We start from the raw sequence: 57,539 nt of genomic DNA, 5'->3' as shown, positions 1-57,539 counted from the left end.
CCTGTATATAGCACCAGTAGTCTGAATGTTCTTTTCTAGGCGTGGGAAATGTCGTTGGTAAATTTATTTTTTCAATCAGGAAAACATTCCCGATAGAGCCGCAGGCCTTGCCCCGCCTGCCTCACAGGCTGACCAACCCGCTGATCGGCAAGCTAACCGATTGAAGATGAACAGGTTTTATCTGAATTGAAGGTTGACACCCCGGCGTATCTCTATAGAATGCCGACACACAGACGCGGGATGGAGCAGTCTGGTAGCTCGTCGGGCTCATAACCCGAAGGTCGTCGGTTCAAATCCGGCTCCCGCAACCAAACATCAAAAAAGGCTACTCGAAAGAGTAGCCTTTTTTGTGCGCGCTTGTTTTGTATCGCCTGGCGTCAAAACAAGGTCTGGACACTCAGCGACGGCAAAACCGGAAATCGTTCTGATTCCGAAACTTAGGTCATCACTGCGACCGCTTGCCGCAACTCAACGTTTATTTGACCTGTTTCAGGATTAACGGTTGACACCCCGGCGTATCTCTATAGAATGCCGCCACACAGACGCGGGATGGAGCAGTCTGGTAGCTCGTCGGGCTCATAACCCGAAGGTCGTCGGTTCAAATCCGGCTCCCGCAACCAAACATCAAAAAAGGCTACTCGAAAGAGTGGCCTTTTTTGTATCTGTTGAAAAAGTCCTTTCGCAACAATGATCTGTCACTGTGCAGCAAGCCGTTTGGGGCCACCCATGCGCCGGGTTCAGACTATGCTCAATCGCAGGCTGAAGCCTTCACGACCGATGTCGCGCCGTCCCCGTCGCCCGGTGACAGGCGTTAATATTTGTGATTATTTTTTTCTACAGGGATTGGTAACTTGGCTGGATACCCCCATCCTGTCGCGCACAATCCAAGAGGTGATTGATGCGCGCCAACTCGTCTGATTCACAAGACACCGTCACAGCGACACAACCAATCAAGGCTGAGCGTTTGCGCCTGCTTGATCGATTGAGCAAATACCGTCAACCCATTGGCCTGGCGGTCACCCTGCTGTTGTTCGCGATCGCGTTGATTGCCTGTCGCCACCTGCTGAGCGAACTCGACCTTTACGCGCTGCACGACTCGATCCTCGAAGTTCCAAAACCTGCCTTGTTGGGCGCACTGGGCGCTACCGTGGTGGGCTTCATCATTCTGCTCGGCTACGAATGGTCGGCCAGCCGCTATGCCGGGGTGAGCCTGGCACCGCGCGAGTTGGCGCTGGGTGGCTTCACAGCCTTTGCCATCGGCAACGCCATCGGCCTTTCAATGTTGTCGGGCGGCTCGGTTCGCTATCGCCTCTATGCCCGTCATGGCCTGGGAGCCGCTGAAGTCGCCCGCATGACGCTGTTCGCCAGCCTCTCGCTAGGGTGCGCCCTGCCGCCGCTGGCCGCCCTGGCGACGCTCAGCGAGCTGCCTGCCGCGTCCACCGCCCTGGGACTCTCCGAGGCATTGCTTGGCGTAGTGGCGAGCGCCGTGCTCGTGCTGTTTTCGGTGCTGGCCATCGGTATCTACCGTCGCCGGCTGCCGGAACAGCCTTACCCGGACAACCTGCTGGTCAGGATCGGGCGCCGCACCCTGCGCCTGCCCGGGACTCGCCTGACGTTCCTGCAATTGATCATCACCGCCCTGGACGTTGCCGCCGCCGCAACGGTGCTCTATCTGCTGCTGCCGGAAACGCCGCCCTTCGGTGCGTTTCTTCTGGTGTACCTGCTGGCTTTGGCCGCCGGTGTGCTCAGCCACGTGCCGGGCGGTGTCGGGGTGTTCGAGGCGATCTTGCTGGCGGCCTTTTCCGACACCCTGGGTGCTGCGCCGCTGGCGGCCGCCCTGCTGCTCTATCGCTTGATCTACGTGGTCCTGCCCTTGCTGGTGGCCTGCCTGCTGTTGCTGGTCAACGAAGGTCAGCGCCTGTTCCAGACACGCCAGACATTGCGCGCAGCCTCGGGCCTGGCGGCGCCGATACTGGCGGTGCTGGTGTTTCTGTCCGGTGTTGTCCTGCTGTTCTCCGGCGCCACCCCGGAAATCGACACCCGCCTGGAACACATCGGTTTTCTGATCCCCCATCGACTGGTCGATGCTTCGCACTTTGGCGCCAGCCTCGTCGGCGTGCTGTGCCTGCTGCTGGCCCAGGGCCTGCGCCGCCGGTTGTCGGCCGCGTGGATGCTGACCACCATCCTGTTGCTGGTCGGCGCCCTGCTCTCACTGCTCAAGGGTTTCGACTGGGAAGAAGCCAGCCTGATGGTGCTGACGGCGAGCCTGCTCGGGGTATTCCGCCGCTCGTTCTACCGTCCCAGCCGTCTGACCGAAGTGCCGTTCTCGCCGCTGTACCTGGTGGCCAGCCTATGCGTGCTCGGGGCGTCGATCTGGTTGCTGCTGTTCGCCTATCAGGACGTTCCGTACAGTCATCAACTCTGGTGGCAATTCACTCTGGACGCCGATGCCCCTCGCGGCCTGCGCTCGCTGCTCGGGGCTGCCGTGCTGCTGGTAGTGGTGTCGCTGACCTGGTTGCTGCGCACCGCGCGCCCGGTCATTCACCTGCCGACACCCGAGGAGCTGGAGCGCGCCAGCAAGATCCTCATGGCCTCCGCGCAACCCGATGGCGGCCTGGCCCTGACCGGTGACAAGGCGCTGCTGTTCCACCCCAACGACGAGGCGTTCCTGATGTACGCCCGTCGCGGCCGCAGCCTGGTGGCGCTGTATGACCCGATCGGCCCGGGCCAGCAACGGGCGGAAATGATCTGGCAGTTCCGCGACCTGTGCGACATCCACCACGCCCGCCCCGTGTTCTATCAGGTACGCGCAGAGAACCTTCCGTACTACATGGACATCGGCCTGACCGCGATAAAGCTCGGCGAAGAAGCCCGGGTCGATCTCAAGCGTTTTGATCTCGAAGCCAAGGGCAAAGAGATGAAGGACCTGCGCTACACCTGGAACCGTGGCACCCGTGACGGCCTGTCGCTGGAGATCTTCGAGCCGGGACAGGCGCCGATGGATGAACTCAAGGTGATTTCCGATGCCTGGCTGACCGGCAAGAACGTCCGCGAGAAAGGTTTTTCGCTGGGCCGTTTCAGCGATGACTACCTCAAGTATTTCCGCATCGCGGTGATTCGTTTCGAAGGACGCCCGGTCGCGTTCGCCAACTTGCTCGAGACCTACGGCCACGACCTGGCCAGCCTTGACCTGATGCGCGCGCACCCGGACGCCCCGAAGCTGACCATGGAATTCATGATGGTCGGCCTGATTCAACATTATAAAAACCATGGATACGCGCGTTTCAGCCTGGGCATGGTGCCGTTGTCGGGGTTGCAACCCCGTCGCGGCGCGCCATTGACCCAGCGCCTGGGCTCGATGGTATTCCGCCGTGGTGAGCAGCTGTACAACTTCCAGGGCTTGCGCCGCTTCAAAGACAAGTTCCAGCCTGATTGGGAACCCCGTTATATGGCCGTGCCCGCCGGACTCGATCCGCTGGTTGCGCTGGCCGACACTGCCGCCCTGATCGCGGGCGGCTTGACCGGATTGGTGAAACGCTGATGATTCAACGCTCCTTGCGGTATGTTTTGGGCACACTGGTGATAGTGGCCCTGATTCTCGCTGGCGGTTTCTGGTACCTGAAACGCCCGGCACCGGAACCGACCCTCGAATCCCTGACCCCGGCCGACGGTGCGGCGATGACCCGCGTCATCCCCGGAACCACGCCACGCGCCCAGGTGCTGGTGGCGGTCAACGAAGACCAGAAACTCAGCGACAAGCAATTGATGACCCTTAGCCGCAGTGGCTCGGCGCAGATTGTCCAGGTGATCCTGCCCAAGGACTGCCTGCTGCAAAGCCGCGCCCTGCAATCGGGCCTGAGGGAACTCGAAGGCCCGGCGACCCTTGTCAGCGGCATCGGCCCGGGTGCCGTGCTGGCCTGGCGCTGGTTGTCCGAGCAGAAGAATGACAAGGCCCAGGCCATCTCGGTCGACCTGGCCCTGGAAAAGGGTGGCTGCACTCACCTGCTGCCCAAAAGCGCAGCCCACGGTCACTGGCTGGTTGCGTGGAACGACAACCCGGACGACACCAGTGCCGGCTTCGTGCGTAATCAACCGAATGCCGAAACCAGCATCAGCGACTACGACATCAACCTGCCGCAAGTGCTGAACAACGAACTGCGCAAGATCCTCGTCGGCGGCGACAAAGCCGCTGGTGGCCTGCAGATTCCGGTGGTCGAAGTGCCCGCCGGCCAGGCCAGGGACACCGTGACCCTGTTCCTGTCCGGTGACGGCGGCTGGCGCGACCTCGACCGCGACGTGGCGGGCGAGATGGCCAAGATCGGCTACCCGGTGGTCGGCATCGACACCCTGCGCTACTACTGGCAGCACAAGAGCCCCGAGCAAAGCGCGCTGGACCTGACCGAACTGATGCAGCACTACCGGCAGAAATGGGGCACCAAGCGCTTCATCCTGACCGGTTACTCGTTTGGTGCCGACGTTCTGCCGGCAATCTATAACCGCCTGGCCGAATCGGAGCAGCAACGCGTCGACGCAATCATCCTGCTGGCCTTCGCCCGCACCGGCAGCTTCGAGATCGAAGTCGAAGGCTGGCTCGGCAACGCCGGCAAGGAAGCCGCCACCGGCCCGGAGATGGCCAAGCTGCCAGCCGCCAAAGTGGTGTGCATCTACGGTGAAGAAGAAACCGACGAGAGTGGCTGCACCGACAAGACAGCGGTGGGCGAAGCCATCAAGCTGCCTGGCGGCCACCACTTCGACGAGAACTACCCGGCGCTGGCCAAGCGTCTGGTGGAGGTGATCGAGAAGCGGCAGCCGAAGGAAACGGCTGCTCAGGAATGATCCGGACTCGCTGAACAAGAGCCCTCGCTACTTCACGGTAGCGGGGGCTTTTTCATTCCTGCGTGCACCACACACCCCCTGTGGGAGCGAGCTTGCTCGCGATATCGGTAGATCAGTCAGCATTTCTGTTGAATGTGGCACCGCCATCGCGAGCAAGCTCGCTCCCACAGAGGTTCTGAAGTATCCAGCGACCGTCCACAAAAAAGCCCCCGCTGCCCCAATGGCAACGGGGGCTTTTGATGGGGCTTACATCTCGACCTGAGTACCCAACTCAATCACCCGGTTCAGCGGCAGATTGAAGAAACGCAAATTGCCGTTGGCGTTCTGCAACATGAAAGCAAACAGCGCCTCGCGCCAACGAGACATGCCTTCGAGCTTGGAGGCGATGACCGTCTCGCGACTGAGGAAGTAAGTCGTGCGCATCGGGCTGAAGTCCAGTTCATCGAGGTGACACAGCTTCAGCGCCTTCGGTACGTCCGGCTCGTCGGTGAAGCCGAAGTGCAGGATCACCCGGAAGAAACCTTCGCCGTAGGAATCCACCTCGAAGCGTCGCGTCGGCGGTACCCGCGGGATGTCTTCGTACACCACCGTCAGCAGCACCACTTGCTCGTGCAACACCTGGTTATGCAGCAGGTTGTGCAACAGTGCGTGGGGCACGGCATCCGGCCGCGCCGTGAGGAACACGGCAGTACCCTGAACGCGATGGGGCGGTTGTACCGCGATGCTGCTGATAAAGATCGGCAGCGGCAAACCACCCTCATCGATGCGCTCGACCAGCAACTGCTTGCCACGCTTCCAGGTGGTCATCAGCACAAACAGCGCGAAACCGGCGATCACCGGAAATGCACCGCCCTGAACGATTTTCGGCACGTTGGCGGCGAAGTACACACCGTCTACCAACAGGAAACCCAACAGGATCGGCACCACAAGCACCGGTGGCCACTTCCATAGCAACAGGATCACCGCGGACACCAGGATACTGGTCATCAGCATGGTCCCGGTCACGGCCACACCGTAGGCCGAGGCCAGGGCGCCGGAGGATTCGAACCCCAGCACCAACAGCACCACGCCGACCATCAACGCCCAGTTCACCGCGCCGATGTAGATCTGGCCCTGTTCGGCACTGGACGTGTGCTGGATATGCATGCGCGGAATGTAACCGAGCTGGATCGCCTGACGGGTCAGGGAGAACGCACCGGAAATCACCGCTTGCGAGGCAATCACCGTGGCCAGGGTCGACAGGCCGACCAGCGGGATCAATGCCCAGCTCGGTGCCAGCAGGTAGAACGGGTTACGGGCAGCTTCCGGATCACCCAGCAGGAGCGCGCCCTGGCCGAAGTAGTTCAGCACCAGTGCCGGCAGCACGAGGATGAACCAGGCACGAGCGATCGGCTTGCGACCGAAGTGCCCCATGTCCGCGTACAGTGCTTCGGCACCGGTCAGTGCGAGTACCACGGCACCGAGAATCGACAGGCCCATGCCCGGATGGACCATGAAGAAACGCACACCCCACACCGGGTTCATCGCTTCCAGGACTTCCGGGTGCTGGCTGATGCCATAGACGCCCAGCGCACCCAGCACCAGGAACCAGGTGACCATGATCGGCCCGAACAGAATACCGATGCGCGCCGTGCCGTGACGCTGGATCAGAAACAGCGCGACCAGCACCACCAGCGACAATGGCACCACCCAATGGTCGATACCTTCGAATGCCAGTCCCAGGCCTTCAATCGCCGACAGCACGGAAATCGCCGGAGTAATCATGCTGTCGCCATAGAACAGCGCCGCACCGATCAGTCCGCAAACCACCAACAATGTGCGCAACTTCGCGTGGCCCGCCGCCGCCCGCCGGGCCAGTGCGGTCAGGGCCATGATCCCGCCTTCGCCCTGGTTGTCGGCGCGCAGTACGAACATCATGTACTTGATCGACACGACCCAGATCAGCGACCAGAAAATGAGTGCCAGAATCCCCAGTACCCCGTCATGGTTGACCGGCACGCCATAGCCTCCGGAAAACACTTCCTTGAGGGTGTACAACGGACTGGTGCCGATATCGCCATAAACCACCCCGACTGCCGCGACCAGCATGCCGATCGGTTTCACCGCCGAATGCTCGGCACCGGCAGCCTGACTACTTGCCTGACCCATCCACCACTCCTACTTCTCAGACCCGGGCTTCATTGAAAGAAGCACTATGCTTTGTCGTGCAGCATGCGCTGTTTTACATCAGGTTACAGACGTTTTGTTGACTGTAAAAAACCAGTAAAGCGTAACGGCGCGAAGCATAGCGCAGCACTCGTCGTATTTCCCTGCATAAAGCTGGTCAAGTGGGCTTACCATCGCTAGAATTGCGCACTTTTTGATCAGAGGCGCCAATCAAGCGCCCGTCCGTCGTCTTGCCGCACTCGGCACGAGGCGTCACAAAATACCGAGGTTAGACATGTCCACCACTCCTGCGTCGGCCAATCCAAAGGTTGGCTTCGTATCCCTGGGTTGCCCCAAAGCACTGGTCGACTCCGAGCGCATCCTTACCCAGCTGCGCATGGAGGGCTATGACGTCGTGTCCACCTACCAGGACGCCGATGTCGTGGTGGTCAACACCTGCGGCTTCATCGACTCGGCCAAGGCCGAGTCCCTGGAAGTGATCGGCGAAGCCATCAAGGAAAACGGCAAGGTCATCGTGACCGGCTGCATGGGCGTCGAAGAGGGCAACATTCGCGACGTACACCCGAGCGTGCTGGCCGTGACCGGTCCGCAGCAGTACGAGCAAGTGGTCAACGCCGTGCACGAAGTCGTGCCGCCACGCCAGGACCACAACCCGCTGATCGACCTGGTGCCGCCACAAGGCATCAAGCTGACTCCGCGCCACTACGCCTACCTGAAGATCTCCGAAGGCTGCAACCACAGCTGCAGCTTCTGCATCATCCCGTCGATGCGCGGCAAACTGGTCAGCCGTCCGGTGGGCGACGTCCTCGACGAAGCCCAGCGCCTGGTCAAGTCCGGCGTCAAGGAGCTGTTGGTGATCTCCCAGGACACCAGCGCCTACGGCGTCGACGTGAAATACCGCACCGGTTTCTGGAACGGCGCGCCGGTGAAAACCCGCATGACCGAACTCTGCGAAGCCCTGAGCACCCTCGGTGTCTGGGTTCGCCTGCACTACGTTTACCCGTACCCGCACGTTGACGAGCTGATCCCGCTGATGGCCGCCGGCAAGATCCTGCCGTACCTGGACATCCCGTTCCAGCACGCCAGCCCGAAGGTGTTGAAGTCGATGAAGCGCCCGGCCTTCGAAGACAAGACCCTGGCACGCATCAAGAACTGGCGCGAAATCTGCCCGGACCTGATCATCCGTTCGACCTTCATCGTCGGCTTCCCGGGCGAAACCGAAGAGGACTTCCAGTACCTGCTGAACTGGCTGACCGAAGCCCAGCTCGACCGCGTCGGCTGCTTCCAGTACTCGCCGGTAGAAGGCGCACCGGCCAATGACCTGGACCTGGAAGTCGTTCCGGACGACGTCAAACAGGACCGCTGGGAGCGCTTCATGGCGCACCAGCAGGCCATCAGCTCGGCGCGCCTGCAAATGCGCATCGGCCGCGAGATCGAAGTGCTGGTCGATGAAGTCGACGAGCAAGGCGCCGTGGGCCGCTGCTTCTTCGACGCCCCGGAGATCGACGGCAACGTATTCATCGACAACGGCAGCAACCTCAAGCCGGGCGACAAGGTCTGGTGCAAAGTGACCGACGCCGACGAATACGACCTGTGGGCTGAACAGATCTAAACGCAAAAAATACAAAAAGCCCCGCTCTCTTGACGAGATGCGGGGCTTTTTTACGGCTATCGTTTGCACATGGAAGGATTCCTATCAACCACTGCATAAGAGGCAGACGGGCATGCGTCAGCATTCGGTCATCCACACGCCGAAACTCGGCGACTACGAAGAATTGACCCGGGTCTGGGAGGCCTCGGTGCGCGCCACCCACGACTTCCTGCCGGACAGCTACATCGAGCTGCTGAAAAACCTGGTGCTGACCCGCTACCTCGACTCGGTGATGCTGATCTGCACCAAGGATTCGAGCCAGCGCATCACCGGATTCGCCGGCGTCGCGGCAGGCAAGATCGAAATGCTCTTCATCGACCCCGACCATCGCGGCCAGGGCCTGGGCAAGAAATTGTTGCGTTATGCCCTGGAACACCTGAACGCCGATGAACTGGACGTCAACGAACAGAACCCGCAAGCCCTCGGCTTTTACTTCAAGCAGGGTTTCGAGGTCATCGGTCGCTCGGAAGTCGATGGCATGGGCCAGCCGTATCCGTTGTTGCACATGCGTATGCGTCAGGCTGAAAAACTCACACGCAATGGCTGACACAACCAGGAACCAAATGTGGGAGCGGGCTTGCTCGCGAAGAGACCATCAAATTCAACATCGATATTGGCTGATAAACCGCTTTCGCGAGCAAGCCCGCTCCCACAAAACGCCTCACGGCGCAAATGGAACCGGGATTAACCGGCGCCAGGCAGGTACAATGCCCACCCCCTTTTTGTTACGGCCCTGACATGACTGACCCGATTCGTCTCTCCAAACGCCTCATCGAACTCGTCGGCTGTTCCCGTCGGGAGGCTGAGCTGTTCATCGAGGGCGGCTGGGTCACCGTCGACGGCGTGGTTATCGACGAGCCGCAATTCAAGGTCGACACCCAGAAAGTCGAGCTTGATCCAGAAGCCAAGGCCACCGCGCCGGAACCGGTGACCCTGCTGCTCAACGTGCCGGCCGGCATGGACGCAGACACCGCCATGGCCACCCTCGGCGCCGAGACCCTGAGCGAAGAACACCGCTACGGCAAGCGTCCGTTGCGCGGGCACTTCCTGCGCCTGACCGCCAGCACCGACCTGCAGGCCAACGCCAGCGGGCTGCTGGTGTTCACCCAGGACTGGAAAATCCTGCGCAAACTCACCGCCGACTCCAGCAAGATCGAGCAAGAGTATGTGGTCGAGGTTGAAGGCGAGATGGTGGCTCACGGCCTCAACCGTCTGAACCATGGCCTGACCTACAAGGGCAAGGAGTTGCCGGCGGTCAAGGCCAGCTGGCAGAACGAAAACCGCCTGCGCTTTGCCATGAAGAACCCGCAACCGGGCATCATCGCCCTGCTGTGCCAGGCCGTGGGCCTGAAGGTCGTCGCCATCCGCCGCATCCGCATCGGCGGCGTGTCCATCGGCAAAGTGCCCGTGGGGCAATGGCGCTACTTGTCCGGCAAAGAGAAGTTCTAAGGCTATCCGCGCCGCCACACTTTTCGGTGCTGCTGTTTTCGGCGGCACCCATAGCTGAATTATCAGGACTGCACACATGATTCATAATGACGTACTGCGCAGCGTGCGCTACATGCTCGACATCAGCGACAAGAAAGTCATCGAGATCATCAAGCTCGGCGGCCTGGACGTGACCCTGGCAGACCTGGTGACCTATCTCGACAAGAAAGAGGAAGACGAAGAAGGCTTCGTGCGCTGCCCGGACGAAGTCATGGCACATTTCCTCGACGGCCTGGTGATCTTCAAGCGCGGCAAGGACGAAAGCCGTCCGCCGCAGCCGATCGAAGTGCCGGTGACCAACAACATCATCCTGAAAAAGCTGCGGGTGGCGTTCGAGCTGAAAGAAGACGACATGCACGCGATCCTCAAGGCCGCCGAGTTCCCGGTCTCCAAGCCTGAGCTGAGCGCGCTGTTCCGCAAGTTCGGCCACACCAACTATCGCCCGTGCGGCGACCAGTTGCTGCGCAACTTCCTCAAGGGCCTGACCCTGCGCGTTCGTCCGCAGTAAACCTACAGGCTGATTGCTACCCCTGTAGGAGCTGGCTTGCCAGCGAAGGACTCAACAACGCCGCGTTGATCCAGTCGATACGCGTCAATGTTAGCGACCATCGCTGGCAAGCCAGCTCCTACAGGGCCGAATAGCCTCCCATTCCGCGCAAAAATAGTGGCTCCGTTTCGGACGGCTGACGACTAGGGTGTAAAGACCTCAGCTCTCAGGACTCGCCATGCATCCCTACTTCTCCCTGCAAGGCCGCACCGCCCTGGTGACAGGCGGCACCCGTGGTATCGGCAAGATGATCGCCAAGGCCTACGTCGAAGCAGGCGCCACCGTGTACGTCTGCGCCCGCGACGCCGAAGCCTGCCGGCAAACCGCCGATGAACTCGGAGCGCTTGGACACTGCCAGGCCATGGTGGCCAACCTCGCCACCGAAGAGGGCGTCCTGCAACTGGCCACACGCCTGGGGGAGCAGATTTCCCATCTGGACATCCTGGTGAACAATGCCGGCACCACCTGGGGTGCACCACTGGAGAGCTACCCGATCAAGGGCTGGGAAAAAGTCATGCAGCTCAACGTGACATCGGTATTCAACTGTATCCAGCAATTCCTGCCCCTGCTGCGCAAAGCCGGTTCAGCGCAGAATCCCGCGCGGATCATCAACATTGGTTCGGTAGCCGGGATTTCATCCTTCGGCGAACAGGCGTATGCCTACGGGCCGAGCAAGGCGGCGCTGCATCAACTGTCGAGGATTCTGGCGCGCGAACTGGTGAGCCAACACATCAACGTCAACGTGATCGCCCCGGGTCGCTTTCCGAGCAAGATGACCCGGCACATTGGCGATGATGAACAGGCACTGGCCGAGGATACGGCGCTGATTCCAATGAAGCGTTGGGGCCGCGAGGAAGAGATGGCGGCGCTGGCGATCAGTCTGGCGAGCACCGCAGGAGCTTACATGACCGGGAATATCATTCCTTTGGATGGCGGGTTCAGTCTGTAGATCGGCGGCGCGCCCATCGCGGGCAAGCCACGCTCCCACAGGGTTCTAGAGCGCACATAAAATTTGTGTCCATCACAAAACCTGTGGGAGCGTGGCTTGCCCGCGATGACGGACTGACAGGTGCCACCGGGCTAGAGGTCGTGTGGGTTATCATGCCTGCCTTCATTCCGCTTCGACCTCAAACCATGACCTACAGCGTTTCCCCCATCGGCTTCGTGCGCTCCTGCTTCAAGGAGAAGTTCGCCATTCCGCGCCAGCCACAACTGGCCCCGGCCGCCCGTGGGGTGCTGGAACTGGTGGCTCCGTTCGATCAAGGGGACGCCGTACAGGGCCTGGAGCAGGTCAGCCACGTGTGGCTGCTGTTCCTGTTCCACCAGGCTCTGGAGGAAAAGCCTCGCCTGAAGGTCCGCCCTCCTCGTCTCGGCGGCAATAAATCCATGGGCGTGTTCGCCACCCGCGCCACCCACCGCCCCAATGGCATCGGGCAATCAGTGGTGAAACTGGACAGGGTCGAAGCCAACCGCCTGTGGATCTCGGGTATCGACCTGCTGGATGGCACGCCGATTCTCGATATCAAGCCCTACGTGCCCTACGCCGACATCATCGATACAGCCACCAACAGCATCGCCAGCGCTGCGCCGCAGCTGATTCCCGTGCAGTGGACGGATGCAGCGCTGCAACAGGCTCACGAGCATGCCCAGCGCCTTGAAGAGCCCTTGGTTGAGCTGATCGAGCAATGCCTGGCACAGGATCCACGCCCGGCCTACCAAACGCCAGCACCCGAGCGGGAATACGGTGCGCAGTTCTGGGATCTGGATGTGCGTTGGCATTACCCGACACCGGAGCTGATCCGCGTCCTGGAAGTCATTCCTGCAAAGGGCTGAACGCTGGAAACGAATAAGCCCGCCTGACCTTCCCAAGTCATGCGGGCTTTTCAGATGCGCTGCAAATCTACTGTAGGAGCGAGCCTGCTCGCGAAAAACCTGAGGACGCCGCTGGGTATCAAGCTTCCCGCGTTATCGTTGACCTCCATCGCGAGCAGGCTCGCTCCTACACGTGACCTGCGGTCACTTCTCTACGAACGCACGCTCGATCAAGTAGTCACCCGGCTCGCGCATCCGCGGCGAAACCTTCAGGCCGAAGCTGTTCAACACTTCGCTGGTTTCGTCGAGCATGCTCGGGCTACCGCACAGCATGGCGCGGTCGTCCTGCGGGTTGATCGGTGGCAGACCGATGTCGCTGAACAGCTTGCCGCTGCGCATCAGGTCGGTCAGGCGGCCTTCGTTCTCGAACGGCTCGCGGGTCACGGTCGGGTAGTAGATCAACTTGTCACGCAGGGCTTCGCCGAAGAATTCGTTCTGCGGCAGGTGCTCGGTGATGAACTCGCGGTAAGCGACTTCGTTGACGTAACGCACGCCGTGGCACAGGATCACTTTTTCGAAACGCTCGTAGGTTTCCGGGTCCTGGATGACGCTCATGAACGGCGCCAGACCGGTACCGGTGCTGAGCAGGTACAAATGTTTGCCAGGCTTCAAGTCATCCAGCACCAGCGTGCCGGTAGGCTTCTTGCTGATGATGATCTCGTCGCCTTCCTTCAGATGCTGCAACTGCGAAGTCAGCGGACCATCAGGCACCTTGATGCTGAAGAACTCGAGATGCTCTTCCCAGTTCGGGCTGGCAATCGAGTAAGCGCGCATAAGCGGGCGGCCGTTGGGCTGCTGCAGGCCGATCATCACGAACTGACCGTTCTCGAAGCGCAGGCCCGGATCACGGGTGCACTTGAAGCTGAACAGAGTGTCGTTCCAGTGGTGAACACTGAGGACACGCTCGTGGTTCATGTTGCTCATGTACGTGGGACTCCTGGAGATTGGTCTGCGCGTGTTCGGTGTGCTCTGCAAGAAAGCCAGCTCTGCGCAATTGCATCGCATTCTAAAGGCAGAGACAATATCTGTTAAATTGATTATTAAGATAAGGGTTATCGGTTATATCGATATGCGATTTACTCTCCGTCAACTTCAAGTATTCGTCGCCGTCGCCCAGCAGGAAAGCGTGTCCCGCGCTGCGGGCTTGCTCAACCTCTCGCAATCGGCGGCGAGCACCTCGATCACCGAACTGGAGCGTCAGTGCAGCTGCCAACTGTTCGACCGCGCCGGCAAACGGCTGAGCCTGAACGCCCTCGGTAAACAACTTTTGCCGCAAGCGGTCGCCCTGCTGGATCAGGCCAAGGAAATCGAAGACCTGCTCAACGGCAAGTCCGGTTTCGGCTCGCTGGCCGTGGGCGCGACCCTGACCATCGGCAATTACCTGGCCACCCTGCTGATCGGCAGCTTCATGCAGCGCCATCCGGAAAGCCAGGTGAAGCTGCACGTGCAGAACACTGCCAACATTGTGCAGCAGGTGGCTCACTATGAAATTGACCTGGGTCTGATCGAAGGCGACTGCAGTCACCCGGACATCGAAGTGCAAAGCTGGGTCGAGGACGAACTGGTGGTGTTTTGCGCCCCTCAGCATCCGCTGGCCAAGCGCGGCACGGCCACCATGGACGAGTTGAGCCACGAAGCCTGGATCTTGCGCGAACAGGGTTCCGGCACACGGTTGACCTTCGATCAAGCCATGCGCCATCACCGTTCTTCCTTGAATATCCGTCTGGAGCTTGAGCACACCGAAGCGATCAAGCGCGCGGTGGAGTCAGGTTTGGGGATTGGCTGCATTTCCCGGCTGGCGTTGCGCGACGCATTCCGCCGCGGCAGCCTGGTGCCTGTCGAGACGCCGGATCTGGATCTGGCGCGACAGTTTTATTTCATCTGGCATAAACAGAAATATCAGACCTCGGCGATGCGCGAATTCCTCGACCTGTGCCGCGCCTTCACCGCCGGGGTTCAGCGCAGCGACGAGATCGTGCTGCCGGCAATCGCTTAGAGCAGGATGACCGCCCACACCAGGGCAATCATGCTCAATGCCACGAACTGGGCGGCACTGCCCATGTCCTTGGCATTCTTGGACAGCGGGTGCCGTTCAAGGGAAATGCGGTCGATGGCCGCTTCCACCGCCGAATTGAGCAACTCGACGATCAACGCCAACAGGCATACCGCGATCAACAACGCCTGTTCGACCCGGCTGACATTCAGGAAGAACGACAAGGGAATCAGGATGACGTTGAGCAATACCAGTTGCCGAAAGGCGGCTTCGCCGGTGAAGGCTGCGCGCAGGCCGTCCAGCGAATAACCGGAGGCATTGAGGATTCGTTTCAGACCGGTCTGGCCTTTGAAAGGTGACATAGAGTGGGCAACTGACAAAAAAGGAAGTGGGAAAGCTAGTTCAACCAAAGTCAAAAAAGCGTGAAGCCGCCAGCCTTTAATGGCTGGAAGTTGACTCAAGTTGTTGCAAGAGCAGCGCAGCCTGGGTCCGGGTCCGCACATTCAGTTTACGGAAAATCGCGGTCACGTGCGCCTTGATAGTCGCCTCGGAAACACTCAACTCGTAGGCGATCTGCTTGTTCAACAAGCCTTCGCAGACCATGGTCAGCACCCGGAATTGCTGCGGCGTCAGGCTGGCAAGGCCTTCGCTGGCCGCCTTGGCCTCTGCCGAAACGCTGACCGCTTCGAACGCCTGCGGTGGCCAGAACACATCGCCATCAAGGACCGCACGCACGGCTTTCTGGATCACACTCAAATCGCTGGATTTTGGAATGAAGCCACTGGCGCCGAATTCGCGGGACTTGACCATGATGGTCGGCTCTTCCTGGGCCGAGACCATGACCACCGGAATCTGCGGGTACTGACCGCGTAGCAGGACCAGCCCGGAAAAACCGTAGGCCCCCGGCATATTCAAGTCCAGCAGTACCAGATCCCAGTCGGACTTTTCCGTCAGGCGGACTTCCAGTTCGGCAATGCTCGCCACCTCCACCAGGCGGACATCCGGGCCAAGGCCCAGGGTCAACGCTTGATGCAAGGCACTACGAAACAGTGGGTGGTCATCGGCAATCAGGATTTCGTATGTGGCCATTTTTCAAATGATCCTGTTTTTCATGGGACGCCCGATGCATTCGGACCTCGCCAAAGCACCTCAAGACACAGCCATGGAGCTGCACTGACAAGGCACGTTCAACGCAAGAAACGCCATTGCAAACGCTGGCCGCGCCCTGATCGGCGCCAAGCATGCCCAGCGAAACCAGGGTGGTCAAGCCGCATGCCCGGTACAGTTTATTGCAGTATGAGCGACAATCAGTCCATCAAAGGAGTGACCGACTGGACATAGGGCATCAACTCGGCATGCGCCAGGGTCGAAACGTTCATGTCCAACTGATGTTTGGCGTCGAGGTAATGCTGGCTGAACACATCAAAGTAGGCATCCAGCGCCGAGGCTGCGTCGACATCGCCCGCAAGGTCGAGACACAGCGCCGCCACTTCCGCCGTGCACAGATGCTCGCTGCGGGTCGAGCGGCGCAACCGATAGCGCGAGAGTTTTTCGGGCAGCAGGCTGAGGATCGGCAATCGATCGAAATAGGGACTCTTGCGAAAGATCTTCCGCGCTTCGGTCCAGGTCGCGTCCAACAGAATGAACAACGGACGCTTCGCGCCATCGACATCCACACTGTTTGTCACCCGCTCAGGCTCGACATATTCACCCGGAAACACCAGGTACGGCTGCCATTGCGGGTCGGACAACAGCGCCAGCAACTTCGGATCGACCTCCGTACGGGACCAGATGAAGGCGTGGTTGTCAGGGACCACGTCGGCGATCAGCCAACCGGTGTTGCTCGGCTTGAACACTTCCTTGTTGGTCATGATCAGGCATACACCAGAGCGAGTCGCGACCTGCGGACGCCATGCGCACAGGCAGTGGCTCTCGATCACCCGGCAGTCACGGCAACGCGGCGCACGCCAGCCACGGGCCTGAATCGGCTTGATGCCCTCCTCCTCACGCTGATCGCGCAAGCGGGCTACTGCATTCAAGGCAAAGCGCGCGGGGGTGGGGCTCATAGCGGGCAACGCCCACAGAGAAGGAAACTCGACACGAAACACACTCGACAGGGTAAAAAGTGCCAGCAGTTTACCAGACCGCCCGGCGCAAGCCTGTACCGTCCAGCCCGCCTCCCCTATAATTCGCCGCCACTGAACGCACAGTCACGTGACGGGTCAAACCCCCATCACTGAACCAGGAGAGTTTCATGCTGCGCCTTATCGTTCCTACCGCGGCCATTTTGCTGGCGTCGTCCCTCAATGCCCAGGCTGCGTCCTTGAAAGACACGGAACTGAACAAAATGCTGCAAAACGTCGCCACCCAGAGCAGCGTCGGCACTCCACGAGCGATCAACGAAGACATTCTCGATCAAGGCTACACCGTTGAAGGCAAACAGCTGATCAACCACCTGAGCGTGCAGAGCAGCCACGCCGACAAGATGCGTGCAGACCCGAAGGCGGTGTACTTCCAGCTGGGCGCTTCTGTCTGCAGAAACGAAGGGTTTCGCAAGCTGATGGCCAAGGGCGCGATCATGCGTTACGACTTCACCGAGGTGAAGACCAACCGTCCGGTTGGCTCCGCCAGCTTCCAGGAATCGGATTGCCTGCAACCGGCCAAGAAGAAAAAGTAATCACCGGGAATTGGCGCGCCGCTGTTCATCTTCGGCGCGCAATTCTGCCAGCAGCGCCTGCAAGTAATGCGAACGGCGTTCGCCGCCACGCAAACGCCGGCAGCACTCCTCTTCGAGGCTCAAATGATTCGCCTCGGCTGATGACTTCAACAATCGATACAGTTGCGTATCGACCTCCAGAATGACTCTGGCCATGGTTTCCCGCCTCCCTGCACTTCACTCATGTTTGAGCGATAAATCCTTGAACTGCATGTACGGTGCGTCCTGCCGTTGACGCAAAGTTGTCGTGTGGCACCTGTAACTTAGTAAATCAGAGTGCGGTACAGGCGACGCCTGTTCAGACGAGCGGTGAAACCACCTTGCAAATCGTCAATAAGCGGTTGCCAGCAAAGACGTTGTGGCGCAATGATCAATCAGCGCAAATCGTTGTGAAGGTCTAGATTTCAGGTATCCACGTTCACTTTTTCAGGGCTGGAAAGGGGCTGGCCGTCGCTTGTCGTGTTGTGCGATTGTTTCTTTCATCCAAGGGAAAAACAGAACCTGTTTGGATGATCCGATGCTTTTCGGGTCAAGTAGATCGCCCAGGCATGGGCCTGGGCAGACAGCGACACATGAAGTGTCGTGGCACCGGCGTACGTTGTCGGGCCGAGGGTTCTGTGCAGAAGGAGAAGTTGAATGCCTTACCAACCGAATGACCTCCTGAGCCGTCATTTTGAAGAAAGCGGCCACGACCTCCTCAGCAAGGTCGAAGAACAACTCAAGCTGATTTCACCCAACAGCCCGAACATCCCGATCTACCGCGACATGATCCTGACCGTGCTGCGCATGGCCCAGGAAGACCACAACCGCTGGAATGCCAAAATCACCTTGCAAGCCCTGCGCGAACTGGAACAGGCCTTCCGCGTGCTCGAACAATTCAAGGGACGGCGCAAGGTCACGGTTTTCGGCTCGGCCCGTACCCCCATGGAACACCCGCTCTACAGGATGGCCCGGGAACTCGGCGCCGCTCTGGCCCGCTCGGACATGATGGTCATTACCGGTGCCGGTGGCGGCATCATGGCCGCCGCCCACGAGGGCGCCGGACTGACACACAGCCTGGGGTTCAACATCACCCTGCCCTTCGAGCAGCATGCCAACCCCACTGTCGACGGCACGACCAACCTGCTGCCCTTCCATTTCTTCTTCACCCGCAAGCTGTTCTTCGTCAAGGAAGCCGATGCCCTGGTGCTGTGCCCGGGCGGCTTTGGCACGCTGGATGAAGCCCTGGAAGTGCTGACGCTGATTCAGACCGGCAAGAGCCCATTGGTGCCCGTGGTGCTGCTCGACGCGCCGGGCGGTAAATTCTGGCAAGGCGCACTGGACTTCATTCACCAGCAACTGGAGGAAAACCATTACATCCTGCCCACTGACATGAAGCTGGTGAGACTGGTCTACAACGTCGAAGAAGCGGTAGAGCACATCAACCAGTTCTACAGCAACTTCCACTCCAGTCGCTGGCTCAAGCATCAGTTCCTGATTCGCATGAATCACTCACTCAACGACCAGGCACTCGAACATATGCAGGAGGCTTTCGCCGACCTGTGCCTGAGCGATCATTTCCATCAGCATACTTACAGCGGCGAGGAACACGACGAAGCCGAATTCAGCCATCTGGCGCGACTGGTCTTCAACTTCAACGCCCGCAATCATGGCCGCCTGCGCGAACTTGTGGACTACATCAACCTGCCGGAAAACTGGGCACAATCAAAATCCCAGGCACAACGCACGCGGGAGCCGTCAAAGGTTACGTGAGGCATAAAAAAAACGGCCCGCTATCGAAATAGCGGGCCGTTTCAGTTCAGTCGTCCATCCCTCGACCGCTGAACAAGCGGTTGATCATTTCCATGGAGTATCCCCGATACGCCAGGAATCGGCCTTGTTTGGCTCGCTCCCGGACATCTGCCGGCAATTGCCCGGAGAATTTACGTCGCCAGGTGTCGGCCAACTGCTCCTGCCAGTCGATACCGCTCTCACGCAGGGCGAGTTCAATGTCGATGCGTTGCAGGCCGCGCTGGCTCAACTCTTCACGAATGCGTAAAGGGCCATAACCGGAACGGGCGCGGTAGGAAACGAAACTTTCGAGGTAACGGGTTTCAGACAACAACCCCTCTTCCGTCAACCGGTCGAGTGCTGTTTCGATCATTTCAGGGAGGGCGCCGCGCTGACGCAGTTTACGCGTCAGCTCGACTCGACCGTGCTCGCGTCGTGCGAGCAGGTCCATTGCGGTTCGCCGCACCGCGACGAGTGTATCGAGTACGGCGGTCATCGCTTCGATCAGATATCAGCGTCAACCAGGTCGTCTTCGGTCTCTTTGACCGCAGAAGCTTTGGCGTCTGCTACGGATGCCGGGGACAGGAGCTTGTCACGCAGTTGCTTCTCCAGCTTTGCCGCGACTTCCGGGTTGTCCGCCAGGAACTTGGCCGAGTTGGCCTTGCCCTGACCGATCTTGGTGCCTTCATAGGCATACCAGGCGCCGGACTTCTCAACGAAACCGTGCAGAACACCCAGGTCGATCATCTCACCGTTGAGGTAGATGCCCTTGCCGTAAAGAATCTGGAACTCGGCCTGACGGAACGGCGAAGCCACCTTGTTCTTCACGACCTTGACGCGGGTTTCGCTACCGACGACTTCATCACCTTCCTTCACCGCGCCAGTACGACGGATGTCCAGACGAACCGATGCGTAGAACTTCAGCGCGTTACCACCGGTGGTGGTTTCCGGGCTGCCGAACATCACGCCGATCTTCATGCGGATCTGGTTGATGAAGATCACCAGGCAGTTGGCGTTCTTGATGTTACCGGTGATTTTACGCAGTGCCTGGGACATCAGGCGGGCTTGCAGGCCCACGTGCATGTCACCCATTTCGCCTTCGATTTCAGCCTTTGGCACCAGGGCGGCCACGGAGTCGACGATGATCACGTCGACTGCGTTGGAACGCACCAGCATATCGGTGATTTCCAGGGCCTGCTCGCCGGTGTCCGGCTGGGAAACCAGCAGGTCGTCGACGTTGACGCCCAGCTTGCCGGCGTACTCAGGGTCGAGGGCGTGTTCGGCGTCGACGAATGCGCAGGTCGCGCCGGCTTTTTGAGCCTGGGCGATCACGGACAAGGTCAGCGTGGTTTTACCGGAAGATTCAGGACCGTAGATTTCAACAATACGGCCTTTTGGCAGGCCGCCGATGCCGAGAGCGATGTCCAGACCCAGAGAGCCAGTGGAAATGGCCGGGATCGCCTGACGGTCCTGATCGCCCATACGCATTACGGCACCCTTGCCGAATTGACGTTCGATCTGACCCAGGGCCGCAGCCAAGGCTTTCTTCTTGTTGTCGTCCATTAAAGTCCTCACGTAATCAATAAGGCCTGACGGCCAACACCTGTATAAGTAGCCAGTATTATTCCACAGCGATTCCGGATCGCCTACCCCTGATTTGAGATTTCTGCCGCGGCATAGCGCAGCAGCCCCTCTAGCGCGGCCTTCACCGTTTGTCGGCGCACCTCGTCGCGGTCACCGGCGAAGTGTTGCAACTCGCTGAACACTCGCTCGCCCACGCCCCAGGCCAGCCAAACCGTCCCCACCGGCTTGCTCGGCGAACCACCGTCCGGCCCGGCTACGCCACTGACCGCCACGGAAAAATACGCGCGACTTTTCTCCTGCGCCCCCCTGGCCATCGCTTCGACCACCTCGCGACTGACCGCCCCCACCGCAGTGAACAACTCCACAGGAACATCCAGTTGCAGGTTCTTCTGCAGGTTGGAATAAGTGACGTAACCGGCCTCGAACCACGCCGAGCTGCCCGGAATACGGGTGATCGCCTCGGCGATCCCGCCTCCGGTGCAGGACTCGGCCGTGGAAACGTGGGCATTGAGAATCTGCAATTGCCTTCCAAGGTCAGCGGCGAGCTGGGTAATTACTTTCACGGTCATCTCCTGATGGGGCGGGATGGGTTAACCGTACACCAGCAGACTGCACTTGCAAGCGACAGGCCCGATCAAAATGTAAAGAACCAGAGGCTCTGGAAAAGGTCTGCCGGGGGATTCAATCGCCCACGTCACCGGATGAAACATGACCGACACCCATGCGCCTGGCCGCCCAACGTTCATACAACCCTAAAACTACGTCTGTCCCGGCCATCGCCGTTAAACAGCCCCCCGCACAAGCGGCCCAAATGGAAACATTGGCGGCGTGCAGCAGCATGATGATCGAGGCGCCGCAGATCATGCTGGAGCCAGACCGCAGGCTCAGGCGCCGGACAAGGGGCCAGCCACGAACGCCTTCTTTATCGGCACGCCACATCTCACCGGTTACGCCACCGAGAACTGGAAGGATAATGAGCAGCCAAAGAGGCATGTCCAGCAACGCATATTGCTCAGCGGTCATTTCTTGCCTCCCTGAGTGAACGGTCACACTGCGTTCTTGAAGATAGGTAGCAAGACTATGCATTGACGCATACACAGTCAATGCATCAATGCATACTCAAAGGCAATCCAATGCTTTCAGCAAACGAAAAAAACCCGCTCAGGAAGCGGGTTTTATCCGAACGCAGAGGGCATTAGCGGGCGTACATGCCCCACCAGAAGACATGCCCGAGGATAACAATCGGTTCCTCCTGGACTTCCTGAAAGGTGTAATCCTCGTCCGGGTGCTCATCACGATTAAAGCTTCGCAGGCGAATCCCGGTCGGCAGGCGATACAGCTGCTTCACCCGCAATTGGCCGTTGTGATTGATTGCATAAAGGTCGCCATCAACGATATCGCCAATCCCGCACTTGCCGGCATTGACCCCGACCGTCGCCCCGTCACGCAGTACCGGTAACATGCTGTTGCCCCGCACTGTCACGCACTTGGCCTGGTCGAACTGTACGCCGTTATGGCGCAGGCTACGCTTGCCGAAACGCAGGCTAGAGCGCTCGCTTTCTTCGATGACGAATCTTCCCGATCCTGCGGCCAATTCAACCTCGCGAAGAAAGGGGACCGACACCTCGTCGTCATCGACAGGGGTATCGTCGTCCCACAGGCTTATATCCTTGAGTTCCGAATGCACAGGAGCGCGCCCGGCATTGGCGGCGGGCACGACGTCCGCGCGCCCCCGCAATTGGTCGGTGCTCACGGAGAAGTACTCGGCGATCTTCGAAATATGTTTATCCGAAGGATCGACGATCTTCCCGCTGAGAATGCGCGAGAGCGTGGATTGAGGCACGCCGGTACGACGGTGAAGCTCCGTGGGGGAGATCCCGTGCTGATCGAGCAATGCTCTTAAGACAGTAGATACGTTGCGTTTGTGCATAACGCGCATAGTGCTGGTTATTTTCGCAGAAGACAAATGCCGAATTGCATGATCGATGCATAACCTGCTTTTTTGCATCGTAAAAGATGTCACCCGGCCGCGATGCCTGCGTCGGGTAGAGCGCCCATGGTAACCTTGCGCCCATCGCGGAAAAGCCTGGCCGTTGCCCCGCTTTTGCCCCACCTCTTTCAACGAGCTTCCTGACAATCCGATGAATAAAGCCGTCTCCGACCTGTCCTCCCACACCCCGATGATGCAGCAGTACTGGCGCCTGAAAAACCAGCACCCGGACCAGTTGATGTTCTACCGCATGGGCGACTTCTACGAGATCTTCTATGAAGACGCGAAGAAGGCCGCCAAGTTGCTGGACATCACCCTGACCGCCCGTGGGCAGTCGGCCGGGCAGGCGATTCCGATGTGCGGGATTCCATACCACGCCGCCGAGGGCTACCTGGCGAAACTGGTGAAGCTTGGCGAGTCGGTGGTGATCTGCGAGCAGGTCGGTGACCCGGCCACCAGCAAAGGGCCCGTGGAGCGGCAGGTCGTGCGCATCATCACGCCGGGGACGGTGAGTGACGAGGCGCTGCTGGATGAGCGTCGAGACAACCTGATCGCTGCCGTTCTGGGTGATGAGCGTCTGTTCGGTCTGGCGGTGCTGGACATCACCAGCGGCAACTTCAGCGTGCTGGAAATCAAGGGGTGGGAAAACCTGCTGGCGGAACTGGAGCGGGTCAACCCGGTGGAACTGCTGATCCCGGATGACTGGCCCAAGGATTTGCCGGCGGAAAAACGCCGCGGTGTGCGTCGCCGTGCGCCGTGGGATTTCGAGCGCGATTCGGCGCTCAAAAGCCTGTGCCAGCAATTCTCGACCCAGGACCTCAAAGGCTTTGGCTGCGAAAACCTGACCCTGGCCATCGGCGCCGCCGGTTGCCTGCTGGCCTATGCCAAGGAAACCCAGCGCACCGCCCTGCCCCACTTGCGCAGTTTGCGTCATGAACGCCTGGACGACACCGTGGTGCTCGATGGCGCCAGCCGTCGCAACCTGGAGCTCGACACCAACCTGGCCGGGGGCCGCGACAACACCCTGCAATCGGTGGTGGACCGTTGCCAGACTGCCATGGGCAGCCGCCTGCTGACCCGCTGGCTGAATCGCCCGTTACGCGATTTGACGGTGCTGTTGGCACGCCAGACCTCGATCACCTGCCTGCTCGACGGTTACCGCTTCGAGAGACTGCAACCGCAGCTCAAGGAAATCGGTGACATCGAGCGGATTCTTGCGCGGATCGGCCTGCGCAACGCCCGGCCACGCGACCTCGCTCGCTTGCGTGACGCCCTCGGCGCACTGCCCGAACTGCAAGTGGCGATGACCGAGCTCGAAGCCCCGCACCTGCAGCAACTCGCCAGCATCACCAGTACCTACCCGGAACTGGCGGCACTGCTGGAGAAGGCCATCATCGACAACCCGCCGGCGGTCATTCGGGACGGCGGCGTGCTGAAAACCGGCTACGACAGCGAACTCGACGAACTGCAGTCGCTCAGCGAAAACGCCGGACAATTCCTGATCGACCTCGAAGCACGGGAAAAGGCCCGCACCGGCCTGTCGCACCTGAAAGTCGGCTACAACCGCATTCACGGTTACTTCATCGAGTTGCCAAGCAAGCAGGCGGAGTCGGCACCGGCCGACTATATTCGCCGCCAGACGCTCAAAGGTGCCGAGCGTTTCATTACGCCGGAACTCAAGGCGTTCGAAGACAAGGCATTGTCAGCCAAGAGCCGCGCCCTGGCCCGCGAGAAGATGCTGTACGAAGCACTGCTCGAAGACCTGATCGCCCAGCTGCCACCCTTGCAGGACACCGCCGGTGCCTTGGCCGAACTGGACGTCTTGAGCAACCTGGCCGAGCGTGCACTGAACCTCGACCTGAACTGCCCGCGCTTCGTCAGCGAGCCGTGCATGCGCATCAGCCAGGGCCGCCATCCGGTGGTCGAGCAAGTGCTGACCACGCCGTTCGTGGCCAACGACCTGAGCCTGGACGACAACACGCGCATGCTGGTGATCACCGGCCCGAACATGGGCGGTAAATCCACCTACATGCGCCAGACCGCCCTGATTGTGCTGCTGGCGCATATCGGCAGCTTCGTGCCGGCAGCCAGTTGCGAATTGTCGCTGGTCGACCGCATCTTCACCCGGATCGGTTCCAGCGATGACCTGGCCGGCGGACGCTCGACCTTCATGGTGGAAATGAGCGAAACCGCGAACATTCTGCACAACGCCACCGAGCGTAGCCTGGTATTGATGGACGAAGTCGGGCGCGGCACCAGCACCTTCGACGGCCTGTCGCTGGCCTGGGCGGCGGCCGAACGCCTGGCGCATCTGCGTGCCTACACGCTGTTCGCCACCCACTACTTCGAACTGACCGTCCTGCCGGAGGCCCAGCCGCTGGTGGCCAACGTGCACCTCAATGCCACCGAGCACAATGAACGCATCGTGTTCCTGCACCACGTGCTGCCGGGGCCGGCCAGCCAGAGTTATGGCCTGGCCGTGGCACAGTTGGCAGGTGTACCGACCGAAGTCATTACCCGCGCCCGCGAGCATTTGAGCCGCCTGGAAGACACCGCCCTGCCCCATGAGTCGCCAGCACCGGCCAAAGGTAAACCGGCGGCTCCACAGCAAAGCGACATGTTCGCCAGTCTGCCGCACCCGGTGCTGGATGACCTGGCCAAGCTCGATCTGGACGACATGACACCACGCCGTGCTCTCGAATTGCTCTATACACTGAAGACACGGATCTAACGCAGCGGCTTGCAAGCTGTTAGAATCTCGCGCGGTTTGGGATGCTGCTGGCTAATAGCCTGGCCAGCAGACTATCGCTCCCAAACCTGGCGACCCCTACGAGAAGGGGCGCAGCAAGCCGCGCCTGAGGAGAAAATTAGAAATGACCTTCGTCGTCACCGACAACTGCATCAAGTGCAAGTACACCGACTGCGTAGAAGTCTGTCCGGTGGACTGCTTTTACGAAGGCCCGAATTTCCTGGTGATTCACCCGGATGAGTGCATCGATTGCGCGCTGTGCGAACCTGAATGCCCTGCCGTGGCTATCTTCTCCGAAGATGAGGTTCCGGCCGGCATGGAGAACTTCATCGAGCTGAACGCTGAGTTGGCGGATATCTGGCCAAACATCACCGAACGCAAGGATCCAATGCCCGATTCCGCAGAATGGGATGGCAAGCCAGGCAAGATCGCAGACCTCGAACGCTGATTACCCCCGCGTTCGCGAAAAAGGCCCCACAAGGGCCTTTTTGCTTTTCTGCGGGCAAAAAAAAAGGGGCGGTTTGACCCGCCCACATTTTTTCCCTATTCCCTGTGTTCCTTTTCATCATCCTGATGAATCGCGTCCTGCGATTTCCTTATCCCTCATCCTTGAAGGACGTGTCTGTCCGTCGACACAACCTCAATACTAGAGTGTTCTCCTGCGGGATCAATCGCCCCTTGGCGCGTAATCCAACTGTCACACGTCATTAATAATAAAAAATAGCCATATAAATCAAAAAGATAAAAACGAAATGCGTTCAACATGGACGATTGCCAGGGTGTAAAAATAACGAACACTTACGCAAGTGTAAGCCTGGGCTTACAGCACGAAACCGAAATCCCGAGGGGATCCGGTCTTCTGGCCTGGCAATAAAAAACCCCGAGCCAGTCGGGGTTTTTCATGCCATCGCAGTGAGTGCCTTATTGGAACAGCGACTCACTCGACAGACCATTTTTTTCCAGGATCTCGCGCAGTCGCTTCAAGCCTTCCACCTGAATCTGCCGGACCCGCTCACGGGTCAGGCCGATTTCCAGGCCGACGTCTTCAAGGGTGCTGCTTTCATGACCGCGCAGGCCGAAGCGGCGTACAACCACTTCGCGCTGCTTGTCGGTCAGCTCAGAGAGCCATTGATCGATGCTCTGGGACAGGTCGTCGTCCTGCAACAGTTCGCATGGATCGGTCGGGCGGTCGTCAGTCAGGGTGTCAAGCAGGGTTTTATCCGAATCCGGACCCAGCGAGACGTCGACGGAGGAAACACGCTCGTTAAGGCCGAGCATACGCTTGACCTCTCCCACCGGTTTTTCCAGCAGGTTGGCGATTTCTTCGGGTGAGGGTTCATGGTCGAGTTTTTGCGTCAGTTCCCGCGCAGCCCGCAGGTACACATTCAGCTCTTTGACCACATGAATCGGCAGCCGGATGGTCCGGGTCTGATTCATGATTGCGCGTTCGATGGTCTGGCGAATCCACCAGGTCGCGTAGGTCGAGAAGCGGAAGCCGCGTTCCGGATCGAACTTCTCCACCGCCCGGATCAAGCCGAGGTTGCCCTCTTCGATCAGGTCCAGCAGCGACAGCCCACGATTGACATAGCGTCGGGCGATTTTCACCACCAGTCGCAGGTTGCTTTCAATCATGCGCTTGCGCCCGGCCGGATCGCCACTTTGCGACAGGCGCGCAAAATGAACTTCTTCTTCGGGTGATAGCAGGGGAGAGAAACCAATTTCATTGAGATACAACTGCGTGGCATCGAGTGCCCGCGTGTAGTCAATGTACTTGTGTTGTTTCAACGATGCGGAGTGTTTGGATTTGGCACGAACGGAAGGTGGAGCCGCCCCTTCATCATTCGACATCGAATCCGTATCGATGCCGCTCTCCATCAGGAGAACCTCATCGTCGATGTCAAACTCCGGCACTTCTTTACTGAGAGCCATTGTTATAGTCCTTTGGTGAGTTCGACCTCAAGCTCAAGCGGCGCCTTTCTCCCTGGCAACGCTGGAGCCTGTCCCCTCTACGCGACGGAACAGGCTGGTAAGCGATCAACGACGTGGCAGGAATTGCAGCGGATCTACAGGTTTACCCTGGCGGCGAATCTCAAAATGCAGTTTCACCCGGTCTGTACCCGTTGACCCCATTTCGGCAATTGTCTGTCCGACCTTGACCTGCTGCCCCTCCCGAACCAACAGCCTGCGGTTATGTCCGTAGGCACTGACGTAGGTTTCACTGTGCTTGATGATCACTAATTCGCCGTAGCCCCTTAAGCCACTCCCGGCGTATACCACCGTCCCATCAGACGCAGCTAAAACAGGCTGTCCCAAATCTCCGGCGATATCAATTCCTTTATTCAAACTACCGTTTGAAGAGAATTTTCCAATCAGAATGCCATTAGATGGCCATCCCCAGCCGGTCGGGGCTGGCCCCGGAGGAGGCAACGGAGCGGGGGCAGGCTTGCTCGCGACGGACGGTACAACCGTCGTTGTGCTGGTGGTCGTACCGTTTGCCGAACGACGGATGACCGTGGTTTTACTCGACGACGAAGGTGTTGAACTGGACGAGCTGACCACCGCCGTCGACGTTGAACCGGTACGACCATCAAATCGAATCGTCTGACCCGGATGGATGGTGTAGGGCGCGGGAATATTGTTTCGGGCCGCAAGGGCCTTGTAGTCCCAGCCGTAACGGAAGGCAATGGAAAACAGGGTGTCCTTGGGACGCACCACGTATTGCCCGGTGGTCACGGCCGGACGCTGAGCCGCGGCATTGTTGCGATCCACGACACGAACATCACTGGATTTGTTGCTGGAACAACCGACCAGCAATGTGCTCAAGACAAGGCCAGTCACCAGGCGCTGAAAGCTCGTTTTACTCATACGCTGCGCAATGACTGTGAGACTCACCCGCCGCTCCCTCTGTGGTGGCTGAAAATGTGAAATACCGGAGTCCGGCATGAACTGTCGCAAGTATAACGGGCCGTGCACGCTTTACCTTTAATGTGGCGAATCGCTGTCGCGCACACGTTTGCTGCCTGAAGATGAATCCCGTTGAAGCAATCGATGCCGCTGTAAGACAAAGGCAATCGAAGAGAATTCAGCGCGCCGAAACAAATGCTCAGGCCAATGGCCCATTGAGCAACGGCACAAAGCGCACAGCCCCCAGAACATGCCTGGAAAAACCTTGTTCCTCGCGGATGATCAGCATCAATTGCTGGACTTCGCCGGCCCCGACCGGGATCACCATTCGACCTCCCGGTGCCAACTGGTCAAGCAATGCCTGGGGTACGTCAGTCGCCACGGCGGTGACGATAATCCCGTTGTACGGCGCCAGTGCCGGCCAGCCTTCCCAACCATCGCCCCAGCGGAACACCACGTTGCGCAGGTTCAGTTCGACCAGACGCTCCTTTGCCCGATCCTGCAGAACCTTGATGCGCTCGACCGAGAACACACGCTCGACCAGTTGCGACAGCACAGCCGTCTGATAACCCGACCCGGTGCCGATTTCCAGCACCTTGTCGAGAGGACCGGCCTCCAGCAGCAGCTCGCTCATGCGCGCCACCATATAAGGCTGGGAGATGGTCTGGTTGTTGCCAATCGGCAGCGCGGTGTCTTCATAGGCACGGTGCGCCAGCGCTTCGTCGACGAACAAGTGGCGCGGGGTCCGGCGAATGACCTCCAGCACCTTCGCGTTGGAAATGCCTTCTTCATACAGGCGCTGGATGAGCCGCTCCCGGGTTCGCTGGGAAGTCATGCCGATGCCGCGACGCAGCATATCGTCTTGTTCGCGACCCATCAGCGCAGCCCCTCCAGCCAGCCGTCCAGACTTCTGAAGGCATCATTGAACGTGCGATCCAACTGCAGCGGTGTGATCGAAACATATCCCTGCATAACCGCATGGAAATCGGTCCCCGGCCCACCGTCCTCGGCATCCCCGGCCGCGGCGATCCAGTAACCGGACTTGCCCCGCGGATCTACCACCTTCATCGGTGCTGCGGCTCGGGCGCGATGCCCCAGGCGAGTCAACTGAATACCGCGAATACGGTCCAGCGGCAAATTGGGAATGTTCACACTCAGTACCGTTCGCGGTGGCAGATCCAGCTCGGCATGGGCTTCGACCAGCTTGCGCGCGAAATGGGCAGCTGTGGGAAGGTTCTCTACCTGGCGTGAGACCAGCGAAAAGGCAAACGAAGGGCGTTTCAGGAAACGCCCCTCAAGGGCCGCCGCCACCGTGCCGGAATACAGGACATCGTCCCCCAGGTTCGCGCCCAGGTTGATACCGGAAACCACCATGTCCGCTTCACGCTCCAGCAGGCCGTTGAGGCCCAGGTGCACACAATCGGTTGGCGTGCCGTTGAGGCTGATAAAGCCGTTGGCCAGGGTTTGCGGGTGCAACGGACGGTCGAGCGTCAGCGAACTGCTGGCGCCGCTCTTGTCCTGGTCCGGGGCGATAACCACGCACTCGGTGTAATCCGCCAGCGCAGCATAAAGCGCGGCGAGACCGGGTGCTGTTACCCCATCGTCGTTAGAAATCAGAATACGCATGGGCTGTCCGTCTGCCCCACCGGCACCAGATCAACAAGCTCTCGCACCAATACGGTGGCGAAGCATCCGGCCGGCAGGACGAATTCCAGTTGCAGAATGTCAGGTTCGGGATAATGCCACGTCAACCCGCCAATGGGCAGCCGCAGGATGCGACGTTCATGGCTCATACCGGCGTTGATCAGCCAATCACGCAAATCCGCTTCGCGTGTGGCGATGGCCTGCTCCAGTTCATGGACAACCCCTGTGGCCGGCGAGTCACCTTCGCCCCACTGCGGACCGGTCGGGTGCAGATCGAGAATCGCCAGGCGCGGGTCGCTGCACTCGGCTTCGCCTGCCGGGAAAAAGCTGCGGCTATCGGTGAACGCCAGCAGATCGCCCACCTGGGCACGCTGCCAGGTGCCGTCGGCGACACGTGCGGCCAATACCTGGTTGAACAGAAAACTGCGCGCCGTGGAAAGCAGACGCGAGCGCACGTTGCGCTGCTCCGGCAAGGCCTTGCGCGCGGCCCAGGCGCGAGCATCGACGACATTGCCGCCGTCATGGCCGAAACGCTGGGCGCCGAAATAATTGGGGATGCCTTGTTTGGCGATCAGTTGCAGACGCTCTTCAAGCGCAGGCTTGTCACCGGCGAACTGCGTCAGGCGCAAGGTGAAGCCGTTGGCCGAGTGCGCGCCACGTTGCAGCTTGCGCTTGTGGCGGGCGGTCTTGAGGATCTTCAGCGTATCGTTTTCCGCGGCTGCCAGATCAGGATCGGCCTTGCCCGGCAGCTGCACGCTGAACCATTGGCGAGTCAACGCCTGACGGTCCTTGAGCCCGGCATAACTGACGGTACGCAAAGGCACACCCGCAGCCTTGGCAATTCGTCGCGCCGCTTCTTCCGTATTCAGGCCACGCTTTTCCACCCAGATCCACAGGTGTTCGCCTTCGCCACTGAGGGGAATGTCGAGGACTTCGTCGACCTGGAAATCTTCCGCGATCGCCTTCAGGACCGCCGTGCCGAGGGCCTCACCGTAAGCTCGCGGGCCGAGCAATTGCAGTTCGTTCATGCGCGCAGCAACAAGGCAACAGAGTGCACGGCAATGCCTTCTTCGCGACCGACAAAGCCGAGCTTTTCGGTGGTGGTAGCTTTCACGTTCACTTGATCCAACTCTACTTGAAGATCCGCGGCAATCAGCGCACGCATCGATTCGATATGCGGGGCCATTTTCGGCGCCTGGGCGACGATGGTGTTGTCGACGTTGCCGACTTTCCAGCCTTTGGCATGGACCAGCGCGACGACGTGACGCAACAGCGCACGGCTGTCGGCGCCCTTGAATTGCGGGTCGGTATCCGGGAAATGCTTGCCGATGTCGCCCAGCGCCGCGGCGCCGAGCAAGGCATCGCTCAAGGCGTGCAACAGGACGTCACCGTCAGAGTGGGCGAGCAGCCCAAAGCTGTGTGCAATGCGCACGCCGCCCAGAGTGATGAAATCGCCTTCAGCGAAACGGTGCACATCATAGCCGTGGCCAATACGCATAAAAAAACGCCCCGATTTTTGTCAGGGCGTGATTCTACCTGCATTAGCCAACCAGAGCATGCGCGTGATGCCGCAAGTGCTCATCGATGAAACTGGCGATGAAGAAATAGCTGTGGTCATAGCCCGGTTGCAGGCGCAACGTCAGCGGGTGACCGGCCAGTTTGGTCGCCTGTTGCAAGGCTTCTGGCTTGAGCTGGGTGGCGAGAAAATCGTCGCGATCACCCTGATCGACCAGCAGCGGCAGCTTTTCATCGGCCTCGGCAATCAACGCGCAGGCATCCCATTCACGCCATTTCGAACGGTCCTCTCCCAGGTAGCGGGAGAAGGCTTTCTGCCCCCAGGGACAATCCATCGGATTGTTGATGGGCGAGAACGCCGATACCGAACGATAACGCCCTGGATTGCGCAACGCACAGACCAGCGCGCCGTGGCCGCCCATGGAATGTCCGCTGATGCCACGCTTGTCCGACGCCGGGAAATGGGCTTCAACCAATGTCGGCAATTCCTGCACAACGTAGTCATGCATCCGATAGTGTCGCGACCAGGGTTCCTGGGTGGCATTCAGATAAAACCCGGCGCCGAGGCCGAAGTCCCAGGCACCATCCGGATCGCCCGGCACATCAGGACCGCGAGGGCTGGTGTCCGGTGCGACGATGATCAGCCCCAACTCGGCGGCCATGCGCATGGCGCCGGCCTTCTGCATGAAGTTCTCGTCGGTGCACGTCAGGCCGGACAACCAGTACAACACCGGCAGCTTGCCGCCCTGCTCCGCCTGCGGCGGCAAATAGACGGCGAACACCATGTCGCAGCCGAGCACGTCAGAGCGATGGCGATAGCGCTTGTGCCAGCCACCGAAGCTTTTCTGGCAGGAGATGTTTTCCAGGCTCATGACAGACCTCAGAAATGGATGACGGAACGGATGCTTTTTCCTTCATGCATCAGGTCGAACGCTTTGTTGATATCTTCCAGGCCCATGGTGTGGGTGATGAAGGTATCCAGCGGAATCTCACCGGTCTCGGCCATTTCCACATAGCTTGGCAACTCGGTACGGCCACGCACACCGCCGAACGCCGAACCGCGCCAGACGCGGCCGGTGACCAGCTGGAACGGACGGGTGGAGATTTCCTGGCCGGCACCGGCAACACCGATGATGACCGACTCGCCCCAACCCTTGTGGCAGCACTCCAGTGCCGCGCGCATCAGTTGCACGTTGCCGATGCACTCGAAGGAAAAGTCGACGCCGCCGTCGGTCATGTCGACGATGACTTCCTGGATCGGACGATCGAAGTCTTTCGGGTTCACGCAATCGGTTGCACCCAGCTGCTTGGCGATCTCGAACTTCGCCGGGTTGATGTCGATGGCGATGATGCGCGCAGCCTTGGCTTTGACCGCGCCAATCACAGCCGACAGACCGATGCCGCCGAGGCCGAAAATGGCCACGGTATCACCCGGTTTTACCTTGGCGGTGTTGAGCACGGCGCCGATACCGGTAGTGACACCGCAGCCCAGCAGGCAGACTTTTTCCAGTGGCGCTTCCTTGGCGATTTTCGCAACGGAAATCTCCGGAAGCACGGTGTACTCGGAGAAGGTCGAAGTGCCCATGTAGTGGAAAATCGTTTCGCCCTTGTAGGAAAAACGCGAAGTGCCGTCCGGCATCAAGCCTTTGCCCTGGGTCGCGCGAATCGCCTGGCAGAGGTTGGTCTTGCCCGACAGGCAGAATTTGCACTGGCGACATTCCGGGGTGTACAGCGGGATCACATGGTCGCCTACCGCCACGGAGGTCACACCCTCGCCGATGGCTTCGACGATCGCCCCGCCTTCGTGACCGAGGATCGACGGGAAGATGCCTTCCGGATCAGCGCCGGACAAGGTGTAGGCATCGGTATGGCAGACACCGGAGGCCACCACGCGCAGCAAGACTTCGCCGGCCTTGGGCATGGCGACATCGACTTCAACGATTTCGAGGGGTTTCTTGGCCTCGAAGGCAACGGCGGCGCGCGACTTGATCATGATGGCTCTCCTGTGAATAAAAACGAGACAGGGAGTGTAATCCATGGCTCAGCGATGAATAATCGACGCAAATGCAAAATATTATTGCCACACAGGGATAATCATCGATGTCCGAAAACCGCTGGGAAGGGATCGACGAGTTTGTCGCTGTTGCCGAGTGCAACCAGTTCACCGCTGCGGCGGAACGCCTGGGGGTTTCTTCCTCCCATATCAGTCGACAAATCGTACGCCTCGAAGAGCGCCTGCAAACCCGTTTGCTCTACCGCAGTACACGCCGGGTCGCGCTGACCGAGGCCGGGCAAACTTTCCTGCAGCATTGCCAACGCTTGCAGGACGGCCGCGAAGAGGCGCTGCGCGCGGTGGGCGACTTGACCAGCGAACCCAAAGGCATGCTGCGCATGACGTGCGCCGTGGCTTACGGTGAACGCTTCATCGTGCCGCTGGTGACCCGTTTCATGGGGCTGTATCCGCAGCTGCGCATCGATATCGAATTGACCAACCGGCAACTCGACCTGGTACATGATGGTCTCGATCTGGCGATCCGCCTCGGGCGCTTGCAGGATTCACGGCTGGTTGCCACTCGCCTCGCGCCACGGCGCATGTTTCTCTGCGCATCACCCTCCTACCTTGAACGCTATGGTCGACCGCACAGCCTGTCGGAACTCAGTCGCCACAACTGCCTTGTCGGCAGTTCGGATCTCTGGCAACTGGAGCAGAACGGGCGGGAATTTTCCCAGCGAGTCCAGGGAAACTGGCGCTGCAATAGTGGGCAAGCCGTACTGGACGCGGCGCTACAGGGCGTGGGGTTGTGTCAGTTGCCGGACTATTACGTGCTGGAGCACTTGAAGAGCGGCGCATTGATTTCGTTGCTGGAAGCGCATCAACCACCGAACACTGCGGTTTGGGCTCTTTATCCACAGCAGCGGCATTTGTCACCGAAGGTGCGCAAGTTGGTGGATTTTTTGAAGGAAGGGTTGGCTGAAAGGCCGGAATACCGAAGCTAACTGGCGTGTCAACAAGATGCCGGAGCCCAGACTACCGCTATCGCGAGCAAGCTCGCTCCCACAGGGTTTGCTGGCGTTTACAAGATTTGTGTTCGACCCCGTCCACTGTGGCAGCGAGCTTGCTCGCGATTGGGGGCAGCACAAAACCAATGTCAATCAGTGACGATTGGCCCAACGCTGTCTCAACCATTCAAGATCTTCGGGACGCGTCACCTTGAGGTTATCGGACCGCCCTTCGATCAGCCGTGGTGCCGAACCGGCCCACTCCATGGCCGAAGCTTCGTCGGTAATAACGGCATCGGCCACCAGGCTGTCCGCCAACGCCCGATGCAATGCCCCAAGGCGAAACATCTGCGGCGTGTAGGCCTGCCAGATCACACTGCGATCCACGGTTTCGACGACGCGACCGTGCTTGTCGACCCGTTTGAGTGTATCCCGTGCCGGAACCGCCAGCAGTCCGCCGACAGGGTCGTCAGCCAGTTCAGCCAACAGCTTGTCCAGGTCGTCACGACTGAGGTTCGGCCGCGCGGCATCGTGAACCAGTACCCAATCCTCATTATCCGCGCCCTGCGCATGCAGGTGCAGCAAGGCATTGAGCACCGATCCGGAACGTTCGGAACCGCCCTCGACCCGGACAATACGCGGGTCACTGGCACACGCCAGGTTCGGCCAATAAGGATCGTCGACAGCAAGACTGACCACCAGGCCTTTCAGGCAAGGGTGATCAAGGAAACAGCCGAGGCTGTGTTCGAGAATAGTGCGCCCGCCCAGTTGCAAGTATTGCTTGGGACGGTCCGCGGCCATACGGGCACCGACGCCCGCGGCAGGAATCACGGCCCAGAAGGCCGGTAACGTCTGGCTCATTGCGCCAACTGGTAAAGGGTTTCACCGTCCTTGACCATGCCCAACTCATGGCGAGCCCGTTCTTCAACGGTCTCCATGCCCTTTTTCAACTCACTGACTTCGGCGTCCATTACCCGATTGCGCTCCAGCAATGCCTGGTTCTCAGCTTGCTGATCCGCGATCTGCTGCGTCAACTCGGCCACTTGCGCCAGACTGCCGTTTCCCACCCACAGGCGGTACTGCAGGCCAGCCAGCAACAAAAGCAGAATGAGGAACAACCAATTGGGACTGCGCATCGAATATCAGGTATCCAGTGAAAAAAGACAGCCATGCCAAACGTGAAGCTTCTGATAGCACGAAGCCTGGAAGAACCAGGCTTGTGCTTATAAGCCATCAGATTAGTGGCAAAAACGTCGCTGTAGCGATTTTTCCGACACAATCCGGTGTCTTTTTTACCATGTACTGACTCAGCCGCGGAATTCGCCGCGACCGTTGTACTTGGCTTTGCCGTTCAACTGCTCTTCGATACGCAGCAGTTGGTTGTACTTGGAAACGCGGTCGGAACGGCACAGGGAGCCGGTCTTGATCTGGCCAGCCGAGGTGCCCACGGCCAGGTCGGCAATGGTCGAATCTTCGGTTTCGCCGGAGCGGTGCGAGATCACTGCGGTGTAGCCGGCAGCCTTGGCCATCTGGATGGCTTCCAGGGTTTCGGTCAGGGTGCCGATCTGGTTGAACTTGATCAGGATCGAGTTGGCGATCTTCTTGTCGATGCCTTCTTTCAGGATCTTGGTGTTGGTGACGAACAGGTCGTCGCCTACCAGCTGGGTCTTCTCGCCGATCTTGTCGGTGAGGATCTTCCAGCCAGCCCAGTCGGACTCGTCCAGGCCATCTTCGATGGAGATGATCGGGTAACGCTCGGTCAGGCCTTTGAGGTAGTCAGCGAAACCTTCGGCGGTGAACACCTGGCCTTCGCCGGACAGGTTGTACTTGCCGTCTTCGTAGAATTCGCTGGCCGCGCAGTCCAGGGCCAGGGTCACGTCAGTGCCCAGCTTATAACCGGCGTTGGCCACGGCTTCGGAGATCACTTTCAAAGCGTCCTCGTTGGAAGCCAGGTTCGGCGCGAAACCACCTTCGTCACCGACGGCAGTGCTCAGGCCACGGGCCTTCAGTACGGCTTTGAGGTGGTGGAAAATCTCGGTGCCCATGCGCAGACCTTCCGAGAAAGACTTGGCGCCAACCGGCTGAACCATGAATTCCTGGATGTCGACGTTGTTATCGGCGTGCTCGCCGCCGTTGATGATGTTCATCATCGGAACCGGCATCGAGTAGACACCCGGGGTGCCGTTCAGGTTGGCGATGTGAGCGTACAGCGGCAGGTCCTGGTCCTGCGCTGCGGCCTTGGCGGCAGCCAGGGAAACGGCGAGGATCGCGTTGGCGCCCAGGGAACCTTTGTTTTCAGTACCGTCGAGCTTGATCATTGCCAGATCGAGCGCTTTCTGGTCGCTTGGGTCCATGCCTTTCAACAGGTCCTTGATCGGACCGTTGATGTTGGCTACGGCCTTCAGAACACCCTTGCCCAGGTAACGGCTCTTGTCGCCATCACGCAGCTCGAGCGCTTCACGCGAGCCAGTGGAAGCACCGGACGGCGCGCAGGCGCTGCCGATGATGCCGTTATCGAGAAGCACATCCGCTTCCACGGTGGGATTGCCACGGGAGTCGAGAACTTCACGACCTTTGATGTCGACGATTTTAGCCATTGTTGTAAACACTCCAAAGTTGACGAAAACGACGCAGCTGTAGGAAATCTTTGATCGTCGGCAAGTGAGGTGCAGCGGGCAGTCTTGCAGACGACAAGGCTCAGGCCCGAGGGCCTGAGCGTTAAATCGTGCGGTACTTTACCGGAGAATTGAGGATTACGCGGTTTCTACCGTCGGAAAACTCTTCACCAGTTCGTCCAGGGCTTTGAGCTGGGCCAGGAATGGCTCCAGTTTGTCCAGGCGCAAGGCGCAAGGACCGTCACATTTGGCGTTGTCCGGATCCGGGTGAGCCTCCAGGAACAGGCCGGCCAGCGATTGGCTCATACCGGCCTTCGCCAGGTCGGTGACCTGGGCGCGACGACCGCCGGCGGAATCGGAGCGACCGCCAGGCATTTGCAGCGCGTGGGTCACGTCGAAGAACACCGGGTATTCGAACTGCTTCATGATGCCGAAGCCGAGCATGTCGACGACCAGGTTGTTGTAGCCGAAGCTCGAACCACGCTCACAGAGAATCAACTGATCATTACCCGCTTCCACGCACTTGTTCAGGATGTGCTTCATTTCCTGAGGGGCGAGGAACTGGGCTTTCTTGATGTTGATCACGGCGCCCGTTTTGGCCATCGCGACCACGAGGTCGGTCTGGCGCGACAGGAAGGCCGGCAACTGGATGATGTCGCAGACTTCAGCGACGACCGCGGCCTGGTCAGGCTCGTGGACGTCGGTGATGATCGGCACGCCGAAGGCTTGCTTGATGTCCTGGAAGATGCGCATGCCTTCTTCCAGGCCAGGACCACGATAGGAGGTCACAGAAGACCGGTTGGCCTTGTCGAAACTGGCCTTGAACACGTAAGGGATACCGAGCTTTTCGGTGACCTTCACATACTCTTCGCAAACCTGCATGGCCATGTCACGGCTTTCCAGCACGTTCATGCCGCCGAACAGCACCATGGGTTTGTCGTTGGCAATCTCGATGTCGCCGACGCGGATGATCTTCTGTGCCATCGGGGTTACGCCTTCTTCTGGTGTTGAGCCAACGCGGCCTTGACGAAACCGCTGAACAGCGGATGACCGTCGCGTGGCGTCGAGGTGAACTCAGGGTGGAACTGGCAAGCGACGAACCATGGATGATCCGGTGCTTCAACCACTTCAACCAGCGCGCCATCCCCGGAACGACCGGAGATTTTCAAACCGGCTTCCATGATTTGCGGCAGCAGGTTGTTGTTCACTTCGTAGCGATGACGGTGACGCTCGACGATCACGTCCTTGCCGTAGCAACCATGAACCAGGGAACCCGGCTCCAGCAGGCAATCCTGCGCGCCCAGGCGCATGGTGCCGCCCAGATCGGAAGCTTCGGTACGGATTTCGACCGCGCCGGTTGCATCTTCCCACTCGGTGATCAAGCCCACTACCGGGTGACCGCTTGCACGATCGAACTCGGTGGAGTTGGCGTCTTTCCAGCCCATCACGTTACGGGCGAACTCGATAACGGCCACTTGCATGCCCAGGCAGATGCCCAGGTACGGAACCTTGTTTTCGCGAGCGTATTGAACGGCAGTGATCTTGCCTTCAACGCCACGCAGACCGAAACCGCCCGGCACCAGGATCGCGTCGACGCCTTCGAGCAGCGCGGTGCCCTGGTTCTCGATGTCTTCGGAATCGATGTAGCGCAGGTTGACCTTGGTACGGTTGCTGATGCCGGCGTGACTCATCGCTTCGATCAGCGACTTGTAGGCGTCCAGCAGTTCCATGTACTTGCCGACCATGGCGATGGTGACTTCGTGCTCAGGGTTGAGCTTGGCGTCGACCACGGCTTCCCACTCGGACAGATCGGCACCGCCGCATTGCAGGCCGAAGCGCTCGACGACGAAATCGTCGAGGCCCTGGGAGTGCAGGATGCCCGGGATCTTGTAGATGGTATCGGCGTCTTCCAGCGCGATCACCGCACGTTCTTCAACGTTGGTGAACTGCGCGATCTTGCGACGCGACGACACATCGATCGGGTGGTCGGAGCGGCAGACCAGCACGTCTGGTTGCAGGCCGATGGAACGCAGTTCCTTGACAGAGTGCTGGGTTGGCTTGGTCTTGGTTTCACCGGCAGTGGCGATGTACGGCACCAGTGTCAGGTGCATCAGCATCGCGCGCTTGGCGCCGACTTCGAAACGCAGTTGGCGGATCGCCTCGAGGAACGGTTGCGACTCGATGTCACCCACGGTGCCACCGATCTCGACCATGGCCACGTCAGCGTCGCCGGCACCCTTGATGATGCGGCGCTTGATTTCGTCGGTGATGTGCGGGATCACCTGGATGGTTGCACCCAGGTAGTCACCACGGCGCTCTTTGCGCAGCACGTGTTCGTAGACACGGCCGGTGGTGAAGTTGTTGTTCTGGGTCATGGTCGTGCGGATGAACCGCTCGTAGTGGCCCAGGTCCAGGTCGGTCTCGGCGCCGTCGTGGGTGACGAACACTTCACCGTGCTGGAACGGGCTCATGGTGCCCGGGTCGACGTTGATGTACGGGTCCAGCTTCAGCATGGTGACCTTAAGTCCCCGCGCCTCCAGGATGGCCGCCAATGATGCCGATGCAATGCCTTTCCCCAATGAAGAAACAACACCGCCCGTGACGAATATGTAGCGCGTCATGAAAAACCCTAGAAGTCTGCGTTAAAGCGGTCCGAGCCGCCGGGGAAAGCGAAGGAAGGCCGAAGCCCCCGATCACCTGCATTAATCACAGTGCACCTTTCAAAAAAACCGCCGCGTTGGGACAGACCGGGAAATGAATCACCGGTTCGTTGCTCGCTACACATTTTTTGGAATCGCCCAGCAAAGACTGCTTGGTAATCGGCAACTCCTGCAATTCAGGCGAATCCACAGAAGTTGTATCAAGAAGGGAGCGTAGTCTACCGGAAAGCCCCTTTCAGCTCAAACCTTGATCTTCGTTCAGTGGCTGCCAATGCAAATGCCAGTTACCGATCGCACCACCATCGAGTCCGTTGAGGTTCGCTACCGCCAGCAATTGCCCCTCTTTGTAGAGCAGCGGCAATCTGCCGCGCACGAAGGACGGTACAGCGTTTTCATTGAGCAAACGTTTCAGATCCCGATGGCCACGGCCTGGCAACGCCATGACCTCTCCCCCTTCACGATAGCGGATCTGTAACGGGCCATCGGGGATTTGCCCGGTGAGCGACAGCGTGCCGTTGTCCGGGATTACCAACGGTGAACGCGGGTCCTGCCACGTTCCGGCGACAGGCAGAGGGCGCAACCAGCGGCCCGACAACCACCAGATCCGCCCGCCCGCCCGATGCAGCTCGCCATCGGCCAGCCGCCACACCGGGCAGGCATCGCCGCTGGCGTCGCGCAAATCCTCCCAACCCGACCAATGGTCAGTGTCCGGAAGACGGGTCAGCGGCTCGAGCCAATGACTCAGGGCATTGCGCTGCCGGGCAGCGGAGAGTTGCGCAAGCGACGCCAGTTCAAGGGATCGCAAGCCCAGCCAGGCAAATTCACTGACAGAGCTGGCCTCACGCAAATCCATGTCTGCCAGTTCTTCGAGCAACCCCTGCGCTTCAGTCAGATGCGCCGCACTGCGGGCCATGGTTGCCACCGCTTGTGGCCAGCGCCGGGTCAAGGCGGGGAAGACTTGATGCCGCAGGTAGTTGCGCGAGTACTGCCGATCTTCGTTTGAAGGATCCTCGATCCAGCTCAAGCCATGCTCGTTGGCATAGGCCTCCAGCTCAACCCGCGTGACATCGAGCAATGGCCGCAGCAGATGGCCCTTGCCCAACGGGCGTTGACGCGGCATACCCGACAGCCCGCGCACGCCGGCCCCACGCAACAAACGGAACAGCAAGGTTTCCGCCTGATCGTCGCGGTGCTGGGCGGTCAGCAGTACCTCATCGGGCCGAGTCACTTCGGTGAACGCATGATAACGCGCGTCCCGGGCCGCCCGCTCCAGGCTGGCACCGGGCTGCACCTGTACACGAACGATCTGCAACGGGACGCCCAGCGAAGCACACACAGAACGACAATGTTCCGGCCACGCATCGGCCACGGCTTGAAGGCCGTGATGAACATGGATGGCGCTCAGCGCCGGCAGGAATTCGGTTTTTGCAAGATGTGCCAGCAGATGTAGCAGGACAGTGGAGTCCAGACCGCCGGAGAAGGCGATGCGCCAGGTCGCAGCATTGCGCCACGGTTTAAGATTCAGCAAAAGCCTGGAAGGCAAATCAATCGCGGACTGACTCATATCTGCCTCTATGCACAAATCAAATGTGGGAGCGAGCTTGCTCGCGATAGCGGCCTAACATTCAACACATTCGTCGACTGTTACACCCTCATCGCGAGCAAGCTCGCTCCCACATGGGCACTGCGTGTTCGGCTTAGAGACCGTAGCTCATCAGACGATCGTAACGGCGCTTGAGCAACGCGTCGTTGTCGAACTTCTTCAGCATCGCCAGCTGCGAACTCAGCTCGGCGCGGATCGACGCAGCGGCAGCAGCCGGGTCACGGTGCGCGCCGCCCAATGGCTCGCCAATCACCTTGTCCACGATGCCCAGGCCCTTGAGGCGCTCGGCGGTGATGCCCATCGCTTCTGCGGCATCCGGTGCCTTCTCGGCGGTTTTCCACAGAATCGAAGCGCAGCCTTCCGGCGAAATCACCGCGTAGGTCGAGTATTGCAGCATGTTCAACTGGTCGCAGACACCGATCGCCAGTGCACCACCGGAACCACCCTCACCGATCACAGTGGCGATGATTGGGGTTTTCAGGCGCGCCATGACCCGCAGGTTCCAGGCAATCGCTTCGCTCTGGTTACGCTCTTCGGCGTCGATGCCAGGGTAGGCGCCCGGGGTGTCGATGAAGGTCAGGATCGGCATCTTGAAGCGTTCGGCCATTTCCATCAGGCGGCAAGCCTTGCGGTAGCCTTCCGGACGCGGCATGCCGAAGTTGCGGCGAACCTTCTCGCGCACTTCACGGCCCTTCTGGTGGCCGATGACCATGACTGGCTTGTCGTCCAGACGGGCGATGCCGCCAACGATGGCCGCGTCGTCGGAGAAGTGACGGTCACCGTGCAGTTCGTCGAACTCGGTGAAGATGTGTTCGATGTAGTCCAGGGTATACGGACGTTTCGGGTGACGTGCCAGGCGTGCGATCTGCCAGCTGGTCAGCTTGCCGAAAATGTCTTCGGTCAGCGTTTTGCTCTTGTCCTGCAGGCGGGAGATCTCATCGCCGATATTCAGCGAATTGTCATTACCGACCAAGCGCAACTCTTCGATCTTGGCTTGCAGGTCGGCGATCGGCTGTTCGAAATCTAGAAAATTCGGGTTCATAGGCGTCCGTCTTGGGTCGAGTCCCAAGGGATCTTGGGCCGGCCGGTTGTCTATTCGCGCCCTACCTTAAGGGACAGGCGCGTTGAGGTCGAGATTAAAAATTCAGGTCTGGGTCAGGGCAATCTGATGGCACTGACCGTCAACGGTATTGGAGGAAGACGTTGTCTCGCCCGAACTGGTCACGCAGGGCTTGAATCAACGCATCCGCCGGATCGATCCGCCAGCCCTCGCCGAACTGCAACAAGGCCTTCGCATCAGGGCTGGTGTAGTCCATGGTGATCGGGCACGCACCGCGGTGACGCTTCAATAGTTCGCCCAACCAGCGTAGCTGATCGCCCTTGAGATCCTTGGCATGCAACTTCAGGCGCAGGCTTTCGGCCAGGTTGGTGCGCGCATCCTCCATGCTCATCACCCGCTTGACCCGCAATTTCAGGCCACCGGAGAAGTCGTCATTGCTGACTTCGCCTTCGACCACCACCATCGCGTCGGTCTGCAACAGTGATTGCGCCGAATGGAACGCCTCGGAAAACAGCGAGGCCTCGATCCGTCCGGAGCGGTCGTCAAGGGTGATGAACCCCATCTTGTCGCCCTTTTTGTTCTTCATCACCCGCAAGGCGATGATCATCCCGGCAACGGTCTGGGTATCACGCGCCGGTTTCAGATCGATGATGCGCTGGCGGGCGAAGCGACGGATTTCACCCTCGTACTCGTCGATCGGGTGACCGGTCAGGTACAGGCCAAGGGTATCTTTCTCGCCTTTGAGACGCTCCTTGAGGGTCAGTTCCTTGGCCTTGCGGTGATTGGCGTAGACGTCAGCGTCTTCTTCGACAAACAGACCGCCAAACAGGTCCGAGTGACCGCTGTCCTGGGTCCGCGCGGTCTGTTCGGCCGCCTTGATCGCTTCTTCCATGGCCGTCAGCAGCACCGCGCGATTGCGGTCGATGTTGGCCTGGTAGGCTTTCTGCTCATCGTGGAAGTACGGCCCGAGGCGATCCAGGGCACCGCTGCGGATCAAACCGTCGAGGGTGCGCTTGTTGATGCGCTTGAGGTCGACCCGGGCGCAGAAATCGAACAGATCCTTGAACGGGCCCGCCAGACGCGCTTCGGTAATGGCTTCGACCGGCCCCTCACCCACGCCCTTGATGGCACCCAGGCCGTAGATGATCCGGCCTTCGTCGTTCACCGTGAACTTGAATTCGGAAGTGTTGACGTCCGGCGCGTCGAGACGCAGCTTCATGGTCCGCACTTCTTCGATCAAGGTCACGACCTTGTCGGTGTTGTGCATATCCGCCGAGAGTACCGCGGCCATGAACGGCGCCGGGTAGTGCGCCTTCAGCCACGCAGTCTGGTACGACACCAGGCCATAAGCCGCGGAGTGGGACTTGTTGAAGCCGTAACCGGCGAATTTTTCCACCAGGTCGAAAATGTTACCGGCCAGGTCCGCGTCGATATTGTTGGTGGCGCAACCCTCAATGAAACCGCCGCGCTGCTTGGCCATTTCCTCGGGTTTTTTCTTACCCATGGCGCGACGCAGCATGTCAGCACCACCGAGGGTGTAGCCGGCCATGACCTGGGCAATCTGCATCACCTGTTCCTGATACAGGATGATGCCGTAGGTCGGCGCCAGTACGGGCTTGAGGCCTTCGTACTGGTAGTCCGAGTGCGGATACGCCAGCTCGGCGCGACCGTGCTTGCGGTTGATGAAGTCGTCCACCATGCCCGATTGCAGCGGGCCCGGACGGAACAGGGCCACCAGTGCGATCAAGTCTTCCAGGCAGTCGGGCTTGAGCTTTTTGATCAGCTCCTTCATGCCCCGGGATTCAAGCTGGAACACCGCCGTGGTTTCGGCTTTTTGCAGCAAGGTGTAGGTCGGCTTGTCGTCCAGCGGGATGAACGCGATATCCAGCGGTGGCTCGTTGACCTTGGCGCGGTCGCGGTTGATGGTTTTCAGCGCCCAATCGATGATCGTCAGGGTCCGCAAACCGAGGAAGTCGAACTTCACCAGACCGGCCGCTTCAACGTCATCCTTGTCGAACTGGGTTACCAGACCGTCACCCGCCTCGTCGCAGTAGATCGGCGAGAAGTCGGTCAGCTTGGTTGGCGCGATAACCACACCACCAGCGTGCTTGCCGACGTTACGCACAACGCCTTCAAGCTTGCGGGCCATCTCCCAGATTTCCGCGGCTTCTTCATCGACCTTGATGAAGTCACGCAGGATCTCTTCCTGCTCGTAGGCCTTTTCCAGGGTCATGCCGACTTCGAACGGGATCATCTTCGACAGACGGTCCGCCAGGCCGTAAGACTTGCCCTGCACCCGCGCCACGTCGCGGACCACAGCCTTGGCGGCCATGGAACCGAAGGTGATGATCTGGCTTACCGCGTTGCGGCCGTACTTCTCGGCCACGTAGTCGATCACCCGATCGCGACCGTCCATGCAGAAGTCGACGTCGAAGTCGGGCATCGATACCCGTTCCGGATTGAGGAAACGTTCGAACAGCAGGTCGTATTCCAGCGGGTCGAGGTCGGTGATCTTCTGCACATAGGCCACCAGCGATCCGGCACCCGACCCACGGCCAGGACCTACCGGCACGCCGTTGTTCTTGGCCCACTGGATAAAGTCCATCACGATCAGGAAGTAACCGGGGAAACCCATCTGGATGATGATATCCAGCTCGAAGTTCAGCCGGTCGACATAGACCTGACGCTTGGCTTCATAGTCTTCGGTGGTGTCCTTGGGCAGCAGGACGGCAAGGCGTTCTTCCAGGCCATCGAAGGACACCTTGCGGAAATACTCGTCGATGGTCATGCCATCGGGGATCGGGAAGTTGGGCAGGAAGTGCGTGCCCAGCTTCACTTCGATGTTGCAACGCTTGGCGATTTCGACGGTGTTTTCCAGCGCCTCGGGAATGTCGCTGAACAGCTCGGCCATTTCCTCGGCGCTTTTGAGGTACTGCTGATCGCTGTAATTCTTCGAACGCCGCGGATCGTCGAGGGCACGGCCCTCACCGATACAGACGCGGGTTTCGTGGGCGGCGAAGTCTTCCTGCTTGATGAAACGCACGTCGTTGGTCGCCACCAGCGGCGCACCGAGCTTCTCGGCCAGGGCCACGGCGCCGTGCAACTGTTCCTCATCGTTGGGGCGATTGGTGCGCTGGATCTCCAGGTAGAAACGATCCGGAAACACATCCATCCATTCGCGGGCCAGGGTTTCAGCCTCGGCGGGGTTGCCGCTGAGCATGGCCTGGCCGATCTCGCCTTCTTTGGCCGCCGACAACATGATCAAGCCGGCGCTGGCCTCAGCGACCCATTCGCGCTCGATGATGATTGCGCCATTGCGCTGACCATCGATAAAGCCGCGGGAAATCAGTTCGGTGAGGTTGCGATAGCCTTCGGCGTTCATTACCAGCAGGCTGATCCGGCTCAGCGGGTTGTCCGGATCCTTGTTCGACAGCCACAGGTCGGCGCCGCAGATCGGCTTGATCCCGGCACCCATGGCGTTTTTATAGAATTTGACCAGGGAACACATGTTGTTCTGGTCGGTGACCGCCACGGCAGGCATGTTCATGCCGACCAGGGTCTTGACCAGCGGCTTGATCCGCACCAGACCGTCGACCAGGGAGTATTCAGTGTGCAGGCGTAGGTGAACGAATGAAGCCGGCATAGTGATCCTGCGTTAAGTCATGAAAACAACAAGGCCCGGATTGTACCGGGCCTTGGTAAAAAAAATCAGCCTTGCGACTAACTCTCGATGAGACTTTCCCGCGCCTCGTAAGCCAGACGCACCGGAGCAAAGGAGCGCCGGTGAATCGGGGTCGGGCCAAGACGGGCGAGCGCTTCCAGATGAACGGGTGTCGGGTAGCCCTTGTGGCCACCGATGCCGTAGCCGGGGTAGATCAACTCGAACGCGGCCATTTCCCGGTCGCGACTGACCTTGGCCAGAATCGATGCGGCGGCGATGGCTGGAACCTTGCTATCGCCCTTCACCACTGCCTCGGAACGCATCGGCAGTTTCGGGCAGCGGTTGCCGTCGATCATCGCCAGCTTCGGCTGGATGTGCAGCCCAGCGACCGCGCGCTGCATGGCCAGCATGGTGGCGTGGAGGATATTCAGTTCGTCGATTTCCTCGACTTCGGCGCGAGCGATGCACCAGCTCAGGGCTTTTTCGCAGATTTCGTCGTAGAGCTTTTCGCGACGGGCTTCGGTGAGTTTCTTCGAGTCGTTCAGGCCGAGGATCGGGCGGTTCGGATCAAGAATCACCGCCGCCGTCACTACCGCGCCACAGAGCGGGCCGCGACCGACTTCATCGACACCGGCAACCAACTCTTCGACTTCAGCGACCAAGGTAAAGTCCAGCCCCATCTGCATGTTCGTTTTACTCATTCTACTTGGCCGATCAGCTTCAGCACTGCGTCCGCAGCCTGGTTGGAGGCATCCAGACGCAGGGTCCGGTGAATTTCATCAAAACCACGGGTCTGCTCTTCCCCACCCTCGATCAAGGGTGACAAGGTCTGGGCCAGCGCTTCGACCGTGGCATCGTCCTGCAACAACTCGGGCACCAACAGACGCTGAGCCAACAAATTCGGCAACGAAATGTAGGGGCTTTTCACCATGCGCTTGAGTATCCAGAACGTCAGCGGCGCCAGGCGATAGGCGACCACCATCGGCCGCTTGTACAGCAATGCTTCAAGCGTCGCGGTACCGGAGGCAATCAACACCGCATCGCACGCTGCCAGGGCCAGATGCGACTGTCCATCGAGCAGGGTCAATGGCAGATCGCGACCAGCCAACAGTTCTTCAAGCTGTGCGCGACGTTGCGCACTGGCGCAAGGCATGACAAACCGCACACCCGGTCGCAACGCCCGCAGGCGCTGCGCGGTATCGAGAAACAACGCACCTAGCCGGCCTACTTCACCGCCACGGCTGCCTGGCATCAACGCCACCAGCGGCCCGTCAGGCAAACCGAGCTCGGCCCGCGCAGCCGCGCGATCGGCTTCAAGTGGAATGGCATCGGCCAGGGTATGACCGACAAACCGCACCGGCACGCCTTTCTCTTCGTAGAACCTGGCTTCGAACGGAAACAGCGTTAGCATCAGATCGCAGCCTTCGCGAATTTTCAGCACGCGTTTCTGCCGCCAGGCCCAAACCGATGGACTGACGTAATGCACGGTCTTGATACCGGCCTGACGCAGTTTGAGTTCGATATTGAGGTTGAAGTCCGGCGCATCGATACCGATGAACACATCGGGCTTCGCGGCGATCAGGTCGGCGACCAGCTTCTTGCGCCGCGCCAGCAACTCGCGCAGCCGGCCCAGCACTTCCACCAGGCCCATGACGGACAGGCGTTCCATCGGGAAATACGAAGTCAGGCCTTCAGCCTGCATCAACGGACCACCGACACCGATGAACTCGACGGCCGGGTGACGAGCCTTGAGCGCGCGCATGAGACCCGCACCCAGAATGTCACCGGAAGCCTCACCCGCTACCAGCGCAATACGCAGATTGGCCATGGTTAGCGGGTGATGCCGCGGGTCGAAGACTGGATGGAGTCACGGAACACCGCCACTTCCGGATACTGGGCGGACGGCTCTGCCAGTTCGGCGAGCGCCTGCTCCACGGTCAGGCCCTGGCGGTACACCACCTTGTAGGCACGACGCAGCGCGTGGATCGCATCTTCGCTGAACCCCCGACGGCGCATGCCCTCGAAGTTCATGCTGCGGGCTTCGGCGGGGTTGCCGAACACCGTGACGTACGCTGGGACATCCTTGCCGATCGCCGTACCCATGCCGGAGAAGCTGTGGGCGCCAATGTGGCAATACTGGTGAACCAGGGTAAAACCGGAGAGGATCGCCCAGTCTTCCACATGCACATGGCCCGCCAGTGCGGTGTTGTTCACCAGGATGCAGTGGTTGCCAATCACGCTGTCGTGGCCGATGTGGGCATAGGCCATGATCAGGTTGTGATCGCCCAGGGTCGTTTCCGAACGATCCTGGATGGTGCCACGGTGGATCGTCACACCTTCACGGATGACGTTGTGATCACCAATCACCAGGCGGGTTTCCTCGCCCTTGTACTTCAGGTCAGGCGTGTCCTCACCCACCGAGGAAAACTGGTAGATGCGATTGTGCTTGCCGATTCGGGTCGGGCCCTTGAGGATCACGTGCGGCCCGATGACTGTCCCCTCGCCGATTTCCACACCTGCGCCGACGATCGACCACGGGCCGACCTCGACGCCGTCAGCCAGAATGGCTGTCGGATCGATGATTGCACGAGGGTCAATCAAACTCATAGTTTGCGTTCCGCGCAGATGATTTCAGCGGAGCAGACCGGCTTGCCATCGACCGAAGCCTGGCATTCGAACTTCCAGATCTGACGCTTGCAGCTGATGAACTTGGCTTCAAGGATCAACTGATCGCCTGGCAGAACCGGCTGGCGGAAGCGCAGCTTGTCGGAACCGACGAAATAATAGAGGGTGCCGTCGGCCGGTTTCACGTCGAGCATCTTGAAACCAAGGATCCCGGCAGCCTGAGCCATGGCCTCGATGATCAATACGCCCGGCATGATTGGATGCGCAGGGAAGTGACCATTGAAGAACGGTTCGTTGATGCTGACATTCTTGTAGGCGCGAATGCGCTTGCCTTCAACATCCAGCTCCACTACCCGGTCCACCAGCAGGAACGGGTAACGGTGAGGCAGGTATTCGCGAATCTCGTTGATGTCCATCATTTCGGGGGGAAGCCTATGTAAAGATTGGGAGCGCGCGACTGACGCACGCTCCGCTAGCAAATCAAGGAGGCAGTCTAGCGGCTGTGCACACTTGATATGGAAATGGTATCAGCCATCTGATGAAGCATTACCGTCAGGGGTCACTTCCCCTACTTGCTTTTCCAGCTGTCGCAGGCGCCGCGCGATGTCATCGAGCTGACGGATGCGAGCCGCGCTTTTGCGCCATTCGGCTGCTGGCTGCATGGCCGTACCGGAAGAATAGGAACCCTTTTCGGTAATCGAGTGGGTCACCATGGTCATCCCGGTGATGAAAACGTTATCGCAAATTTCGATATGCCCCACCAGCCCTACACCGCCAGCGAGCATGCAATGCTTGCCGATTTTGGTGCTGCCGGAGATCCCGACACAGGCGGCCATGGCGGTGTGATCACCGACCTGAACGTTGTGGGCAATCTGGATCTGGTTGTCGAGCTTCACACCATTACCGAGAATGGTATCGGCCAATGCGCCGCGATCAATAGCGGTATTCACGCCAATCTCGACATCGTCACCGACCAGTACACCACCGATCTGGGCAATTTTCTGCCAGACACCTTTCTCATTGGCAAAACCGAAGCCTTCGCCGCCGAGCACGGCACCCGACTGAATGACCACACGCTTGCCGATGCGCACGTCGTGGTACAGCGTGACCCGCGGGGCCAGCCAACCGCCTTCGCCGACTACGCAACGGGCACCGATGAAGCAATGCGCACCGATGGTCACGCCGGCAGCAATTCGTGCCGCACTTTCGATCACCGCAAAGGCACCAATACTCGCAGCCGGGTCAACCACCGCGTCTTCGGCCACAACCGCTGTCGGGTGAATACCGGCAGCCGCTTTCGGCTTTGGATCGAACAGATGGGAAACACGCGCGTAGGCCAGATACGGATCAGGCACCACCAGCACATTACCGGCAAAACCTTCGGCATCAGCAGCCTTCAGCAACAGCGCTGCGGCCCGGCTGTCCGCCAGGTGCTTACGGTATTGAGGGTTTGCGAGAAAGCTCAACTGAGCTGGGCCAGCCTCCTGCAAGGTGGCTAGCCCAGTAATTTCTCTCTCCGGGTCGCCACGTAGCGTGGCGCCGAGGAACTCGGCCAACTGGCCGAGCTTAATGGTCACGGTCATGGATTACTTCAGCTGATTCATGCGCTCGATAACCTGGCGAGTGATGTCGTACTGAGGCTTGACATCAATCACTGCGCCACGCTCGAAGACCAGGTCAAAAGCACCTTTCTTGATGACTTCTTCCACAGCGCTGTCCAGTTTCGGCTTGAGCTGCTTCAGCATTTCACGGTCGGCAACGGCTTTGGCTTCGTTCAGCTCCTTGGACTGGAACTGGAAGTCACGGGCCTTTTGCTTGAATTCAAGCTCCAGACGCTCGCGCTCGCCCTGCTGCATTTTGTCGCCACCGGCCATCAGGCGGTCCTGAATACCCTTGGCGCTGGTTTCCAGGGTCTTGAGCTTGGTCAGCTGAGGACCGAACTTCTTCTCGGCATCCACGGCGTATTTCTTGGCCGCGTCGGATTCCAGCAGAGCCATCTGATAGTTCAGAACTGCAATTTTCATGTCGGCAAATGCCGGACCAGCGACCAGGACGCTGGCCAGGAGAACCAATTGAGTCAACTTACGCACGATGCACTCCTACAAAATTCATTGTCGTTATCTTGGGTCAGACGCTTAGAACGTCTGGCCGAGGGAAAATTGGAACACTTGAGTCTCGGCGTCATCCGGTTTCTTGACCGGCATGGCCAATGCGAAACTCAAAGGACCCAGTGCAGTGACCCACGTCACACCTACACCAACAGAACTGGCCATATTGCTCAGGCTAATGTCGTTGCACTTGGTGTCGGACTTCGTGCCATCAGCGTTTGTGGTATCCGAGCACGACGAATCGAACACGTTACCCACATCCCAGAATACCGAGGTACGCAGGGAGCGTTGATCTTTGACGAACGGCAGCGGGAACAGAACTTCCACACCACCCTGGATCAGGACGTTACCACCGAACGGCAGCGGATCCTGGTCCGGGTCGAACGCTGTACCAGGGTTCTTGCCGGTACTTGGCGTACTGCGAGGACCCAGGGTGCTGTCCTTGAAGCCGCGTACCGAGTTGAAACCACCAGCATAGTAGTTTTCATAGAATGGCAAGCCGTCGGTCGAACCATAACCATCGCCATAACCCAGTTCGGTGTGCAGGCGCATGGTGTAGTTCTCGCTCAATGGCTGGAACAACTGGCCACGGTAGTCGAGCTTGAAGAACGACAGGTCGCTGCCTGGAATCGTGGATTCCAGCACCAGGCTCTGGGAATGGCCACGGGTAGCGAGCACGCCCTTGTTCAGGGTGGACTCGGACCAACCGGCCGAAGCCTTGAAGTTCAGGTACTTGTCGCCTTCCTTGTTAACGAAGTCGAAGATCTCGTCAACGGTGTAGACGCCGGTCTTGATTTCGTCTTGTTGCGCGTTCAGGCCGAAGGTCAGGCGCGACGTCTCGCTGATTGGATAGCCGACACTCACACCGGCACCCAGGCTGTCTACGGCGTAGCTGGCGACGTCGGTATCGAGGTCATCGTAGTCAGTCGTGCGGTAGAACGCGTTGTAGCCCAGGCTCACGCCGTCGGCGGTCCAGTAGGGGTCGACGAAACCGAAGTTGTAGCGGGTCTGGTATTCGCTTTTGGTCAAGCCGACGCTGACCTTGTTACCGGTACCCAGGAAGTTGTTCTGAGTGATCGAACCACCGAGGATCAGACCGGCGCTCTGGGCGAAACCGACGCTGGCGGTAATCGAACCGGAGGCTTGCTCTTCAACGCTGTAGTTGACGTCCACCTGGTCATCGACACCCGGTACGGCAGGGGTTTCGACGTTGACTTCCTTGAAGAAGCCCAGGCGCTCCAGACGGGTCTTGGATTGATCAATCAGGTAGGTCGAAGCCCAGCCGCCTTCCATCTGACGCATTTCACGACGCAGCACTTCGTCTTCGGACTTGGTGTTGCCACGGAAGTTGATGCGGTTCACGTAGGCACGCTTGCCCGGATCGACCGCGAACAGGATGTCCACGGTGTGATCTTCATCGTGCGGTTGAGGCACGCCGTTGACGTTGGCGAAGGTGTAGCCTTCGTTACCCAGACGACGGGTGATCAGCTCGGAGGTGGTGGTCATCAGCTTGCGCGAGAACACCTGGCCTTTCTGCACCAGCAACAGGGACTTGATCTGGTCTTCAGGGACTTTCAGGTCACCGCTGAGCTTGACGTCACGAACAGTGTATTTTTCACCTTCGTTGACGTTGACGGTGATATAGACGTGTTTCTTGTCCGGCGTAATGGAAACCTGGGTCGAAGCGATATCCATGTTGATATAGCCGCGGTCCAGGTAGTAGGAACGCAGACGCTCCAGGTCACCGGACAGTTTTTCACGGGCGTACTTGTCATCGTTCTTGAAGAACGACAACCAGTTGGTGGTCTTGAGTTCGAAAAGGTCGATCAGGTCTTCATCGGGGAAGACCGTGTTGCCCACCACGTTGATGTGCTGGATAGCCGCAACGGTACCTTCGTTGATATTGACCTTCAGGCCAACGCGGTTACGCGGCTGCGGCACCACTTCGGTGTCGACGGTAGCCGAGTAGCGACCCTGGGCGACGTACTGGCGCTGCAGTTCGTTACGCACACCTTCAAGGGTGGCACGCTGGAAGATCTCGCCTTCGGCCAGACCGGATTGCTTGAGGCCTTTCATCAAGTCTTCGGTAGAGATCGCCTTGTTGCCTTCGATCTCGATACTGGCGACCGACGGGCGCTCGACTACCGTGATGACCAGGACGTTGCCATCGCGGCCCAGCTGGATATCTTGAAAGAAACCGGTTTTGAACAACGCACGAGTGGATTCCACCAGGCGACGATCATCCGCCTGTTCACCGACGTTCAACGGCAAAGCACCAAAGACGCTACCCGCGGAGACCCGCTGGAGGCCATTGACGCGAATATCAGAGATAGTGAAGGACTCGGCGTGAACTTCGGCGATCATCAATACGGTGAGAACCGCAGTTAGCAGCAGACGTTTCATGAAGTCCTTTCTTATTCCAACTGGCAATAAACAAACTGCCGCAAAATGCGGCAGATTCGCAATTCAGCGACGTTACAGACGACCCAGATCATTAACCAGAGCGAGCAACATCACTCCGATCACCAAACTGATGCCGATCTGTATCCCCCAACCTTGCACCCGATCCGACAAGGGACGACCACGCGCCCACTCGATCAGATAAAACAACAAATGCCCCCCATCCAGCACAGGAATGGGCAGCAAATTCAGAACCCCCAGGCTAATACTCAGATAAGCAAGGAAATTCAGGAAATCAGCAACACCCGACTGGGCCGAAGCGCCCGCCACTTTAGCAATGGTTATCGGTCCACTCAAGTTTTTTACCGAGAGCTCGCCGAACAACATTTTCTTCAGTGAATCGAGGGTCAGCACGCTCATGGTCCAGGTACGCCGAGCCCCCTCGCCAATCGCTGCCAATGGTCCATAACTGACCTCGCGGATCATCTCCGGCGGCCAATCGACAGCCTTCACCCCTGCCCCCAGGTATCCGCTGGGTGACTTGCTCTCGCCGCGAGCGGCAAGCGTCACCGGGACGTCGATTTGAGCACCGTCCCGCTCTACCCGCAGCATGATTTTGGTATCAGGATGCATACGGACGGTATCGACGACCTGCTGCCAGTCATCCAGCGTACGACCATCGAGCGCCAGCAACCGGTCACCGGTCTTCAGGCCAGCGGCCTGGGCCGGCCCCTTTGGATCGAGTTCGGCCAGTACAGGCGGCAATGCCGGACGCCACGGACGAATCCCCAACGAATGAATGGGGTCCGGCTCGTCAGCGCCTTTGAGCCATTTATCCAGCGCAAGTTCACGCGGCGAATCGGTCGTCGAGCCTTGCTCGCGAACCATTATCTGCAACGAACCGCTTTCACCCAGGCGACGAACCAGCTGCAGGTTCACCGCCGCCCAGCCGGAAGTCGCCTCGCCATCAATGGCCACGATTTCCTCGCCCGGGCTCAATCCCGCCTTGGCCGCGATACTGCCGGACTCCACAGCCCCGATGACCGGACGCACCTGCTCGCTGCCGAGCATTGCCAGTGCCCAGAAGAACACCAATGCCAGCAGGAAATTGGCAATAGGCCCCGCCGCCACGATGGCAATGCGCTGACGAACGGATTTGCGATTGAAGGATTGACCAAGCTGATCGGGCGGCACTTCGCCTTCGCGCTCGTCGAGCATTTTGACGTAGCCGCCCAACGGGATGGCGGCAACGACAAATTCGGTGCCCTGCTTGTCGTGCCAGCGCAACAAAGGCATGCCAAAGCCTACGGAGAAGCGCAGCACCTTGACCCCACAGCGACGCGCGACCCAGAAATGGCCGAACTCGTGGAAGGTGACCAGCACACCCAGAGCGACCAGGGTGCCGACAATCATATAGAGCGCGCTCATCTACTTTCTCCGCAATCCTATCCGCTGCTGCCTGGGCCGACTATCTGCAGCATTTACCGCCCGTGACGGCTCAACCATTGTCCGGCCAGCAATCGCGCTTTCGCGTCTGCCGTGAACACTGCCTCGAGATCATCCACTGCCACGACAGGCTCCAGACTCAGTACTTCCTCGATGATACTCGCGATTTCCGGGTAACGAACCCGCTCGTCGAGAAATGCCGCCACCGCCACTTCATTTGCCGCGTTGAGCATGGCCGGCGCGCTGTTACCCGCCTCGGCCGCCTGCCGAGCCAGACGCAAACAAGGGAAACGCTCTTCATCGGGCGCCTGAAAGTCCAGCCGTGCAATGGCAAACAGATCCAGCGGCGCCACACCCGAGTCAATCCGCTCCGGCCAGGCCAGGGCATTGGCGATGGGTGTGCGCATGTCCGGATTACCCAACTGCGCCAGGACCGAACCATCGACGTAGTCGACCAGCGAATGAATCACGCTTTGTGGGTGAATCACCACCTCGACCTGGGATGGTTTGGCATCGAACAGCCAGCAGGCCTCGATCAGCTCAAGCCCTTTGTTCATCATACTGGCGGAGTCAACGGAGATTTTTCGCCCCATGGACCAGTTCGGATGCGCACACGCCTGGTCAGGTGAAACATGCGCCAGTTCAGCCAGCGGCGTCTGACGGAATGGACCGCCGGACGCCGTCAGCAAAATCCGGCGTACGCCGACCGCCTCGAGGCCACGAGCATAATCGTGCGGCATGCACTGAAAAATGGCGTTGTGCTCGCTATCGATCGGCAGCAATACCGAACCGCTCTTGCGCACCGCCTGCATGAACAGCGCACCGGACATCACCAGCGCTTCTTTATTGGCCAGGAGGATCTTCTTGCCCGCCTCGACCGCCGCCAACGTCGGGCGCAACCCCGCCGCCCCGACGATGGCCGCCATGACCGTATCGACCTCCGGATCGGAAGCGACCTGACACAAACCTTCCTCACCCACCAGAACGCGAGTTGGAAGACCCGCCGCGCGCAAATCATCCTGCAAGGTGCGGGCAGCCGCGACCTCAGGCACTACGGCAAATCGCGGGATATGGCGCACGCAGAGCGCCAGCAGTTCACTCAAGCGAGTGAAGCCACTCAAGGCAAAGACCTGGTAACGATCTGGATGACGAGCGATGACGTCGAGCGTACTCAGGCCAATCGAACCGGTTGCCCCCAGAACGGTAATCTGTTGCGGGCGGCTCATGGGGCCGCCATCCACAACAGTACGGCGAACACCGGAATGGCCGCCGTCAGACTGTCGATACGATCCAGCACGCCGCCGTGACCCGGTAGCAGATTGCTGCTGTCCTTGATCCCGGACTGGCGCTTGAACATGCTTTCAGTGAGGTCGCCCACTACCGAAATGAACACGATCAGCGCAGCGCAAATCAGACCCTTGAACAGCTCGGCCACCGTCCAGTCGCGTACAAAGGCAACGAGCGTGGTAATGACCAGGCTCAGCGCCAGACCACCGTATACACCTTCCCAGCTTTTACCCGGACTGACCTGCGGTGCAAGCTTGCGCTTGCCGAAAGCGCGACCGGAGAAATAGGCGCCGATATCGGCACCCCAGACCAATACCATCACCGCCAAAATCAGCAGATTGCCGTTGCCGGAAGCATCCTTTTTGATTTCGACCAGACCTTGCCAGGCTGGCAGGAGAATCAACAGGCCGATCACCAACTTGGTCGCCGCATTAGACCAATGATCGCTCGAGCGCGGGTACGTCAACACCAGATAGGTAGCAACACCCCACCAGAGCACCGAGGCGCCCAGGACCCAAGGCGCCAGGCCCGGAAGTATGTGCATGACGAACAGCATCAACGCGACCACAGCGGCGTAGCCGACGCGGAACGCTTGACCGGCGAAACCCGCCAGACGCGCCCACTCCCATGCACCAAGGGTAACTACCAGCCCAATGAACAGTGCAAAACCGGAACCTTCAAGCAGGAAAAACCCGCACAGGGCAATCGGCAGCAGGATCAGTGCGGTGATGATTCGTTGTTTAAGCATTAAACCCGGGCTCCAGCCTCGACCTGCTCGCTCGTTTTACCGAAGCGGCGCTGGCGGGAAGCGTAATCGGCCAGCGCATTGCGCATGGCATCGTGTTTGAAGTCCGGCCAGAACAGGTCGGAAAAATACAGCTCGGCATAGGCCAGCTGCCACAGCAGGAAATTGCTGATGCGATGCTCGCCACCGGTACGGATACACAAGTCAGGCAACGGCAGATCACCTGTGGCCAGGCAGGTCTGCAGCAGATCAGGCGTGATGTCTTCCGGACGCAAGTGTCCGGCCTGAACCTCTCGTGCCAGTCGTTGCGCCGCTTGCGCGATATCCCACTGACCGCCGTAATTGGCGGCGATCTGCAGGACAAAACGATTGGCGCCAGCCGTCATGGCCTCGGCTTCGCGCATGGCAGCCTGCAGCTCGGGATGAAAACGCGAGCGATCACCAATGATGCGCAGGCTGATGTTGTTGTCGTTGAGGCGCTTGGCCTCACGACGCAGCGCCTTGAAGAACAGGTCCATCAAGGCGCTGACCTCATCGGCCGGACGCTGCCAGTTCTCACTGGAAAAGGCGAACAGGGTCAGCACCTCGACCTTGGCCTCGGCACAGACTTCAATAACCGCACGTACCGCATCCACGCCCGCTTTATGCCCGGCGACACCTGGCATAAAGCGTTTTTTCGCCCAGCGATTGTTACCATCCATGATGATCGCGACATGGCGCGGCACCGCGGACGGTGCAGTCTGCTTGGTCTTTTCCATGAAAACGCGACCCTTATACGGCCATCAGGTCTTTTTCTTTCTCCGCCAACTTAGCGTCGATTTCAGCTACGAACTTCTTGGTCAGATCGTCGATCTCGCCAGTGGCGCGACGCTCTTCGTCCTCACTGATTTCCTTTTCCTTGACC

53 protein-coding genes and 2 tRNA genes (1 of these 55 cut by a window edge) are annotated in these 57,539 nt (G+C 59.5%); 16 read left to right on the top strand and 39 right to left on the bottom strand.

Annotation, left to right across the window (positions count from 1 at the left end; translation table 11 throughout):
* Positions 1-234: 234 nt before the first annotated feature.
* From KW841_RS13295 to KW841_RS13280, 4 genes are all read left to right on the top strand, one after another.
* Positions 235-311, top strand: a tRNA-Met gene (locus tag KW841_RS13295).
* Positions 312-543: 232 nt separating this feature from the next.
* A tRNA-Met gene (locus tag KW841_RS13290) sits at positions 544-620 on the top strand.
* 278 nt (positions 621-898) lie between these two features.
* Positions 899-3,541, top strand: coding sequence for a bifunctional lysylphosphatidylglycerol flippase/synthetase MprF (gene mprF, locus KW841_RS13285; protein WP_218476663.1), 2,643 nt, complete (start codon positions 899-901; stop codon positions 3,539-3,541).
* Complete coding sequence (locus KW841_RS13280; RefSeq protein WP_218476661.1) at positions 3,541-4,836, top strand: virulence factor family protein; 1,296 nt, start codon at positions 3,541-3,543, stop codon at positions 4,834-4,836. The genes mprF and KW841_RS13280 overlap by 1 nt, the downstream gene beginning before the upstream one ends.
* 246 nt (positions 4,837-5,082) lie before the next feature.
* Here the strand turns inward: KW841_RS13280 and KW841_RS13275 are convergent, their stop codons facing one another.
* Positions 5,083-6,984, bottom strand: coding sequence for a potassium transporter Kup (locus tag KW841_RS13275; protein WP_102702691.1), 1,902 nt, complete (start codon positions 6,982-6,984; stop codon positions 5,083-5,085).
* 292 nt (positions 6,985-7,276) lie between these two features.
* Here KW841_RS13275 and rimO point away from each other — a divergent pair, with 292 nt between their 5' ends.
* The 6 genes from rimO to tsaA all read left to right on the top strand — a co-directional run bounded on the left by rimO (position 7,277) and on the right by tsaA (position 12,521).
* A complete protein-coding gene (gene rimO / locus KW841_RS13270; protein WP_007971167.1) occupies positions 7,277-8,614 on the top strand; it encodes a 30S ribosomal protein S12 methylthiotransferase RimO in 1,338 nt (445 codons plus the stop codon).
* A 112-nt stretch (positions 8,615-8,726) separates the two neighbouring features.
* Entirely contained in the window at positions 8,727-9,200 is a 474-nt protein-coding gene (locus KW841_RS13265; RefSeq protein ID WP_102702689.1) for a GNAT family N-acetyltransferase, read from the top strand.
* Positions 9,201-9,391: 191 nt separating this feature from the next.
* A complete protein-coding gene (locus KW841_RS13260; protein ID WP_007971163.1) occupies positions 9,392-10,102 on the top strand; it encodes an rRNA pseudouridine synthase in 711 nt (236 codons plus the stop codon).
* Positions 10,103-10,178: 76 nt separating this feature from the next.
* Complete coding sequence (locus KW841_RS13255) at positions 10,179-10,649, top strand: DUF1456 family protein (protein ID WP_007971161.1); 471 nt, start codon at positions 10,179-10,181, stop codon at positions 10,647-10,649.
* A 217-nt stretch (positions 10,650-10,866) separates the two neighbouring features.
* On the top strand, positions 10,867-11,637 hold the full coding sequence (locus KW841_RS13250; protein ID WP_218476658.1) for an SDR family oxidoreductase: 771 nt from the start codon (positions 10,867-10,869) through the stop codon (positions 11,635-11,637).
* 185 nt (positions 11,638-11,822) lie between these two features.
* Positions 11,823-12,521 carry a tRNA (N6-threonylcarbamoyladenosine(37)-N6)-methyltransferase TrmO gene (tsaA, locus tag KW841_RS13245; RefSeq protein ID WP_218476655.1) on the top strand — a complete coding sequence of 233 codons (699 nt, stop codon included), beginning with the start codon at positions 11,823-11,825 and terminating at the stop codon, positions 12,519-12,521.
* A gap of 183 nt (positions 12,522-12,704) precedes the next feature.
* On the opposite strand, the gene fpr is transcribed toward tsaA, so the two are convergent.
* Complete coding sequence (gene fpr / locus KW841_RS13240; RefSeq protein WP_003443014.1) at positions 12,705-13,484, bottom strand: ferredoxin-NADP reductase; 780 nt, start codon at positions 13,482-13,484, stop codon at positions 12,705-12,707.
* Between the two features lie 145 nt (positions 13,485-13,629).
* On the opposite strand from fpr, the gene KW841_RS13235 reads away from it, so the two are divergent.
* On the top strand, positions 13,630-14,556 hold the full coding sequence (locus KW841_RS13235; protein WP_218476653.1) for a LysR family transcriptional regulator: 927 nt from the start codon (positions 13,630-13,632) through the stop codon (positions 14,554-14,556).
* On the opposite strand, the gene KW841_RS13230 is transcribed toward KW841_RS13235, so the two are convergent.
* From KW841_RS13230 to KW841_RS13220, 3 genes are all read right to left on the bottom strand, one after another.
* Entirely contained in the window at positions 14,553-14,915 is a 363-nt protein-coding gene (locus KW841_RS13230) for a diacylglycerol kinase (RefSeq protein ID WP_015093791.1), read from the bottom strand. The two genes, KW841_RS13235 and KW841_RS13230, sit on opposite strands and share 4 nt — an antisense overlap.
* Before the next feature lie 76 nt (positions 14,916-14,991).
* Positions 14,992-15,642, bottom strand: coding sequence for a response regulator transcription factor ErdR (gene erdR / locus KW841_RS13225; RefSeq protein WP_007971156.1), 651 nt, complete (start codon positions 15,640-15,642; stop codon positions 14,992-14,994).
* Between the two features lie 218 nt (positions 15,643-15,860).
* On the bottom strand, positions 15,861-16,619 hold the full coding sequence (locus tag KW841_RS13220; protein WP_218476651.1) for a tRNA-uridine aminocarboxypropyltransferase: 759 nt from the start codon (positions 16,617-16,619) through the stop codon (positions 15,861-15,863).
* A gap of 188 nt (positions 16,620-16,807) precedes the next feature.
* Here KW841_RS13220 and KW841_RS13215 point away from each other — a divergent pair, with 188 nt between their 5' ends.
* Complete coding sequence (locus KW841_RS13215) at positions 16,808-17,230, top strand: quorum-sensing-regulated virulence factor family protein (RefSeq protein ID WP_007971154.1); 423 nt, start codon at positions 16,808-16,810, stop codon at positions 17,228-17,230.
* On the opposite strand, the gene KW841_RS13210 is transcribed toward KW841_RS13215, so the two are convergent.
* Complete coding sequence (locus tag KW841_RS13210) at positions 17,231-17,425, bottom strand: hypothetical protein (RefSeq protein WP_102699347.1); 195 nt, start codon at positions 17,423-17,425, stop codon at positions 17,231-17,233. It abuts the gene before it with no gap.
* Between the two features lie 480 nt (positions 17,426-17,905).
* Between KW841_RS13210 and KW841_RS13205 the strand changes: the two genes are divergently transcribed.
* A complete protein-coding gene (locus KW841_RS13205) occupies positions 17,906-19,021 on the top strand; it encodes a TIGR00730 family Rossman fold protein (protein WP_218476649.1) in 1,116 nt (371 codons plus the stop codon).
* Between the two features lie 46 nt (positions 19,022-19,067).
* On the opposite strand, the gene recX is transcribed toward KW841_RS13205, so the two are convergent.
* The 5 genes from recX to KW841_RS13180 all read right to left on the bottom strand — a co-directional run bounded on the left by recX (position 19,068) and on the right by KW841_RS13180 (position 22,553).
* On the bottom strand, positions 19,068-19,535 hold the full coding sequence (gene recX, locus KW841_RS13200; RefSeq protein ID WP_007971150.1) for a recombination regulator RecX: 468 nt from the start codon (positions 19,533-19,535) through the stop codon (positions 19,068-19,070).
* Between the two features lie 8 nt (positions 19,536-19,543).
* Positions 19,544-20,602, bottom strand: coding sequence for a recombinase RecA (gene recA / locus KW841_RS13195; RefSeq protein WP_007971148.1), 1,059 nt, complete (start codon positions 20,600-20,602; stop codon positions 19,544-19,546).
* An 83-nt stretch (positions 20,603-20,685) separates the two neighbouring features.
* Entirely contained in the window at positions 20,686-21,186 is a 501-nt protein-coding gene (locus KW841_RS13190; RefSeq protein WP_218476646.1) for a CinA family protein, read from the bottom strand.
* A 118-nt stretch (positions 21,187-21,304) separates the two neighbouring features.
* Positions 21,305-21,646 (bottom strand): phage holin family protein, encoded by a 342-nt coding sequence (locus KW841_RS13185; RefSeq protein ID WP_218476644.1) that lies wholly within the window; start codon positions 21,644-21,646, stop codon positions 21,305-21,307.
* A gap of 172 nt (positions 21,647-21,818) precedes the next feature.
* Positions 21,819-22,553 (bottom strand): XRE family transcriptional regulator, encoded by a 735-nt coding sequence (locus tag KW841_RS13180; RefSeq protein ID WP_218476642.1) that lies wholly within the window; start codon positions 22,551-22,553, stop codon positions 21,819-21,821.
* A 211-nt stretch (positions 22,554-22,764) separates the two neighbouring features.
* Between KW841_RS13180 and mutS the strand changes: the two genes are divergently transcribed.
* Complete coding sequence (gene mutS, locus KW841_RS13175) at positions 22,765-25,344, top strand: DNA mismatch repair protein MutS (RefSeq protein ID WP_218476639.1); 2,580 nt, start codon at positions 22,765-22,767, stop codon at positions 25,342-25,344.
* 142 nt (positions 25,345-25,486) lie between these two features.
* The gene (fdxA, locus tag KW841_RS13170; protein ID WP_007970729.1) at positions 25,487-25,810 is read left to right on the top strand and encodes a ferredoxin FdxA; all 324 of its coding nucleotides are present in this window, start codon (positions 25,487-25,489) and stop codon (positions 25,808-25,810) included.
* Positions 25,811-26,283: 473 nt separating this feature from the next.
* On the opposite strand, the gene rpoS is transcribed toward fdxA, so the two are convergent.
* The 8 genes from rpoS to KW841_RS13130 form a co-directional block, all read right to left on the bottom strand.
* Entirely contained in the window at positions 26,284-27,291 is a 1,008-nt protein-coding gene (gene rpoS / locus KW841_RS13165) for an RNA polymerase sigma factor RpoS (RefSeq protein ID WP_007970728.1), read from the bottom strand.
* Between the two features lie 105 nt (positions 27,292-27,396).
* A complete protein-coding gene (locus KW841_RS13160; RefSeq protein WP_218476637.1) occupies positions 27,397-28,254 on the bottom strand; it encodes a peptidoglycan DD-metalloendopeptidase family protein in 858 nt (285 codons plus the stop codon).
* A gap of 211 nt (positions 28,255-28,465) precedes the next feature.
* Positions 28,466-29,101, bottom strand: coding sequence for a protein-L-isoaspartate(D-aspartate) O-methyltransferase (locus KW841_RS13155; protein WP_177323519.1), 636 nt, complete (start codon positions 29,099-29,101; stop codon positions 28,466-28,468).
* 41 nt (positions 29,102-29,142) lie between these two features.
* Complete coding sequence (surE, locus tag KW841_RS13150; RefSeq protein ID WP_218476634.1) at positions 29,143-29,892, bottom strand: 5'/3'-nucleotidase SurE; 750 nt, start codon at positions 29,890-29,892, stop codon at positions 29,143-29,145.
* Positions 29,880-30,938 carry a tRNA pseudouridine(13) synthase TruD gene (truD, locus tag KW841_RS13145; RefSeq protein ID WP_218476632.1) on the bottom strand — a complete coding sequence of 353 codons (1,059 nt, stop codon included), beginning with the start codon at positions 30,936-30,938 and terminating at the stop codon, positions 29,880-29,882. Before truD ends, surE begins: the two co-directional genes overlap by 13 nt.
* Entirely contained in the window at positions 30,935-31,408 is a 474-nt protein-coding gene (ispF, locus tag KW841_RS13140) for a 2-C-methyl-D-erythritol 2,4-cyclodiphosphate synthase (protein ID WP_007970721.1), read from the bottom strand. Before ispF ends, truD begins: the two co-directional genes overlap by 4 nt.
* 43 nt (positions 31,409-31,451) lie before the next feature.
* The gene (gene fghA, locus KW841_RS13135) at positions 31,452-32,297 is read right to left on the bottom strand and encodes an S-formylglutathione hydrolase (RefSeq protein ID WP_218476630.1); all 846 of its coding nucleotides are present in this window, start codon (positions 32,295-32,297) and stop codon (positions 31,452-31,454) included.
* Between the two features lie 8 nt (positions 32,298-32,305).
* Positions 32,306-33,418, bottom strand: coding sequence for an S-(hydroxymethyl)glutathione dehydrogenase/class III alcohol dehydrogenase (locus KW841_RS13130; protein WP_015093777.1), 1,113 nt, complete (start codon positions 33,416-33,418; stop codon positions 32,306-32,308).
* A gap of 107 nt (positions 33,419-33,525) precedes the next feature.
* Here KW841_RS13130 and KW841_RS13125 point away from each other — a divergent pair, with 107 nt between their 5' ends.
* On the top strand, positions 33,526-34,422 hold the full coding sequence (locus KW841_RS13125; RefSeq protein WP_102699369.1) for a LysR substrate-binding domain-containing protein: 897 nt from the start codon (positions 33,526-33,528) through the stop codon (positions 34,420-34,422).
* Positions 34,423-34,578: 156 nt separating this feature from the next.
* Here the strand turns inward: KW841_RS13125 and ispD are convergent, their stop codons facing one another.
* The 20 genes from ispD to frr all read right to left on the bottom strand — a co-directional run.
* The gene (ispD, locus tag KW841_RS13120; RefSeq protein WP_102699370.1) at positions 34,579-35,286 is read right to left on the bottom strand and encodes a 2-C-methyl-D-erythritol 4-phosphate cytidylyltransferase; all 708 of its coding nucleotides are present in this window, start codon (positions 35,284-35,286) and stop codon (positions 34,579-34,581) included.
* Positions 35,283-35,561, bottom strand: a complete 279-nt coding sequence (gene ftsB, locus KW841_RS13115; RefSeq protein WP_007970710.1) for a cell division protein FtsB — start codon at positions 35,559-35,561, stop codon at positions 35,283-35,285. Before ftsB ends, ispD begins: the two co-directional genes overlap by 4 nt.
* Before the next feature lie 171 nt (positions 35,562-35,732).
* Entirely contained in the window at positions 35,733-37,022 is a 1,290-nt protein-coding gene (eno, locus tag KW841_RS13110) for a phosphopyruvate hydratase (protein ID WP_015093774.1), read from the bottom strand.
* Between the two features lie 156 nt (positions 37,023-37,178).
* Positions 37,179-38,024: a 3-deoxy-8-phosphooctulonate synthase gene (kdsA, locus tag KW841_RS13105; protein WP_015093773.1), complete on the bottom strand. Its 846-nt coding sequence runs from the start codon at positions 38,022-38,024 to the stop codon at positions 37,179-37,181.
* A gap of 5 nt (positions 38,025-38,029) precedes the next feature.
* Entirely contained in the window at positions 38,030-39,661 is a 1,632-nt protein-coding gene (locus KW841_RS13100) for a CTP synthase (protein ID WP_007996939.1), read from the bottom strand.
* A gap of 274 nt (positions 39,662-39,935) precedes the next feature.
* Complete coding sequence (gene tilS, locus KW841_RS13095; RefSeq protein WP_218476627.1) at positions 39,936-41,264, bottom strand: tRNA lysidine(34) synthetase TilS; 1,329 nt, start codon at positions 41,262-41,264, stop codon at positions 39,936-39,938.
* 133 nt (positions 41,265-41,397) lie between these two features.
* Positions 41,398-42,345 (bottom strand): acetyl-CoA carboxylase carboxyltransferase subunit alpha, encoded by a 948-nt coding sequence (locus KW841_RS13090; RefSeq protein ID WP_007978369.1) that lies wholly within the window; start codon positions 42,343-42,345, stop codon positions 41,398-41,400.
* Positions 42,346-42,484: 139 nt separating this feature from the next.
* Positions 42,485-46,006: a DNA polymerase III subunit alpha gene (gene dnaE, locus KW841_RS13085; RefSeq protein ID WP_218476613.1), complete on the bottom strand. Its 3,522-nt coding sequence runs from the start codon at positions 46,004-46,006 to the stop codon at positions 42,485-42,487.
* A gap of 77 nt (positions 46,007-46,083) precedes the next feature.
* Entirely contained in the window at positions 46,084-46,710 is a 627-nt protein-coding gene (gene rnhB, locus KW841_RS13080) for a ribonuclease HII (protein WP_007978371.1), read from the bottom strand.
* An 11-nt stretch (positions 46,711-46,721) separates the two neighbouring features.
* A complete protein-coding gene (gene lpxB / locus KW841_RS13075; RefSeq protein WP_218476601.1) occupies positions 46,722-47,852 on the bottom strand; it encodes a lipid-A-disaccharide synthase in 1,131 nt (376 codons plus the stop codon).
* 2 nt (positions 47,853-47,854) lie between these two features.
* On the bottom strand, positions 47,855-48,631 hold the full coding sequence (lpxA, locus tag KW841_RS13070; RefSeq protein ID WP_007978373.1) for an acyl-ACP--UDP-N-acetylglucosamine O-acyltransferase: 777 nt from the start codon (positions 48,629-48,631) through the stop codon (positions 47,855-47,857).
* Positions 48,628-49,068 carry a 3-hydroxyacyl-ACP dehydratase FabZ gene (gene fabZ / locus KW841_RS13065; RefSeq protein WP_007978374.1) on the bottom strand — a complete coding sequence of 147 codons (441 nt, stop codon included), beginning with the start codon at positions 49,066-49,068 and terminating at the stop codon, positions 48,628-48,630. Before fabZ ends, lpxA begins: the two co-directional genes overlap by 4 nt.
* Before the next feature lie 108 nt (positions 49,069-49,176).
* The gene (lpxD, locus tag KW841_RS13060; protein WP_218476598.1) at positions 49,177-50,232 is read right to left on the bottom strand and encodes a UDP-3-O-(3-hydroxymyristoyl)glucosamine N-acyltransferase; all 1,056 of its coding nucleotides are present in this window, start codon (positions 50,230-50,232) and stop codon (positions 49,177-49,179) included.
* Positions 50,233-50,235: 3 nt separating this feature from the next.
* The gene (locus tag KW841_RS13055) at positions 50,236-50,739 is read right to left on the bottom strand and encodes an OmpH family outer membrane protein (RefSeq protein ID WP_015093768.1); all 504 of its coding nucleotides are present in this window, start codon (positions 50,737-50,739) and stop codon (positions 50,236-50,238) included.
* Positions 50,740-50,784: 45 nt separating this feature from the next.
* Complete coding sequence (bamA, locus tag KW841_RS13050; RefSeq protein ID WP_015093767.1) at positions 50,785-53,160, bottom strand: outer membrane protein assembly factor BamA; 2,376 nt, start codon at positions 53,158-53,160, stop codon at positions 50,785-50,787.
* A gap of 72 nt (positions 53,161-53,232) precedes the next feature.
* A complete protein-coding gene (rseP, locus tag KW841_RS13045) occupies positions 53,233-54,585 on the bottom strand; it encodes a sigma E protease regulator RseP (protein WP_218476585.1) in 1,353 nt (450 codons plus the stop codon).
* A 53-nt stretch (positions 54,586-54,638) separates the two neighbouring features.
* Positions 54,639-55,829, bottom strand: a complete 1,191-nt coding sequence (gene ispC, locus KW841_RS13040) for a 1-deoxy-D-xylulose-5-phosphate reductoisomerase (protein WP_102699378.1) — start codon at positions 55,827-55,829, stop codon at positions 54,639-54,641.
* Positions 55,826-56,638, bottom strand: coding sequence for a phosphatidate cytidylyltransferase (locus KW841_RS13035; RefSeq protein ID WP_218476582.1), 813 nt, complete (start codon positions 56,636-56,638; stop codon positions 55,826-55,828). The genes ispC and KW841_RS13035 overlap by 4 nt, the downstream gene beginning before the upstream one ends.
* A complete protein-coding gene (gene uppS / locus KW841_RS13030; RefSeq protein ID WP_102699380.1) occupies positions 56,638-57,393 on the bottom strand; it encodes a polyprenyl diphosphate synthase in 756 nt (251 codons plus the stop codon). Before uppS ends, KW841_RS13035 begins: the two co-directional genes overlap by 1 nt.
* Before the next feature lie 13 nt (positions 57,394-57,406).
* A protein-coding gene (gene frr / locus KW841_RS13025) for a ribosome recycling factor (protein WP_007978385.1) crosses the window boundary here: on the bottom strand, positions 57,407-57,539 show its 3' portion. 425 nt of this gene lie beyond the right edge of the window; 133 of the gene's 558 nt are visible here — the last part of the coding sequence; the start codon falls outside the window, past its right edge; it ends in the stop codon at positions 57,407-57,409.

This window comes from Pseudomonas sp. PDM28 (genome assembly GCF_019219115.1).
In the GTDB taxonomy this organism is placed as follows: Bacteria; Pseudomonadota; Gammaproteobacteria; order Pseudomonadales; family Pseudomonadaceae; genus Aquipseudomonas; species Aquipseudomonas laurylsulfatiphila.
This window is presented reverse-complemented; position numbering and strand designations above follow the sequence as displayed.

Bases quoted from the DNA above. Each gene is read 5' to 3' on its own strand.
- mprF (WP_218476663.1), top strand. From the start codon at position 899: ATGCGCGCCAACTCGTCTGATTCACAAGACACCGTCACAGCGACACAA.
- KW841_RS13280 (WP_218476661.1), top strand. From the start codon at position 3,541: ATGATTCAACGCTCCTTGCGGTATGTTTTGGGCACACTGGTGATAGTG.
- KW841_RS13275 (WP_102702691.1), bottom strand. From the start codon at position 6,984: ATGGGTCAGGCAAGTAGTCAGGCTGCCGGTGCCGAGCATTCGGCGGTG.
- rimO (WP_007971167.1), top strand. From the start codon at position 7,277: ATGTCCACCACTCCTGCGTCGGCCAATCCAAAGGTTGGCTTCGTATCC.
- KW841_RS13265 (WP_102702689.1), top strand. From the start codon at position 8,727: ATGCGTCAGCATTCGGTCATCCACACGCCGAAACTCGGCGACTACGAA.
- KW841_RS13260 (WP_007971163.1), top strand. From the start codon at position 9,392: ATGACTGACCCGATTCGTCTCTCCAAACGCCTCATCGAACTCGTCGGC.
- KW841_RS13255 (WP_007971161.1), top strand. From the start codon at position 10,179: ATGATTCATAATGACGTACTGCGCAGCGTGCGCTACATGCTCGACATC.
- KW841_RS13250 (WP_218476658.1), top strand. From the start codon at position 10,867: ATGCATCCCTACTTCTCCCTGCAAGGCCGCACCGCCCTGGTGACAGGC.
- tsaA (WP_218476655.1), top strand. From the start codon at position 11,823: ATGACCTACAGCGTTTCCCCCATCGGCTTCGTGCGCTCCTGCTTCAAG.
- fpr (WP_003443014.1), bottom strand. From the start codon at position 13,484: ATGAGCAACATGAACCACGAGCGTGTCCTCAGTGTTCACCACTGGAAC.
- KW841_RS13235 (WP_218476653.1), top strand. From the start codon at position 13,630: ATGCGATTTACTCTCCGTCAACTTCAAGTATTCGTCGCCGTCGCCCAG.
- KW841_RS13230 (WP_015093791.1), bottom strand. From the start codon at position 14,915: ATGTCACCTTTCAAAGGCCAGACCGGTCTGAAACGAATCCTCAATGCC.
- erdR (WP_007971156.1), bottom strand. From the start codon at position 15,642: ATGGCCACATACGAAATCCTGATTGCCGATGACCACCCACTGTTTCGT.
- KW841_RS13220 (WP_218476651.1), bottom strand. From the start codon at position 16,619: ATGAGCCCCACCCCCGCGCGCTTTGCCTTGAATGCAGTAGCCCGCTTG.
- KW841_RS13215 (WP_007971154.1), top strand. From the start codon at position 16,808: ATGCTGCGCCTTATCGTTCCTACCGCGGCCATTTTGCTGGCGTCGTCC.
- KW841_RS13210 (WP_102699347.1), bottom strand. From the start codon at position 17,425: ATGGCCAGAGTCATTCTGGAGGTCGATACGCAACTGTATCGATTGTTG.
- KW841_RS13205 (WP_218476649.1), top strand. From the start codon at position 17,906: ATGCCTTACCAACCGAATGACCTCCTGAGCCGTCATTTTGAAGAAAGC.
- recX (WP_007971150.1), bottom strand. From the start codon at position 19,535: ATGACCGCCGTACTCGATACACTCGTCGCGGTGCGGCGAACCGCAATG.
- recA (WP_007971148.1), bottom strand. From the start codon at position 20,602: ATGGACGACAACAAGAAGAAAGCCTTGGCTGCGGCCCTGGGTCAGATC.
- KW841_RS13185 (WP_218476644.1), bottom strand. From the start codon at position 21,646: ATGACCGCTGAGCAATATGCGTTGCTGGACATGCCTCTTTGGCTGCTC.
- KW841_RS13180 (WP_218476642.1), bottom strand. From the start codon at position 22,553: ATGCACAAACGCAACGTATCTACTGTCTTAAGAGCATTGCTCGATCAG.
- mutS (WP_218476639.1), top strand. From the start codon at position 22,765: ATGAATAAAGCCGTCTCCGACCTGTCCTCCCACACCCCGATGATGCAG.
- fdxA (WP_007970729.1), top strand. From the start codon at position 25,487: ATGACCTTCGTCGTCACCGACAACTGCATCAAGTGCAAGTACACCGAC.
- rpoS (WP_007970728.1), bottom strand. From the start codon at position 27,291: ATGGCTCTCAGTAAAGAAGTGCCGGAGTTTGACATCGACGATGAGGTT.
- KW841_RS13155 (WP_177323519.1), bottom strand. From the start codon at position 29,101: ATGACTTCCCAGCGAACCCGGGAGCGGCTCATCCAGCGCCTGTATGAA.
- surE (WP_218476634.1), bottom strand. From the start codon at position 29,892: ATGCGTATTCTGATTTCTAACGACGATGGGGTAACAGCACCCGGTCTC.
- truD (WP_218476632.1), bottom strand. From the start codon at position 30,938: ATGAACGAACTGCAATTGCTCGGCCCGCGAGCTTACGGTGAGGCCCTC.
- ispF (WP_007970721.1), bottom strand. From the start codon at position 31,408: ATGCGTATTGGCCACGGCTATGATGTGCACCGTTTCGCTGAAGGCGAT.
- fghA (WP_218476630.1), bottom strand. From the start codon at position 32,297: ATGAGCCTGGAAAACATCTCCTGCCAGAAAAGCTTCGGTGGCTGGCAC.
- KW841_RS13130 (WP_015093777.1), bottom strand. From the start codon at position 33,418: ATGATCAAGTCGCGCGCCGCCGTTGCCTTCGAGGCCAAGAAACCCCTC.
- KW841_RS13125 (WP_102699369.1), top strand. From the start codon at position 33,526: ATGTCCGAAAACCGCTGGGAAGGGATCGACGAGTTTGTCGCTGTTGCC.
- ispD (WP_102699370.1), bottom strand. From the start codon at position 35,286: ATGAGCCAGACGTTACCGGCCTTCTGGGCCGTGATTCCTGCCGCGGGC.
- ftsB (WP_007970710.1), bottom strand. From the start codon at position 35,561: ATGCGCAGTCCCAATTGGTTGTTCCTCATTCTGCTTTTGTTGCTGGCT.
- eno (WP_015093774.1), bottom strand. From the start codon at position 37,022: ATGGCTAAAATCGTCGACATCAAAGGTCGTGAAGTTCTCGACTCCCGT.
- kdsA (WP_015093773.1), bottom strand. From the start codon at position 38,024: ATGGCACAGAAGATCATCCGCGTCGGCGACATCGAGATTGCCAACGAC.
- KW841_RS13100 (WP_007996939.1), bottom strand. From the start codon at position 39,661: ATGACGCGCTACATATTCGTCACGGGCGGTGTTGTTTCTTCATTGGGG.
- tilS (WP_218476627.1), bottom strand. From the start codon at position 41,264: ATGAGTCAGTCCGCGATTGATTTGCCTTCCAGGCTTTTGCTGAATCTT.
- KW841_RS13090 (WP_007978369.1), bottom strand. From the start codon at position 42,345: ATGAACCCGAATTTTCTAGATTTCGAACAGCCGATCGCCGACCTGCAA.
- dnaE (WP_218476613.1), bottom strand. From the start codon at position 46,006: ATGCCGGCTTCATTCGTTCACCTACGCCTGCACACTGAATACTCCCTG.
- rnhB (WP_007978371.1), bottom strand. From the start codon at position 46,710: ATGCAGATGGGGCTGGACTTTACCTTGGTCGCTGAAGTCGAAGAGTTG.
- lpxB (WP_218476601.1), bottom strand. From the start codon at position 47,852: ATGGCCAATCTGCGTATTGCGCTGGTAGCGGGTGAGGCTTCCGGTGAC.
- lpxA (WP_007978373.1), bottom strand. From the start codon at position 48,631: ATGAGTTTGATTGACCCTCGTGCAATCATCGATCCGACAGCCATTCTG.
- fabZ (WP_007978374.1), bottom strand. From the start codon at position 49,068: ATGATGGACATCAACGAGATTCGCGAATACCTGCCTCACCGTTACCCG.
- lpxD (WP_218476598.1), bottom strand. From the start codon at position 50,232: ATGACCGTGACCATTAAGCTCGGCCAGTTGGCCGAGTTCCTCGGCGCC.
- bamA (WP_015093767.1), bottom strand. From the start codon at position 53,160: ATGAAACGTCTGCTGCTAACTGCGGTTCTCACCGTATTGATGATCGCC.
- rseP (WP_218476585.1), bottom strand. From the start codon at position 54,585: ATGAGCGCGCTCTATATGATTGTCGGCACCCTGGTCGCTCTGGGTGTG.
- ispC (WP_102699378.1), bottom strand. From the start codon at position 55,829: ATGAGCCGCCCGCAACAGATTACCGTTCTGGGGGCAACCGGTTCGATT.
- KW841_RS13035 (WP_218476582.1), bottom strand. From the start codon at position 56,638: ATGCTTAAACAACGAATCATCACCGCACTGATCCTGCTGCCGATTGCC.
- uppS (WP_102699380.1), bottom strand. From the start codon at position 57,393: ATGGAAAAGACCAAGCAGACTGCACCGTCCGCGGTGCCGCGCCATGTC.